A 56,498-nucleotide genomic window follows, 5' to 3' on the forward strand; every position below is an offset into this window, starting at 1 on the left:
CCGCTCAAGTGCGCGGTGGAGCGAGGACGGGAAGGATGTCGGGCAGTACCTCTATCGTGTAGCGGTCGGCGTCGGCGGCGGGGAGTTCGCCGTCGTGCTCGAAGGTCAGGGGCTCGCCGTCGGTGCGTTCGAGGGTGACGCGGCGCCCCCTCGCGTAGACGCATTCGGGGCGCTCCAGATGGCTGCCGTCCGCCGTCAGGCCGGGCAGGGCCGCGGGGTCCAGTTCGCCGCCCACGACGCACACGTCCAGCAGGCCGTCGTCGAGTTCGGAACGCGGCAGCACCTTGAACTGCCCGCCGCGGTAGCGGCCTCCGCCGACGTTGGCCAGTACCGCCGTCCCCTCGTGGACGACGACCCCGTCGACGGTCACCCGGCCCGGGTACGGCCGGAAGGTCCGCAGGGTCTGCGCCACGGCCTGCCGGTAGCGCTCACGGCCGGGCACCTCGGGGAGCCGGCCCGCGGTCACCAGGGCTTCCGCGACGAGACCGGAGCACGCCCCGAGGAGCACCAGGGTGTCCAGTTCGACGATCCTGGCCATGTCGATCCCCCGGATCCGGGGGTGCTCCGTCGCGAGCGCTGCCCGCAGGGCCTGTTGCCAGGGGTGGTCCGACCAGATCTCCCGGTAGAAGGAGTTGCCGGTCCCGGCGGGGAGGTTGAGCATGGCGCCGCTGTTCGTGCCGGGGCCGTGAGGGCTCCGCGACCGGGCGCGGGCGATCCCGGACGCGACGGCGCGCGTGGTGCCGTCGCCGCCCAGGACCACGATCGCGTCGACACCGTTCTCGTAGGCCTTCGCTGCCGCGTCCTCCGTCTCGCCGGGGTCCCGCGCCGTGACCAGACCCAGATCGTCCGTCCAGGAGCGGCAGTGGCGCGTCACCTCGTCGACGAGGGCCGCGTCCACCGCGCCCGCCGCCGGGTTCACGACGACCAGTACCGTCCGGGCCCATCGCGGTGCGGCCATGTCACCACTCGCTTCCCTCGCCGTGGAACCCTCGGGCAAGGAACACTTCCAGCCCGCGCTGGCACGCCGCTGAGACCGTGGTGCCAGCGCCCCGGACAGGCCCCAGCGGGTTCAGCGGCGGGAGGCGCGGAGCAGCAGGGCTTCGCCGAGGCCGGCCTCACCGCGGACACCGGCCGCCCCCAGGCCGCCGCCACGGCGTCGCAGGGAATGCGCCAGGTGCAGCACGACGCGCGCCCCCGACGTGCCGGCCGGGTGCCCGGGAGCGATGGCGCCGCCGTGCGGGTTGATCCGGCTCCTCCGCGTGCACAGCACGCTCATCGCCTGGACCGCCACGGCCGCGAACGACTCGTCGACCTCGATGAGATCGAGGTCGCGCACCTTCAGGCCGAGAGGGGCGAGGGCTTTGCGGATGGCCAGGGAGGACCGCAGGTGCAGGGCGTCCGTCCGGCCCGACACCGCGCCGTGTCCGACGACCTCGGCGAGCCAGTCCAGACCCCGTTCCTCGGCCAGCGAGCGGCGCATCATCACCACGGCGGCCGCCCCGTCGCCGCCGACGGCGTCCCGGGCGCACCGGTCCGGCTTCGGCGGGTGGCTGCGCGGGGGCCGGAAGCGAGGCGTCGTCCGCTCGTCCGGGTCCCGCCGGGGGACGGGCATCGACTCCAGTCCGCCCGCGACGACGATGTCACTGGTGCCCGACCGGATGAGCCGGTCCGCCACGGCGATGGCGTTCAGACCGGACAAGGACAGCTGTCCGGTGCCCAGCAGGGGCACCTTCGGAGGGATGCCCGCGCCCGCCACCGCCGCCCGCGCCGGGCGGTCGTCGCCGGCGTCGGCCGCCGAGTTCCCGAGGAGGACCTGATCGACCTCGTCGCCCCGCACCCGCGCCCGTTCCAGGGCGGTTCGCACGGCCACCGCGCCGAACTGCGCGGCCGACAGCGCCCGCAGACAGCCGAACGGCCGTCCCAGAGGCGTACGGGCGCCCGCCAGGACAACTGATTCGATCACTGGATTCCCTCCTCGGGGTGTGCCGGACGGCCGGGAACGCTTCGCGCGACAGCTCGCGCACCGCCGGGAACGACCTGTTCCGGGAACCCTGGCGCGGTCACCGGGGGTTGCGCCAGCGACTTCCCGTCATCAACTTCCTTCCTGGCGGCGCCCGGTCCGGCGGGGAATGTTGGTGACCGAAATTTGCCAGACAGCACCGTGCGGGCCCGCGAGGATTGCATCGCTTCGACACATTGCGGGAGGACGTGCGCCGACGGCGCGCTCCTCGGCACGACGCCTTGTACGTCGTACGACGTACGACGTACGACGCGAGACAGCCCCGGTGCGGGGCGGACCCGCGTGCCGGACCGGCGGCGTCACGGCGGCGATGGTCGCTTGCTTGCTCGAACTCTTCCTGGAGGACACTGGCGATGCTCGACATGAAGCCCACCTGCGAGACGTGCGGCACGGCACTCGCACCCGGGGACCCGGCGATGATCTGCAGTTACGAGTGCACCTTCTGCGTCTCCTGCGCGGACGGTTCCGGCAGCCGGTGCCCCAACTGCAAGGGCGAGTTGAGCGCTCGCCCCCGGCGGGCCGTGGAGGCGAGCGCGTGAAGGGGTCCGAAGCCCCCGGGCAGGGGCCCGGCTACGCGAGGATCGCCCTGCTCGCCTCCGGCGCCATGTTCCTGGCGATCCTCGACTCCACGATCGCCAACCTGGCGGTCTCCGACATGCACGAGACCTTCCGGGGAGCGTCGATCTCCGACTTCTCCTGGGTCATCACGCTGTACGCCATCTTCTTCGCGGCGCTGCTGGCACCGGCCGGACGTCTCGCGGACGCGGTCGGGCGGAGGGCGCTCTACACCATGGGCGTCGGCGTCTTCACCGTGGCGTCCCTGCTGTGCGCCGTGGCGCCGTACCTGCCCTTCCTCCTGGCGGCACGCGCGATCCAGGGAGCGGGCGCGGCGGCGATGATTCCCGCGTCGCTGGCCGTGATCCTGTTCGACACCCCGCCGGCGCGACGGATGGCGGCCATCGGCCTGTGGAGCGCCGCCGGTTCCGCCGCCGCCGCGATCGGACCCAGCCTGGGCGGCGTGCTCATCGACGCGTCCGGCTGGCGCTCGGTCTTCCTCATCAACGTGCCCTTCGGGATCGCGCTGATGGTCGGGGTCCGTGCCGTGCGGCGGTCCGAGCGGGTCCCCGGGCGCTTCCCCGACGCGGTGGGGTCCCTCGCGCTGGCGCTCGGCATGGGCGGCCTCGTCCTCGGTGTGACGCAGGGCTCGGACTGGGGATGGGGCACCTCCCGGACCCTCGGATGCCTGGCGGCCGGTGCCGTGGTGCTCGCCTACGGTGTGCTGCGGGCCCGTACGCAGCCCGTTCCGGCGATCGACACCACGTTGTGGCGGAGCAGGACCTTCTCCCTGGCGAACGTCGTGTCGTTCTTCTACGGGGCGGCGCTCTACGCCTGGCTGCTGTGCGGGGTGCTGTACCTCGTGAACGTCTGGCACTACTCGGAGCTGAAGGCCGGCTTCGTGCTGAGCCCCGGCGCCGTCTTCTCGGCGATCGCGGCCGTCGGCATCGGGCGGGTGCTGGGCAGGCGCGCCGGTCCGCGGCTGATGGTGATCGGCGGCTCGCTGCTCATCGTGGGGGTCGGAGTCTGGCTGGTCGCCGTACTGCCCGTCGAGCCGCACCTGGTGGACCTCTGGATCCCGACGGCCGCCATCTCGGGCTTCGGCATGGGTGCGGTCAGCACGGGTGTCTCGACGGCGGCGGCCCTGTCGGTGCCCCCCGCGCAGTTCGCCGGTGCGACGGGGCTCAACATGGCGGCACGGCAGATGGGCGGCGCCCTCGGCATCGCGGTGCTGGCCTCGGTCCTCGCCGGCGCGAACATCTCGGGCACCACCGCGTACGCCCACGTCCTGCTGTTCTGCACCGTGATGGCGGCGGTCTCCGGCCTCGCCGGTCTCGGTCTGGTACTGAAGCCCGCACCCCAGCCGTCCGCCCCCGCCACCACCGCCGCCACCACCGGGACCGCCGCCGCGACGGGAGGTGAGGCCTGACCGCCGACCTGGCGGGCGCCGGCCCCGGCCGGCGCCCCGACCCGAACCGGCAAGGAACGGTGCGCCGAAGAACGTCCCTTCAACAGAGCCCCACTTCGGAGGAGCTGGAAGCATGACGACGGCACCGAAACTCGCACTGGAGGTCTTCAACCCGGAACATCGGGTGAATCCGTACCCGCTCTACGCGACCCTGCGGGAGGCCGACCGGATCCATTCCCTGGCACCCCGGATATACCTGGCGTCACATCACGCGGACTGCAACAAGGTTCTCCTGGACCCCCTCTGGGGCCACGGATACAACGACAGGATCAGCCCCTTCAGGCCGGGGGTGGGACGGGACGACGTACCCGGGTCGATGCTCGGGATGGACCCGCCCGACCACACCCGGCTCCACCGGCTGGTCAGCAAGGCCTTCAAACCGCAGAAGATCCAAGAGATGTACGCGCTGACGGAACGGATCGTGGACGAACTGCTCGACGCCGCCCTGGAAGCAGGCGAGGTCGATCTGGTCACCGCGCTCAACAGCCCGCTGCCGATGCGGCTGGTGTGCGGGATGATCGGTGTGCCCATGGCCGACGTGCCCGTCTTCCAGAAGTGGTCGACCGCGATCGTGCGCGGAGTCGATCCGGACTTCCTGCTCAGTCCGGAGGAGATCACGGCACGCTACGAAGCCGAGGAGGCGTTCGAGCAGTACTTCAAGGGTCTGGCGGAGGAGAGGCGGGAGCACCACCGGGGTGACCTGCTCAGCGACCTGGTCGCCGCCCGGGAGAACAGCGACCTGCTCTCCGAGCACGAACTGCACGAGATCGGCGCGATGCTCATGGTCGCCGGCCACGAGACGACGATGAACGGTCTCGGCATGATGATGACGGCCCTCCACCGCAACCCCGGCCAGCTCGAACTCCTCAAGGCCGACCCGGACCTCGTACCGGCCGCGGTCGAGGAAGCGCTGCGCTACGACCCCCCGATCCAGTTCACCTCGCGGGTGGCGCTGCAGGACCGGGAGCTCGCCGGCCACACCTTCGAGCGGGGCGACGGCATCGTCCTGGTGATCGCCGCGGCGAACCGTGACCCGGCCGCCTTCCCGGACCCCGAGACCTTCGACATGGCCCGCTACAAGGACCGCGCGCGGAACGCGCCGCGCCACCTCACCTTCAGCAACGGCCCGCACCACTGCCTGGGCGCACAACTGGCCCGGATGGAGATGAACATCGCCCTGCGCGCGCTGCTCACCCGGGCCCCGGACCTGAAGCTGCTCACCGACGAGCCGCCCTACCGGGACCTGTACCTGTTCCGCGGACCCCTGAGTCTGCCCGCCCGGATGCGTCCCTGACCGACCGATGCGGATGCGTTCCTGACCGACCGATGTTGATGTCGGATTCTCGCTGGCATCGCCCCCGTGCCGGAGCCCATGGTGGATACATGATGGACGAGGAGCACTACTACCGGGCCGCTCTGAGCAACGACAGCCGGTTCGACGGCCGGTTGTACATCGGAGTGGCCAGTACGGGCATCTACTGCCGCCCGACGTGCCCGGCCATGACTCCCAAACGTGTCAACATGCGGTTCTACCGGACCGCGGCCGCCGCACAGGCGGCCGGGTTCCGGGCCTGCAAGCGGTGCCGGCCCGACTCGGTCCCGGGGTCGCCGGAATGGAACAGCCGCGCCGACCTGGTCGGACGCGCCATGCGGCTGATCGCCGACGGCCTGGTGGACCGGGAGGGCGTCAGCGGCCTCGCCGCCCGGCTGAACTACAGCGAGCGCCAGCTCCAGCGGCAGCTCGTGGCCGAGGTCGGGGCGGGGCCGCTCGCGCTCGCCCGTGCCCAGCGGGCACGAACGGCACAGCTCCTCCTGGAGACCACCGACCTGCACGTCAGCGAGGTGGCCTTCGCCTCGGGGTATTCCAGCATCCGGCAGTTCAACGACAACATGCGGGCGGTGTTCTCGATGCCCCCCACGGAGCTGAGGGCCCGCGCGGTCCAGCGCCGGCCGCGTACGGCCCCGCCGACGCAGCCGTGGGGCAACGGGATCCGGATCCAGTTGCCGTTCCGCACCCCGCTGGACGTCACCGGGCTGCTGGAACAGCTCGGTGAGCAGGCCGTGCCGGGCATCGAGGAGTACGCCGACGGCGTCTACCACCGGGCGCTGTCGCTCCCGCACGGCAGCGCCGTCGTGTCCCTCTCCCGCACTGCCGGCAAGCCCGCGGGCAAGACCGTCCAGCCGCCCGGCCGCGGTTTCGTGGAATGCGAGCTGCACCTCCAGGACCTGCGCGACATGACGGCGGCCGTCCAGCGGTGTCGCGACCTGCTCGATCTGGACGCGGACCCGGGGGCCGTCGACGAGGTGCTCGCGCGGGACGCGCTGCTCGCCCCGCTCGTCGCACGCGTGCCCGGCCGCAGGGTGCCGGGCTCCGTGGACCCGGCCGAGTGCGCCGTCCGGGCGGTTCTCGCCCAGGACGCCGGCCCCGGGGAGGCGAGGAGCGACGCGGCGCTGCTCGTCGCCCGCTACGGCAAGCCGCTGACCAGAGAGGTCGGGCAGGTCACGCACACGTTCCCGGCTGTCGAGACGCTCGCGCGGCTCGCGCCGCACGAGCTGGCGGGCACTCCCGAGCGGGGGAGCCGGGTGAAGGCGATGGCCACCGCCCTGGCCTGCGAGGACCTGGTCCTGGGAGTCGGCGTGGACCGTGAGGAGGCCGGCCGGAAGCTGCTCAAGGTCGAGGGCGTCACACCACGGACGGCCGCCCTCGTCCGCATGCGGGCGCTGGGGGACCCGGACGTCCTCGTCCCCGAGGAACTGGAGCCCCACGACGCGGCCCGCCAGTCCTTCGGCGGCCCGGGACCCGCCACCGACGACGAGCGCTCCGAGGCCTGGCGGCCCTGGCGCTCCTACGCCGTACAGCACCTCTGGGCCGCCGCGGGGACGGTACGTTGACCCACCGGGACGACGACGCGCTGTTCGGGCGCCCGCCCCTGGTCCCGCGCTCCGGAGCGGTGCTCCTCCCGCGCTGGCTCGGCATCGAACAGCAGAGGCGGCTGCTGCACGCCTGCCGGGAGTGGGCGCGCGGGGCGGCGGGACTGCACCGGCCGAGCATGCCCGACGGGACCCCGATGCGGGTGCAGTCGGTGTGCCTCGGGTGGCACTACTCGCTGCGCCACGGATACACCCGTACCACCGTCGGCGCGGACGGCACACCGGTCAAACCGCTGCCCGGCTGGCTCGCGGACCTGGCGCGGAGAGCGGTCGTCGAGGCGGCGGAACTCGACGACGAGGTGTGCGGACGGCCCCGGGACCACAAGGCCGACGCCGCGATCGTCAACTTCTACGACGACGAGGCCCGGTTGGGCATGCACCAGGACCGTGCCGAGGAGAGCGGCGCGCCCGTGGTCTCGCTCAGCCTCGGCGACAGCTGCGTCTTCCGCTTCGGGAACAACGAGACGCGCACCCGCCCCTGGCAGGACCTGGTCCTGCACAGCGGTGACCTGTTCGTCTTCGGCGGACCGGGACGGATGGCCTACCACTCCGTGGTACGCACCCTGCCCGGTACCGCACCGGCCGAACTGGGCATCCGCGGCGGCCGGGTGAGCGTCACCGTGCGCGAGACGGGCCTGACCGTGAACCTTCCGGCGCAGCGGTCACGATGACGGTCGCACGCGCCAGAGGTGTGTCAGCGCCATCTCAGAGTCGGCTGACACGGTAGGGGTGACGAGAGCCGCCGTGGTGCGCCGGAGCGTCATGACGGCGTACCGGGCATCGCCCGGCGGCATCCGCCGACCCCATGGCAAGCGTCCCTCCTCGGTACCGGCGAAAGGACTGCCGCACGTGTCCGCTCAGCCACCGCACCTGACGTATCCGGTCCAGCGAACGACGGTCACCGATCCGCCCGAGGAGTACACGCGCCTCCAGAAGGAGGCCCCGGTGTGCCCCATCACGCTGGCCACCGGATTCCCGGCGCTGTTCGTCACCGCGTACGACGACGTCAAGACCGTGCTCTCCGACCCGCGGTTCAGCCGCGACGCCCTGTTCGAGCCCGGCGCCCCGCGCGCGCAGCTGGCCGAGCCCGACCAGGACAGCATCATCAGCATCGATCCGCCGCGCCACTCCCGGCTGCGCGGGCTCATCAACCGGGAGTTCGGCCGGCGCCGGGTCGAGGGCATGCGGCCCGAGATCGAGCGGCACGTGTCCGAGCTCCTGGACGAGATGGAGACCAAGGGACCGCCCGGTGACCTGAACGACATGCTGGGGCGGCCGCTGGCCCTGCGCGTCATCTGCAACCTGCTGGGCGTGCCCTACTCCGACCACATGAGGTTCGGCCGCTGGTGCGACCACTTCATGTCGTACGCGAAGTATCCGCTGGCGGAGGTCGGCCGGGCCAACAGCGAGATGCGGGCGTACCTGGCCGGTCTGATCGAGACCAAACGGCGAACCCCCGGCGAGGACCTGCTGAGCGCCCTCGTGCAGGCGCGCGACAGCGAGGGGGCGCTCACCGAGAACGAGCTCGTGAGCCTCGGCGTGATCCTGCTCCTCGCGGGCCACGACACCACGGTGACCGCGCTGGGCGGCGGCGTGATCACGCTGCTGCGCAACCCGGAGGCGCTCGCGGAGCTGCGCTCCGATCCCGCGCTGATCCCCCGGGCGATCGACGAGATCCTGCGGCTGAACGAGCCCGGAGACGGCTCCTTCCTGCGCATCGCGACCGAGGACGTCGAACTGCGGGGCGGACGGGTGGCGGCCGGCAGCGCGGTCGTCGCCTCCATCAGCACGGCCGACCGGGACCCCTCGGTGTTCCCCGATCCGGAGCGGTTCGACATCCACCGCGAGAGCAACCCGCACATCGCGTTCGGCTTCGGCACGCACTTCTGCGTCGGGTCCTCGCTGGCCCGCGTCGAGCTGGAGTCCGCGCTGGGCGCCCTCCTCCCGCGTTTCCCGGACCTCGGGCTCGCGGTGCCCTTCGAGGACCTGCGCTGGCGCTCGTACGCCCATCTCGGCGGAATCGAGGAACTGCCGGTCCGTTGGTAGCGCCGATAGCCCCCGCCCAGGCAGTCCCCGATCTACAGCGAGGTCAGATGTTTCTGGATTGGCAGCCCCATCAGTCCAAGGAGTACGACGACATGCTCTCGGCGGTCCGGGAGCGCTTCGACCGTCCGCGGCCCCCCGAGGGCGGACTGCGGGAACTCTGGCGGCACTGCGGTGAGCTGGGGCTCCTGGGGCTCTGCGTCCCGGCCGAGGACGGCGGGGGCGGGAGGTCCGCGCTGGACACCGCGCATCTGATCGAGGCCTTCGGCCGGGGCTGTGCCGACACCGGGCTGGTCTTCGCCACGAGCGCTCACCAGTTCGCCTGCGCCGTCCCGATCTCGGCCTACGCCGGGGACGAGGTCCGGCGGCGCCTGTTGCCGGCCCTGTGCGACGGCTCGTTCATCGCCGCCAACGCCATGACGGAATCGGAGGCGGGCTCGGACATCTCGGCGATGTCGGCCCGGGCGGTGCGGGACGGCGACGGATACGTCCTCACCGGGACGAAGTCCTGGGCCAGCAACGCCCCGGAGGCCGACGTCTTCGTCACCTACGCGGTGACCGACCCGACAGCGGGATTCCTCGGCGTCTCCGCCTTCGTCGTCGAACGCGGCACGGCCGGCCTGTCCGTCGACGGGCCGTTCGAGAAGATGGGCCTCGGCACCTGCGGAGCCGGATCGGTCCGGTTCGAGGAGTGCCGGGTGCCGGCCCGCAACCTCCTCGGTGAGGAGGGGGAGGGCAGCGCGATCTTCCAGCACTCGATGGCGTGGGAACGCGCCTGCCTCTTCGCCGGGTACGTCGGCCTCATGGACCGGCTGCTCGAACGGTGCGTGGCCCATGCCCGGGAACGCCGCCAGTTCGGCCGCCGCATCGCCGACTTCCAGGCGGTCTCCCACCGGATCGCCGACATGAAGCTCCGGCTCGAAGCCGCCCGGATGCTGCTCTACCGGGCCTGCTTCCGGCTGGACCGGGACGAGGCGCTGCCCATGGACAGCGCGCTGTCGAAGCTCGCGGTGTCGGAGGCCGCCGTCCGGGCGGCCGTCGACGCGCTGCAGATCTTCGGATCGCGGGGCTACCTGGTGAGCGAGGGGCTCGAGGTCGTCCTCCGGGACGCGATACCCGCGAAGCTCTTCTCCGGGACCTCTGAGATCCAGCACGAACTCATCGCGAAGGGGCTCGGGTTGTGAACCTGGCGTCACTGGTCCGGGACAGCGCGCGCCGCGCGGGCGGGAACCTGGCCGTCGCGGGGCCCGACCGCTCGGTCACCTACGACGAGCTCGACCGCGCGGCGGACACGCTGGCCCATCTGCTCCGGGACAAGGGGGTGCGCGGGACGGAACGGGTGGTGATCTGGCTGGACAAGTCCGTCGTCGCGGTCGCCGCCATGCAGGGGGCGCTGCGGCTGTCCGCCGTCTACGTACCGGTGGACGGCTCGGGGCCCTCGCGCCGGACCGCGCGGATAGCACGGGGATGCTCCGCGAAGGTGATCGTCACCGATTCCCGGCGCGCGGCCGAGCTGCGGGAGTCGGGCGAGGAACTGCCCGGACTCCTCGTGCTCGACGGCCTGCCCGAGACGGACGGACGGCCTCCGCTGCCCGTCGAACAGACCGGTCCCGACGACCTCGCCTACATCCTGTACACGTCCGGCTCGACGGGCGAGCCCAAGGGCGTGTGCATCAGCCAGCGCAACGCCCTGGCGTTCATCGAGTGGGCGGCCGCCGAGATCGGGGCGACGAGCCGGGACCGCTTCGCCAACCACGCCCCGTTCGGCTTCGACCTGTCCGTACTGGACCTCTACGTGGCCTTCCGGGCCGGTGCGTCCGTGCACCTCGTCCCGTCGGAGATGGCGTACGCCCCGCAGCAGCTCTGCGCGTTCCTGCGGACGGAGCGGATCACCGTCTGGTACTCCGTGCCCTCGGTCCTCATCCTGATGATCCGGGACGGAGACCTGTGCGAGGGCGTGCGGCCCCCGTGGCTGCGCGTCCTGCTCTTCGCCGGTGAACCCTTCGCGGTGGACTACCTCGCCCTCCTGCACCGGTACCTCGAAGGCGTCCGGCTCCTGAACCTGTACGGCCCGACCGAGACGAACGTCTGCACCTTCCACGAGGTGACCGCGCAGGACGTCGCCGACGGCGAGCCCGTGCCGATCGGCCGGGCCTGCTCCGGCGACGTGGTGTGGGCGGTCACCCCCGACGGGCGGCGGGCGGCCGTCGGCGAGGAGGGCGAACTCGTCGTGGACGGACCCACCGTCATGGCCGGCTACTGGGGGCGGGGCGCGCAGGAGGGCCCCTACCGGACCGGTGACGTCGTCCGGGTGCGGGCGGACGGCGTCTTCGAGTACCGCGGGCGGCTCGACCACATGGTCAAGGTGCGGGGACACCGGGTGGAACTCGGCGAGATCGAGGCGTGCCTGTCCCGGCACCCGGCCGTGGGCGAGGTGGCCGTCCTCGTGGACGGAAACGGCATGGCGGCGCGGATCGTCGCCGTCGTCGTCCCGGTGGGCCCGCCCCCGGGGCTGCTGGCACTGAAGCGGCACTGCGCCGAGCGGCTGCCCAGGTACATGATTCCCGACTCGGTCCTGACGGTGGCCGAACTGCCGCGCACCCGCAACGGGAAGACCGACCGCCAGACATTGCGCGACACCCTGCTCCAGCCGTCGGGCAGCCGGACCTGATCTTTTGAACCCAACGAAAGGAAGAGCCGCTCGTATGGAACTCGCCGCGGTGATCGAAGAGATCGACGGGTACATCCGGAAGGAATTCCTCGAGGGGGACGCCTCGGTCGAACTGACCCCCTCCTCCCCGCTCCTCGAATGGGGAATCCTGAATTCGATGAACACGACACGCCTCGCCGCCTTCGTGAGCGAACGGTACGACGTGACCGTGTCGCCGAAAGCCATGCGCACGGACAACTTCCGCACCATCGAGAACGTGGCGCACATGGTGCTCGAACTGCGTGCCCGGCCGGAAGCCTGACCGGACGGTTCGGGACCCATTCGACTGAGGGAGTTGACACCAGTGCGCTGGAACGACGTGTACATCGCCGGCCTGGGAACCCGGCTGCCTTCGCCGGAGCCCGCGGAGACGGCCGTCTCCGAAGGCCGGTACTCCGCACAGGAGTTCAAGGACAACGAACTGCTGTCGGTCCTGGTGAGCGAGGAGGAACCGGCCGTCGACATGGCGGCGGCCGCCGGAAGACAGGCGATGGCGCGCAGCGGACGTTCCGCCGAGGACGTCCGGCTGTTGCTGCACGCCCACACCTACCACCAGGGCGAGGACCTGTGGACGCCCGCGACCTACGTCCAGCAGCGGACCGTCGGCGGCGGCGCGCCGTCGGTCCAGCTGAACCACGCCTGCGACGGCGGGATGGTGTCACTGCACCTGGCGATCCCCTATCTGCTGGCGGGGCCGGCGGGAGGGGCGGCACTGCTGACCACGGGCGACCGTTTCGCTCCCCCCGGATTCGACCGCTGGAGCAGTGACATCGGCCTGGCCTTCGGAGACGGCGGTACGGCCGTGGTGGCGGCCCGCGGCGGAGGCATCGCGCGGATCCTCGCCACCCATTCGTCGTCGGACCCGTACTTCGAAGGGCTCTACCGGGACACCGAGCGTGGTTTCACGGACGCCCCGCACCTCGAGGGAACCCCGCTGGACCTGCGCGGACGCAAGATCCGCTTCGCGCAGCGCGAAGGCGTGGACGCCGTGATCGACCGGCTCTCGGCGGCCCTCGTGGAGAACGTGGAGCAGGTGCTGGGCGACGCCGGCGTCGGGATGGACCAGATGGCCAAGCTGGTCCTCCCGAACCTCGGAAAACCTTTGCTGAGCTGGCAGTTGCTCGCCCCCCTGAAGATCGATCTGGACCGCAGCCCCTGGGAGTGGGGACGGCGGACCGGCCACCTCGGGGCGGGCGACCAGTTCGCGGGGCTGACGTACCTCTTCGAATCGGGCCAGTTGCGGCGCGGAGACCTCGTCCTGCTGGTCGGTGTCGGCATCGGCTACTGCTGGACGACCGCGGTGCTCGAGGTGCAGAGCGTTCCCGACTGGTCGGGGGCGGACGCCGAGACCCTGCGCGTACTGGGGTGAGGGGACGGATGAGGGGGAGCGGACCCACCGCGGTCATGGGGGAAGAGGACGATCCGAGCTGCTTGACCGAGGCCGAGGCGAGGGAGCTGGTGGCGGGCTCTCCCTGGCGGCGCCTCGTGGTGATCGGGGACGGCGCGGCCAACGGAGTGGGGGAGCACGTCGAGGGGTTCGGCCGCAAGCCCTGGGCGGACCGCGTCGCGGCCGTCCTGCGCACCGTCTGCCCGGGACTGGCCTACATCAACCTGGGCCGGCGCAATGTGCTGGCCGCGGATGTGCGCGCCCGCCAGCTCGCCAAGGCGCTGGCCCTCAGGCCGACCCTCGCCGTGATCGCCTGCGGGGGCACCGACGTGCTGGGCGAGCCCTTCGACGCGTACGCCGTGGAGATCGAGCTGAGCCGGATGATCGGGCCGCTGCGCGACACCGGCTGCACGGTGCTGACCATGGGCGTGCCGGACATCTCCTGCTCGGAGCTCGCGGTGTCACAGCGCAAGGCCGAAGTGCGGTACCGGGTGCGGTTGCTGGCCGAGCGCACCGAGGCGATCTCGTTGCGGCACGGCGCGCTCTACGTGGACCTCGCCCGTCGCCCGGTGAGTCCCGGGCCGAGCCCGTGGAGCTCGAACGCGCCGTATCTGAACGGCCGTGGCCACGCCATCGCGGCCGCGGCGGTCATCCGGGGTCTCGGCCTCCTGGAGAAGTGCTCCTGACCCGCGGCCCGGACGCCGTGCACCGGACCCGGTCCGGTGCACGGCGTCGTTCGTTCAGGCCGGGGAGCCGGCGGTCTGCGGTGTGGCGGGCCGGTGCCGCGCCATCGCCAGGGCGGACGCGGCACGCAGCAGCCGGCTCAGCTCGTCCGCGTCGTCCACGCTCAGCGCCCCGTAGGCGGGCGCGGCCATCCGGTCGGTCAGTTCCTCCGCCGCGGCGCGACGGGAGCGCATCTCGCCGTCGATCAGGGGGTAGGGGCGCCGCCAGCCCAGGAACTCGGCCCGCTTGACCCCGTTGTCCCTGGTCAGGGTTGCCTCGAGCGGAGTCATCCCGGTGGCCAGCACCGCCGAGAGATGCAGACCGCCACGGTGTTCCCGCAGGACGTGGGCCAGTTGAGCCACCCGGGCGGGAGCGTCCGCGGGCCGGCCGACGTCCCGCCAGCCGGCGAACAGGGGGAGGCCCGGGACGTCCACCCGGTCGGCGACGGCCTCCAGGAGGTCGGCGAGCCGGGCGGCCGACGAGAAGCCCGCCAGGCACCGCCGCCCCCAGGCGCGGCACGATTCCGCGTAGCGGTCCGTGACCTCCGGAGAGTGGGCGGCCGCCAGGCAGTGCCGACGGACGAACTCCGCCGGGAAGAAGCCGAAGACCGCGGCCGTGACCTCCGGGCCGACCGGGCCCAGGACACCGCCCCGCCCCCGGAAGTAGTAGCCGAAGCGGGTCATGCCGATGTCCGCGGCGGCCTGCCGGGCCTCGGGACTCTTCATGAAGGACCCGCCCAGGCGGCGCACGTCGTCCTTCGTCGTCGCCACGTACATGCGCGAACCGGGCATACCGGGTCCTCTCGTGGACGGTCGTGGTCGGTGAGGCGGAAGGAGGCAGGCCCGTTCAGCGGGCCTGCAGGTGTCCCGCGAGGCTCCGCACGATCTCGGTGCACAGGATGGCCTGGCCCCGCGCGTTCAGGTGCAGGCCGTCGGTGCTGTAGATCTCCTCGGTGCCCGCGGGATGACGGGGGAGGTCCACGTGGACGGCTCCCAGCCGTGCCGCCACCTGCTTGGTCCGCTCCGACCAGGCGGCGATGCGCTCGCTCATCGGCTTGCGGTAGCGCTCGTCGACGTAGGGGGAGACCGTGATGTCGAACAGGCCCGAGGTCAGGACCGTGCAGCCGGTTTCGCGCAGCGGCGCGACGACGCGCTCCAGTTCGGACTCGACCGCGTCGATGTCGAAGTGCCGCTGCAGCATGTCGTTGCCCCCGCTGAACACGACGGCCAGATCCGGCCGGAACTCCAGCGCGGGCGCCAGCTGGGTCTCCCGCACCTGGGCGGCGAACAGGTTCCGCAGGCCCAGGTTGACGAACGCGAGGTCCGGCTGGACGGTCCGCAGCTCCTCCACGAAGCGCTCGCTCCACGGGAGGCAGCGGTATCCCTCGAACGCCTCGGTGACTCCCTCGGCGCCGCTGTCGCCCACCACGGCGAGGCGCTTCCACGGAGCGTCCGCCAGCACCCTGGCGGTCTCGCCCGGGGACAGCAGGTAGGGGTCGTCGGCTTCGGTCGGGCGGTTCGCCGTGTCGGTCATGTCGGAACTCCTCCGTGGATTTCTCGAGAGAGATCAGAGATCAACGATGCCAGCCCGCCCGTGGACGGGCTGGCGAGATTCCGGCGCCATCCTCCGCCGTCGTCGCGGCGGCCGGAGACCCCTCCCGCCCCGGCAGGCGCCGCCATCCGCGGGCCGCGGCGTGCCCCACCAGCTCGGGGTCCTCGCCCACCACGACGGGGTGTCCGACGGCCAGCAGCATGGGGAGGTCCGACGCGTGGTCGCCGTAGGCGCTGCAGTCGGCGGGGGCGATGGCGTGCTCCCGCAGGAAGGCCCGGGTCGCGTCCGCCTTGTCCCGGCCCAGCATGAGCGTGGTCAGTTCCCCGGTGTGGACGCCGTCGACCGTTTCGAGCCGGGTGGCCAGCACCGCCGTGGCGCCCAGCCAGTCGGCGAGCGGATCGAGGCAGGGTGCGAACGAGCCGGACACCAGCACGGTGAGGTCGCCGCGACGGTCGTGTTCACGGAACGCCCGCAGGCCGGCGGGCAGGAACAGGTCTCCCCCGCCCAGCTCGTGCCGGAACCATTCACGGCCCGTGGCGGACAGGTCCGCGGCGCGCTGCCCCGCGTAGACGCGGTAGTGGGCGCGCATGACCTCCTCCCGCGAGGCCCCGGCGGCGACGAGAGCGCGCAGCTCGTCGATCACCTCGGAGTAGGCGGCGGGCGGGCTCCCGGTGGCGGCGAGGTGGTACCGGAGGAACCGGAACATGCTCTTCACGGCGATCAGGGTCTCGTCGACGTCGAAGAAGGCCGCTCCCGCGCGCGTGCGCCCCGTCATGGGCTCAGCACCGCCCTCACCACCGCGTCGAGTTCGGCGGCGTCCAGCGACGCGGTGTGCCGCAGGGACTCCACGGCGTCCGCGGGCGCCCCGGTGGCCGCGAGCTTGTCCAGGGCGATCCTCCGGTGGTTCCGCCTGGTCTCGGCCCCGGCGGAACCGAAGGCGTGCGCGCGCCGCGCACGCAGGGTGCGGCCGGTGCCCAGGGTGACGTCGATCCGGGAGCCGATCGCCTTCGTGGCGTGCTCGAAGGTGGGACTCGGCGCGCCCTTCGGGAAGACGCCGGGCGCGGTCCGCCCGCCGGAGAAGTCCCTGAACCATTCCTCCGCGCGTTCCTCGGCCTGCCGCAGTGCCTCGCCCAGCGGCGCGGTGGCACTCAGCAGGCCCCGGCTCAGCTCGGGGTCGTACTCCAGCCGGACCTTCGCCGCCAGCGCCCAGCGCACCGGATCGGCGGTGGCCGGCTCGGCGAGGTCGGCGGTGGTCACCCCTCCGGTGAGCAGCGCGGTGGCCACGTTGTAGGCGACGGACAGATTGAGGGCCAGGATCGCGGAGCGCTCGCGGTCGAGATAGGGACGCGCCTCCCGGTCCATCACCATGGTCAGCCGCGCGGCGCGCACCACGACCTCGTCGATGTCGTCGATCTCCGCGGGCGTGAGCAGGCCGTGCAGTTCGCAGGCGCAGTCGATGGCGGCGTCGACGTACGCGCCCGCCGGGTGGACCTTGAACGACAGCGTCTCGGTGTGCCAGCGGGTGCCGAGTCCCGCCGTGACCACCTCGGGCGTGGGCACCTCGGACACCTTGGCCAGCAGGCCGCCGGGGTGTTCCAGGATGTCCTCGGCCCCCGTCAGACCGGCGGCGGCGGCCCGGCAGGCGTCCAGGCCCACGCGTACGGGCACGGACGCGGAGAGCACCTTGGCGTCACTGCCCAGGAAGGCCCGTCGCAGGGACCACGGGGGAGCGGCCAGGGCCAGCCCCCAGGCGTCGGTCCACTCACCGGCCGGCGCGCCCGCTCCGTGCAGTTTCGCGGCCACGGCGCCCACCAGCTGGGCGTGCGCCGCGGTCTGCCCCCGGAACGGCCCCAGGGTGCTCGCGGCGGTCACCCTGGCGGCGCACTCGTTGGCGGCGACCATCGCGGTCAGCAGCCGTTCGCCGGTCAGCCGCTGTTCGCCGCGGAAGGCCAGGGGCACACCGACGGTCGAATGCGACACGTGCCCCACGTACATGCTGTCTTCGAGGTAGAGGCAGGAGGAGAGCGCCGCCATGACGTAGGCGGCCTGCTCGGGGCGGTCCCCGGTCGGCGGCCCGAACGCCTCGACCAGCTTGTGCCCCAGCGGGTGCGTCATGCCGGCCCGGACGACGGCGAGGTGCGAGATCAGCTGGCTGGTCGCGTAGGCGCTGATCCGGTCGGGCAGGTCGTCGTGGCGCAGACCGGAGGCCCAGTGGGCGAGGGTCGTGGTCAGCGAGCCGTGGGGTGGTACGTCGTCGGCGCCCGGACCGCGGGCGGTGCCGCCCGGGTCCGGTTCCGTGTGCTGAGTACGCGGTTCTGCTGCGGCGTCGGCCCTTGGCATGCGTGGCAACCTCACACGTGTGTCGGGGCGGGTGTCACTGCCCGCCCGGTGCGTCCTCACGCCCGGGTGAGGACGAGTACGGCGTTCTGCCCGCCGAATCCGAAGGAATTGCTGATCGCGACCTCGGGGCGGGTGTCCCGGCCGACCTTGGAGACGACGTCGATCTCGATCCGCGCGTCCTGGCTGTCGAGATTGGCGGTGGGCGGGACGAACCCGTGCTCCAGGGTCATCGAGGTGACCGCCGCCTCGATCGCGCCGGCCGCGCCCAGCGCGTGCCCGAGGACCCCCTTGACCGAGGTGACGGCCGGCCGCTCGCCGAGCGCGCGCCTGATCAGCCTCGCCTCGGCGATGTCGTTCAACGGGGTGGAGGTTCCGTGCGCGTTGACGTGGTCGACGTCGCCCGGACCGATCCCGGCGTCGGCCAGGGCGGCCCGCAGCGCCAGTTCCGCGCCGGCGCCCTCCGGGTCGGGGGCGGTGGCGTTGTGCGCGTCGGCCGAGGCGCCGTACCCGCTGACCAGGGCGTGGATACGGGCGCCACGCGCCCGCGCGTCCGCGTCCCGCTCCAGGACCAGGACGGCGGCGCCCTCCGCGGGCACGAATCCGTCGCGGTCCCTGTCGAACGGCCGGGAGGCGGCGTGCGGTTCACCGCGGCGCGTGGACAGCGCCCCCATCTGGCTGAAGCCGGAGATGATGGAGGGCACGAGGCAGGCCTCCGTGCCCCCGGTGATCACCACGTCACAGGCGCCCGAACGCAGCAGGTCGCGTGCGACTCCCACCGCGGTCGCGCCCGAGGCGCACGCCGTCGCCGTGACGAGGTTCGGGCCCCGGGCGCCGCACTCCATGGCCACGTAGCCGGCCGCCATGTTGACGGCCAGCATCGGGATGAGCAGCGACGAGACCTTCCCGGCTCCTTCGTCGAGGAGGACCCGGTGCTGCTTCTCCCAGGTGGCCGCGCCCCCTATGCCGCTGCCGAGGACCACTCCGACCCGGGCGCCGTCCCAGGTGGCGGGGTCCAGGCCCGAGTCGTCCAGCGCCTCCTTGGCGGCGGCGAGGGCGAACTGGCTGCTGCGGTCGAGCCGCCATGCCTTGCGCCGCTCGACGAGGCCAGCCCGGGCGAAGTCGTCGACCGCGCAGCCGAAGTCGGCGGGTGTCCCCGCCAGCGCCGGGACGGGCCCGGCGGCTGTCGCCCCGCCCGTGCGGATGGTCCGCCACGCGGCCTCGGCGCCGATCCCGGCCGCGGTCACCATGCCGATGCCGGTCACCGCCGCGTGCGACGGCCCGCGGTCCGACGTCATCCGAGGCCCGCCATCTTGGCCTCGATGGTCTTGGCGGCCTGGCCGATGGTGTCGCCCGACTGGATGTCCTCGTCCGCGAGGGCGACGCCGAACTCCTGCTGGGCGGTCAGACCCAGTTCGACGAGGGCCAGCGAGTCCATCTCCAGCTCGCTGAAGGTCAGTTCGGGTTCGATCTCGCCGGCCTCCAGGCCGAAGCCCTCGGCCAGCAGTATCACGAGACGCTCGTAGACGTCGTTCACGGGGTATCTCCTCAGGTTCGTCGTGACGGTCGATGACAGCGGTGCGATGGGTCGGGCCGGTCCGTACGGACCGTGCCGGTTGCCGCTCCCGGAACGAGGCGGCCGTCGTTCACCTCAGCCGGCCACCAGATCGGGCCAGCGCAGGGCGCAGGAGCCCCAGGTGAGCCCGCCGCCGAAGGCGGTCAGCACCACCCGGTGGCCGGGGCGGAGCGTGCCGTCGTCCATCGCGTCGACGAGCGCGAGCGGGATGGAGGCCGCCGCGGTGTTGCCGACGCGGTCCACGTTCACCGCGCAGCGCTCCCGCGGCAGCCGCATCCGGTCCGCGACCGCGTTCATGATGCGCAGGTTCGCCTGATGAGCCACCAGCAGATCGACGGCTCCCACGTCCCAGCCCCTGGCCCCGGCGACCCGGAGGGCGGAGGCGGCCATCCGCTCGACCGCGTTGCGGAAGACGGCCCTGCCCTCCATCCGGAAGTACGGGTCGGCGGTGCCGGCGACGCCGCTCGAGCCGGTGCGCACCGGGTCACGGGAGCCGCCCGAGGGAACGGTGATCAGGTCGCTGCCCTCGCCGTCGCTCGCCAGGTCGAAGCGGCCCAGGGCGCCGGGCTCGTCGGGGGTGCCCGCGGCCAGGACGACGCCGCCCGCCCCGTCCCCGAACACGGCCCGGGTCGAGCGGTCCGCGGGGTCCAGGATGGTGGAGAAGGTGTCGGCTCCCAGCACGAGGACGCTCTCGGCGGTCCCCGCGGCGATGAGGCCCGCCCCGACGGCGAGCGAGTAGAGGAACCCCGTGCACACGGCGCCCACGTCGAACGCGGCCGCCGTGCCCAGGCCGAGCCGGGAGGCCACCGAGGGCGCGGTGGCCGGGCACGGCCGGTCCGGTGTGGAGGTGGCCACGACGACGAAGTCGACCGAGGCCGCCGAAGCGGACTTCAGCGCCCTGCCGCCGGCTTCCACCGCGAGATCCGACGTGGCCATGCCCGGGTCGGCGATGTGCCGCCGGGAGATCCCGGTCCGGCTGCGGATCCACTCGTCGGAGGTGTCCAGTTCCTGGGCGAGCTCGTCGTTGGTGACGATCCGGGGCGGCACCCAGGCGCCGATGCCCCGGATCACCGCGGTCCGGTTCACCGGTGCGCCCGTGCGAGGACGGAGTCCCGCTCGTCGAGGTCCCGTACCTCCTGGCTGACGTCGTCCAGGTAGTCGGCGACGTCGAGGTAGGACCTCACCAGCCGCACCTCCACGTAGGGAAGGCCGTGGCTCAGGCAGTACTCCTTGATCAGGGGCTGGGCCCGGTGCAGGTTCCGCCGCGGCATCGACGGGAACAGGTGGTGCTCGATCTGGTAGTTGAGCCCCCCGTAGAAGAAGTGCGTGATCCGGCTGGGGAGCAGGTTGCGGGAGGTGACCACCTGGCGGGTGATCCAGTCCAGCTCCTCCTTCGCCCCGTCCCGCACGGGCAGGCCCTTGTGGTTCGGCGCGAACAGCAGACCCATGTAGAAGCCGAACAGGGCCTGGTGGACCACGACGAACGCGAGGGCCTTGCCCGGCGGCAGCACCCAGAACACGGCGGTGAAGTAGCACACCAGATGGAGGCTGAGCAGACCCAGGTCGGCCGCCTTGTAGCGCTTGAGCGCGCCCTTGCGGGCCGCGACGTATCCCGACAGGTGCAGCCGCAGCCCCTCCATCATGATCAGCACGTAGAACATCCACGCCTGGTGGCGCACGATGAACCGGCCCGCGGCACTGGTCCGTTTGCCGCGGTGCGTACTCGAGAAGATGACCTGGCGGCGCGTGATGTCCGGGTCGAGCGAGAGGTGGTTGGGGTAGTTGTGGTGCCGTGTGTGATGGCCCACCCACCAGCCGAAGCTGACGCCGGTCAGCAGGTTCCCGTGGAGATAGCCGACGACGTCGCTCGCCTTGCGGGTCCGGAAGATCTGCCGGTGGCCCGCGTCGTGCCCCAGCAGGTCGGTCTGGGCGAAGCAGAACGCGAGGAGCACCGCGGTCGCCAGCTGCCACCAGCTGTCGCCGATCCACGCGAACAGGGCCCAGGCCGCGGTCAGCAGCAGCAGGTTGAAGGCGATCTTGTAGACGTAGTAGACGGGCTGCTGGTCCATCAGGCCGGCGGCCCGCACCAGCCGGGTGACCTCTTCGTAGTCGGCCGCCCCGCCCCCCGCGGGGGCCTGAGCGCCGGCCCCGCGGGGATCGGCGCCGCTGTTCAGACGCGTCATACCGCCTCCTCCAGCCCCATGTAGGCGAGCCGGGAACGCTGCATGCGCTGCGCCCACTCCTGGCCGGTCGCCATCCGCTCCTCGATCGTGGTGTCGGCGAGCCTGCGGCCGGGCCACACCTCGTAGTCGCCCAGCAGCTCGCCGTGCTGCTCGATGCCCTGCTGGAAGAGCTTCTCCCGGTTGAGCACCATGTCCTCGACCGGCAGCCGGTCCCACAACCGGTATCCCTCCCGCAGCAGTTCGAGGACCCGCGGCCTGTCCTCGGGGTTCCTGAGCAGGTGGTCGCGGACGATGGCGCTGCCCACCGTCAGATGCCTGATCTCGTCGATGCCCGCGCCGCGCTCGATGTCCGCCGCGGCCGGGTCGAAGACGCGCCACTTGCGCTCGCTCAGCTCCGCCGCCGGTGCCAGTACGCCCTCGACCAGCACGGTCAGGACCAGTACGCCGCCGATGAAGTCCCCGCGCTCACGCAGCGAACGGAGTCCGAACTCCTCCAGCGGGACCAGGACCGCGTCCCGGTGGGCCGCCGCGAGACGCTCGATGGTCCCCCACAACTCGTCCTTCCCGACCCCCAGTTGCAGCAGATGGCTGCGGAACACCATGGCGTGCCGCGCCTCGTCGAGGAGCTGGGTGGAGTAGAACTCGAGGGTCTCGTTGTCCGGGGCGAGCGCCACCATGTAGGCGATGGCCCGGGTCGCCTTCTCCTCCGCGATGGAACGGAAGGCCAACTCCTGGGTGAGCGCGCTGTTCAGCGGACCGGGCTCGCTCATCACGGGGTGGGGGCGGACGTCGGCGGCGTGACCGAGCACGTTGCCCCGCAGGGTGCCCTGCGGCACCGCGGCCAGCCAGTACCGCAGGTCGCACGACGCCGGGGTCAGGTCGAGTTCGACGGCTCCGTCCACCAGCGACGGAGCGCGATCCCAGTCGGCCTCCGCGGGGAAGCTCTCAGAAGCCATGGTCAGTCCCTTTCTGCAGGCATGAGGGCGGGCAGCTGATGCAACTCGCCGGCGAAGTTGAGCAGGGGAGCTCCACTGCCCGGTACCGCCCGGTCGACCCTGGCCAGCAGCAGGTCGTGATCGCCCACCGGAACGGTGCGCTGCACACTGCACACCAGCCAGCCGAACGCGCCGCGCAGCACGGGAACGCCGTCCTCCGTGCGGCCGGCCCAGGCGCCGGGGTCCAGCTGGTCGACGCCCGCGGCACGTCGTCTGCGGGCGAAGTGCCGGGCCAGCTGCTCCTGGCGGGAGCCCAGCACATTGGCGACGAAGGCCGAGGTGCCGAGGAGCGACCGCAGGGCACGGCTGGTGCGCCGCAGCGCGACCGAGACCATGGGCGGTTCGACGGACGCGAGGGCCAGCGTGCTGACCGTGACGCCCTGTACGTCCGCCTCGCCGCCACAGGTCAGCACCACGACCCCCGTGGCCAGCCGGCCCGCCGTACCGCCGGACGGCTCGGCCGCCGGGCCGGGCTGCCAGACCCTGAGCGTCCGGTCGGCGGCCGTGCTGGTCACAGAGAACCCGTCCGCAGGGACCGCGCGGACCGCGCCGGCCGCAGGTCGTCGGCGGAGGCCTCGAACTCGCTCCGGAAGCGCCGGTACGCCGGATGCGCCTCCGGTTCGAAACTCAGGGCGAAGGGTTTGAGGAAGTTCCCGAACAGCGCGCGGTCGCCGAACAGATGGATGGGCAGGGCCAGCAGGGCCCACTCGAATCCCCACACCGAGATCCACACCAGGGCGACCAGCCCCTGCGTCACCAGGCTGTGCATCACGTTGTACAGGACGAAGTAGACCTTCGGGATCTCGGTGGCGCCGGCCTTGCCCGCGGCCCTGTCCCTGCCGTGGGCGCGGTGGTACCGGTAGGCACCGGGGAGATAGCCGATCAGGTCGATGTAGACGAAGAGCGCGACGGCGGGTATCCAGCGCACGTCGCCGAGGTGCGCGAAGAACAGCACCACCGACACCAGCAGCCCCAGCCCGTACTCCGCGCGGACCAGCCACGCGGTGGTGCCGGTCATGAACAGGTTCTTGGTGTCCATCAGAGCGACCCCGCCAGCGCCTCTGCGACCGCCTCGTCGCCGATCACGGAGGCGCCGGTGAACAGCCCGCTGACGATGCGGGCGATGGTCTCCTTGAAGACCTTGACCGCGACCGGGTCCAGGATCCCGGCCAGGCTCGGGATGCCGAAGTCGAATTCGGCGTCGAAGTCCACCCGGCAGCCCGCGCCCTCGCGGGAGACGCGCCAGGATCCGGTGAACGACTCGAAGTCGCCGTCCAGTTGGGAGAAGAGGATGGTCAGGGCGGCCCGGTCGAAGCGGTCCTCCTCGGTCCAGCTCAGGATTCCGTTGCGGAAGTACACCTCCCAGTCGCTCGTCTCCTCCTCGGCGCTGACCTCGTGCACGGTCACCGACCGGACCACCGGGACGAGTTCGGGATAGCCGGCGAAGTGACGCACCCGGTCGAAGACCGCGCCCGGATCGTGTTCCCGCACGGCAAGAGCCACATGAACGCTACGCATGAACCGGTCCACCTTCGGAAGTCGGAACGTACCGGGCGGCCTGCGCCCGGCAGGCCCTGTCGAATGCCTCGCACAGGAAGGACACCTCCGCCGCGTCGAGGACGGCGGGCGGGGTCAGACGCAGCACCAGGTGCGAGTTGAGCGAGTGATTGGCGATGACGCCCTGCGAGACCAGCTCGATCAGCAGGTCGCCGGGGATCCCCGGATCGCGGAACTCGAAGCCCAGCAGCAGCCCGCGCCCGCGCACCTCGCGGACCGCGTCGCCGAAGTGCTCCCGGACCGTGTCGCCCAGGGTCCGCAGCAGTTGGGCACCGAGCTCGCGGGAACGTTCGACCAGGCCTTCCTCCTTGATGGCCGTGATCGCGCCGCGCGCGGCGGCCATGGCGATGGGGACCCCGGAGAACGTGGACGTGTGCAGATAGGGGTCACGGTCGAAGACGGAGAAGGCGCGCGGCGTGGCCACCACCGCCGACACCGGGATCACACCCCCGCTGAGCCCTTTGCCCACGAGCAGCGCGTCGGGCGTGACGCCCTCCCGGTCCGCCCCGAACCAGGTGCCCAGCCGGCCGAGGCCGGTCTGCACCTCGTCCAGGACGAAGAACGCGCCGTGGCGGGTGCAGGCCCTCTGCACCGCGCGCAGATAGCCGTCGGGCGGCAGGACGACACCCGCCTCCCCCTGGACGGGTTCGACGACGACGCAGCCCCGGCCCGGAATGGTGGCGAGCAGCGCGTCCAGCGCCTCCGCGTCACCGAAGGGAACATGGTGCACGTCGGGCAGCAGGGGCCGGAACGGGGCCTGGAACACGTCCTTCCCGGTGAGGCTGAGCGCCCCCATGGTCTTGCCGTGATAGCCGTCGTACGTGGCCACCAGATGGTCCCTGCCGTGCGTCCGGGCCATCTTGATCGCGGTCTCCACGGCTTCCGCGCCGGAACCGGCGAAGTGGACCCGCTCCAGACCGGCCGGGACCACCTCGACCAGGGCGTCCGCCGCCAGGGCCGCCTGCGGTTCGAGGAGGACCCGCGTGGCCACGGGATTGCGGTGCAGCTGCTCCTCGACCAGCCGTACGACGGTCGGGTGCCGTGAGCCGAGCAGCAGTACCCCGTAGCCACCGCAGTTGAGGATGCGCTTGCCCTCGGCGGTGATCACCCAGGCGCCCCGCGACTCTAGTTCGACGTGTCCGCCGAACATCTCGCCCAGGACCGCCCGGCCCTTGTTGAGCCGGGTCCGGTACAGGGCCCCGAGAGCACCCCGGTCGTACGCCTGTCCGTCGTCCCCCGCGGGCGGCGCGGCGGGTGCCGATGCCGTGTTCATGGTCCTCCTCAGGACAGCCGCAGCGGTCGGCCCTCGACGTGTTCGAGGAAGGGGCCGACGAAACTGGAGCGGGACGGGGGATGGAAGGAGAGACCGTGCGACGAGGCGGCCAGGTAGGCGACGTCCGAGGACTCGATGAACGCCATGCCCCCCAGCGCCTCGACGGCCTGGCGCACCGTTTCGCCGAGCGCGTCCTGGCAGCCGAAGCGCGCCAGCAGGGCCTTGCCGAGGGCGACGTTGCCCGTCTCGCCGTCCATGATCATGCGAGCCGTGCCCTCCAGCAGGAGCATGGCCGACTCCAGGCGCGCGACCAGCCGGGCGCGGTCGGAGTCGCTGCCGCGCCCACGGGCCACCACCCGCTCCACGAGCGCGCTGGCGATCCCCACGTACGAGGCGGAGATGAGCAGCGCGAACCAGATGAAGCCGACCGTCTGCAGTTCGTCGAGCTCGCCGGCATCGCCCAACTCGGTGCGCATGAGCTGTTGTTCGTCGACGAACACGTCGGTGAGCCGGACCTCGTCGCTCTCCGCGCCGGCCAGCGCCCAACTCGACCAGAACGGCCGCACGGTGATGCCCTCGGCCGCCCGGGGCACGAGCAGCACTGCCATGTCGCTGCCGCCGTCCTCGCGGGGGAGGGCCACGCTCGCGGTGAGCAGGTCCATCGACCGTGACAGGCTGCACGGCTTCTTCGCGCCGTTGATCGTGTAGCCGCCGTCGGCGGCGCGGGCGGTCATCGTGGGAGAGAGGATCCCGCTGCCCGGGCGTCCCTCCGCGAAGCCGGAGGCCACCAGGAGGTTCTGCGAGCTGATGCCTTCCAGGAGCGCCCACTCCACGCCGCTGCTCTGCAGGCTGTCGGCGAGGGTGAAGAGCGTCGCCACGGAGAAGTGGTGCATGGTGGTCGCGACGGCCAGGGACGGGGCCGACGCCGCGAGGGCACGTGTCGCCTCGAGGGCCTGGAGCGGGCTGGCGCCCGCGCCGGCGTAGGTCTTGGGGATCACCAGGCCGGGACCGGAGTGGGAACGGAAGAGATCGATCGCCGGGCTGCCCGGCTGTTCCAGTTCGGTCAGCGGAATGTCGTCGAGTCTGCCCAGGAGCCCGGGCAGGAAGGCCTCACAGGTCGAACGTGCCGCGTCGAGTGAATGCACGAGGGCTCGCGCCTCCTCACGGTTGGTGATCGTTGGGGTGGACCGGCGCGGGGGCGCTGCGCGGACCGTTCCTCTGGAGGGCCTTCCACCGCCCGAAGACCGCGTCCCGGGGCCTGGACCCGGAGCTGATGCTGACGCCCTGGAGATGACTCGTGCGCAGGATCGGGTAGTTGGCCTCGCCGAAGACACCGCCGGTCAGACCGGTTCCGCCGTGGGTGGGCAGATACGGGAGAAAGCCGATGTGCGAGTCGTTGATCTTCAGCAGCCCGCCGGTGCGGATCCGGGCGAGGAAGGTGTCGACCACCGTCGGAGACGTCGCCCACAGCGAATTGCGCAGGCCGTACTCGTTGCTGTTCATGTACTCGACGAAGCGCTCCAGGAGGACGTCGTCCGGGGCGGGTTCCGCCACGACCAGGGGCAGCAGGGGAAAGAACGTCTCGTGCCGTACGGCGTCGACCTCGCGCGCGCCCTCGAGGCCGCGCACCACCACGACGGTCGGTTCGAGGAAGATGCCGGCGGCGTCGCGGGTCTCGTCGACCTGCATGGCGTGGCCGCCGCAGGCGAGTTCGGCGCCCTTGTCCAGGGCGTCGCGCAGGCAGCTGAAGAACTTCTCGTTGCGCAGCACGGGGGTGAGCAGCACATCCTCCTCGCCCGGATGGCCGGGGCGGATGTGGCCGATCTGGCGGATCAGCCGTGCGACGAGACCGTCGGCGACCTCGGGATGCACGACCACCTGGTTGGGGATCATGCAGAGCTGGCCCGAGCCGTAGAAGCTCTCCGTCAACGCCTCGGCCGCCAGGTCGAGGTCGGCGTCCTTCCAGACCACGACCACGTCGTTGCCCGCGAGTTCGAGGATCGGCTTCTTTCCCGCGGCGATGCAGCGTTCCTGGAACCGGACGCCGTTCTCGCTGCTGCCGAAGTACATGATGTCGTCGACATGGGGGCTGTCCACCCACGCGGACAGCATCGGCGCGGGGTCGCCGCACACGACGTTGAGCGTGCCGGGCGGGGCCCCGACTTCTTCCAGCACGGGCCTCACCACCTCGTGCAGGACGTACATCACGCCGAGGGGAGCGCTTCGCGGGGCGCGTACGACCAGGGAGTTGCCGGCCATGACGGAGGTGACGCCCAGCAAGGCACTGGAAAGGGGCGCGTTGTGCGGGGGGTTCAGGCACACCACGCCGTCAGGGAGGCGGCGGATCTGGATGCGCCGTTCGCCCTGACGGAATTCCTGGTGCATCTGCGCGTGGTAGAAGCTCACCGACTCCGGACCGAAGCATTCCAGCATTCCCGAGACCTGCCAGCGGGCCAGGGCGAGCGGGTGCCCCTCGGACACCAGGATCCGGGTGATCTCCTCGGCGCGCTCGGACAGCCTCCGCCGCAGCAGCTCGCCGACCTTGTCCAGCCGCGTCTCCAGGGGGAGGGCCGCCCAGGCCGGCGCCGCCGCCGAGGCGGCTTCCGACGCCGCCTCGACCGTCTGCCGGTCGGCCTTCGCCACACGGCCGACGATGCTCGGTGGCAGGGAGTCCGGTGTGACGCGCCCCTGCTCCAGTTTCCGCTTGAGCGACAGGCTCGCGAACGCGTCGTCCAGTAATGCCGCGGAATCCACGACATAGACCCAGGAGTCGCTTTCACGGTCCTGCCCGCCCACATAGGAGGAATAGGACCTGAAGGGTGTCCGGCTTTCTCGTGGCGGACTGGGCGGCGTCGGATCCGGGAGGGACAACTGCGTGATCCCCACTCTCACTCCCTGCTGTCGCTGTTCTCTTTCCCGACGGATGCTCCGAAGTTCTCCAGACCCTGGCAGCGGCCACTGAAAAAGCGCTGACAGCCCGCTGAAACGGCCCTGTCAGAAGCGTTGTCGAGGAAATCACTACGCTGCCCACCCAGTTGACGCGGCGAGGTGAAGTGAAGGGACGGTTCCTCCATGAAGCGGTCAAAGACACAGGCCGACGCGGATCCGGATTCCCTGCTCGACCCCGGGAGGTCGCGGATCAGGTCCGCCATCGAGAAGTACGCGGAAAACCCGAGCGCCTTCCTGGCCCTGAACACCGGAAACGAGGTCTTCCTCGTGCCCGGGGAGGACGGGGTCATCGTCTACCGCAGAGCCGGGCGGTACTTCATCCAATTCGGGGGAGTGTTCGCCCCGAAGGAACAGCAGGCGGCGCTGCTGGGGGAGTTCAAAAGGTTCGCGAAGAAGGAGAAGCGTCTCATCGCCGCGATACAGCTCCAGGCGGCGGACACCGGACTGTACGACTCCGAAGGATTCGTGGTCAATCAGGTCGGGGCGTCGTACTCCGTCAATCTGTCGGAGTTCTCGCTTCGCGGTTCGAAGTTCGTCAAGCTGCGCAACAAGATAGCGCGGGCCAAACGGAGCGGACTGGAGGTACGCGAGGCGGAGTTCAGCCGGTACGCCGAGGACATCGACCGCATCGACAAGACCTGGCTGAACTCGAAGGGCCGGCACGTCAAGGAGATCACGTTCCTGGTGGGGCAGCTCGGGGGGCCCGCGCAGGAACACCGCAGACTCTTCGTCGGCCTCCTGGACGGCGCGCCCGTCGCCTACATCTCCTACTCGCCCTCCTACGGCTCCAGCCCGGGATGGCTCCATGATCTGAGCCGGCGGGGTTCGGACACCCCGCCCGGCGTGATGGAGGCCTTGAACTCGACCGCCATGGACGTCTTCCGGGCGGAGGGCGCGGAGTGGCTGCACTTCGGCTTCACTCCGTTCACGGGTCTGCTCCCCGAGCACGAGCTCCCCGGTCACAGTCCGCTCACCGCGAAGTTCATGAGACTGCTCGCCGAGCGCGGCGAGTCCGTCTACCCTTCCCGCAGCCAGCTCGCCTACAAGGAGAAGTGGGCACCTGACCTGGTGCTTCCGGAGTACCTCGCCTTCGAAGGGAGGGTGCGCCCCGGAGCCGTCTGGCAGATCCTCAGGGTGACGAACTCCATCTGACGGCGAGGCCGGTCCGGCTCACCGGCCCGCCCGCGAATGGTTCAGGATCCGCTGGAACCTCGTCCGCAGCCGTTCGCTCGGTTCGAGGCCCAGGTCGTGTGCCAGGCGATGGCGTGTGCGCTGATAGGCGTCGAGCGCCTCCGCCTGCCGGCCCGAATGGTACAGCGCGGTCATGAACTGCTCGCAGAATCGTTCCCGCAGGGGGTACTGCATGTAAAGCTGTTCGATCTCCGGGACCGTACCCTGGTATTCCCCCAGTGCGAGCCGCGCGTCGATGAGCCTTTCGTGGGCGATCAGACGGGTCTCTTCGAGTCCCGCGTAGGCCGTTCGGCAGATCATCCCGGCCCCCGCGTCCAGGAGCGCGGGGCCTCGCCACAGCGCGAGCGCTTCGTCGAGCCGGTCGGCCACCTGCTGGGGCACATGACTGATCCGTTCCGTCGAGGCCACGGACTGCTCGAACCGGAGCGCGTCGACGTCGCAGGCGCCGATGCGCAGGATGTATCCGGAAGAGCTGGTCTCGATGATCTCCCGCACCTGCGGCTTTCCGGATCCTTCCGCGAGGATCCGGCGCAGTCGGGCGATGTGGCTCTGCAGAGAATTGGCGGCGTTCTTCGGCGGACGCTCTCCCCATAATTCGTCTATGAGGTCGTTCGAGGAGACCGAAACCCCGGGTGAGAGTGCGAGCGTCGCGATGATGGCGCGAAGTTTCTCCCCGGCCAGTGCGACCGAAACGCCATCCTCTACGATTTCCATCGCACCCAAGATATTCACCTGCATTTACATTACCTCGATGTCCGATTTGGGGTACGCCTGTTCGAGACGCTCGAGGTGCGCGGAATGATCTTATGGGCCGTACCGGATCGCCGTCCTCCGTTATGGAGGGGTGACGGCATGTCGATGCCTTTTCGTACCGGTCGCCAGCGCTTTTGAGTCTTCATTCTCTTCCCCCGTTTCGCATAGCTGCCGTCGAGCTTAGGGGCGGTGCAACGGGACGGTCAATAATTCTTTCGACGTCGCGGGATCGACGTCGCAATAGATTGCACCGGAGGTCTGGAAATGGCCAACCGCAACACCGGATGGACCGGGTGCTCCACCCGGTTCCCGGACGGGTCGGACGACGGGGCGGTGATGCCCGCGATCGCCCGCCGCCTGCGTCATATCAGGCGGAATCACCCGGAAGGTCCGTTTACTTTGTCGGAGCTGGCCGAGCGCACGGGTGTCTCGAAACGCACCCTGGTGACGGCGGAGTCGGCGGAGGGCGGGAATCTGACCGTCGAGACGCTGGTGAGGGTCACGCGCGGCCTGGGGATCACGCGGTGGGCCTACCTCCTCGATGAGCAGGTGTTTCAGCAGGTGAATGCCGAACTGCGAACGTGGGGGGACGTGGTGAGGCAGGAGCGCGACGCGGAATCCCTCGGGAGCCTGGCCGTCCTCCTGAGCGGAATCCTCACCTCGACCGCGACCGCCCGACCTGGTTTGCGCCGCGCGTAGATGTAACCCGCGCGCCCCTGTTCCGGTGCGGCCGGCCGCATGGGCGTAATGCCTGGGTTGCGTCGGCAGGTTGGCCGAATTGTGCCGCGGCCGTCCCTCGTGCAAGACGGTATCCGGCCGATTGTCCGAGTGGCCGAGTGTGCGGTGCCGCGCCCCGCCGCCGGCCCCGGCCGGTCCGGGTCGGTCCCGGCCGGTCCCGTTCCGGCGTGCGACGGCCTCGCGCGCCGAGGGCAAGGGCGTTGCCGCGGTGAGCCGTGCCGGACGCCTCAGTCCCGCTCCGGTGCTCCGAGGACCGTACACACGGTCCGCGCTATGTGGGACGGGGTCGTTCCCGGATCGTGGGCGGGCAGCAGCATGTGGCTGAGGGTGAGGCGTACGGCCAGATCGGCCGCCTCGGCGCGGCGGTCCTCGGCGGTCCGCGGGACCGTTTCGCCGAACCACGCGCGGAGCAGCCGCCGGGTGCTGGAGAAGACCGGTTCGGGTCTGCTGGTCAGGAAGGGCAACAGGGCGTCCGTGCCCCCGCGCGTGGCGGCCAGTACGGCGCCGACGAACGGGTTGACGGCCGCCTGCTCCAAGGCGTGGGCCACGGCCGCCTCCAGCGCCGGGACGAGACGGCCGCGGTGGGCGTCGAGTACCGCGGCGAGGCCGATGAGGAACTCGTCCGTCTCGCGCTCCACCAGGGCGCGGCCGATGCCCGCCCGGTCGCCGAATTCCTTGTAGATCGAGGGGCGTGACACGTCGGCGCGCAGGGCGAGGTCGGCCACCCGGACGCGGTCCCAGCCGTCTTCGGCGGCCAGTGACCTGGCCTCGGCGATGACCCGCTCGCGCATCTGCTTGCGCCAGGCCACGCGGGGAGGATCCGGCCGGGTGCGCAGCGCCGCGGAGGTGTGGCCGTCAGTCATGGCCGCAGTGTGCCATGACGGGCACGCGGTTCACACCGCGTCATGACGGCGGTCCGTCCGGGATCGCGGCGGCGATCGCACCGGTGGCCGCTCCGGCCCCGCTCCCGCGCATGGGCGGCGTCGACCGCCTGCCTCCGCGCGCTTCCGCCGGTCCCGCCCGGGAGCCGGCGGAAGCGCGCTCGGTGACGAGAGTGCCACCGTCCGCTCGCTTCGACAAAGGGGGCCCGGTGTAAACGTTCTGATTGCACGTCAGGTGAGGAGTCGTCAGTTCGGTGCGCCCCGTGCGGTCGATGCGCTCCTTCGGTGTGCACGCGGTCGGCGCCCGGCCGAGACCTTTGTCCTCTCGGTGGAAAAAGACTGCGGAATCCGCGCACGGCTTCTTCCCAGGTTCGGCCACCGCTGGTACGTTCCCTGCCGAAAGCCCGACACTGGTGGCCGAAAACTGGCAGGAGGGGCACGTGAGACGTATGACCGCTCGTCCGGCGAACGCTCATCAGGCCCGTCTGCTGAAGCTGCTGCGTGACGGCGGCCCCAGCTCCCGTGCCCAACTGGGCGACCAGGTCGAACTCTCCCGGTCGAAGCTGGCCGTGGAGGTGGACCGGCTGCTGGAGACGAGGCTCGTGGCGGCCGACGGACTCGCCGTCTCGCGCGGTGGCCGCCGCTCCCACAACGTCCGCCTCAACCCCGAACTGAGATTCCTGGGTGTCGACATCGGCGCGACCTCGGTCGACGTCGCCGTCACCACCCCCGAACTGGAGATCCTCGGCCACCTCAACCAGCCGATGGACGTCCGCGAGGGACCGGTCGCCATCTTCGAGCAAGTCCTGGAGATGGCAGGCAAGTTGAAGGCCTCGGGACTCGCTGGGGGCTTCGACGGCGCGGGCATCGGCGTCCCCGGGCCGGTCCGCTTCCCCGAGGGCGTACCGGTGGCCCCGCCGATCATGCCCGGCTGGGACGGCTTCCCCGTCCGGGAGGCGCTCAGCCAGGAACTCGGCTGCCCGGTCATGGTGGACAACGACGTGAACCTCATGGCCATGGGGGAGCGGCACGCCGGGGTCGCCCGCACCACGGACGACTTCCTCTGCGTCAAGATCGGCACCGGCATCGGCTGCGGCATCGTGGCCGGAGGCCGGGTCCACCGGGGCACCACCGGCAGCGCCGGCGACATCGGCCACATCCAGGCCGTGGCCGACGGCCGCCCCTGCGCCTGCGGCAACCGGGGCTGCCTGGAAGCCCACTTCAGCGGCGCGGCACTGGCCCGTGACGCGACGCAGGCGGCCCGGCAAGGCCTGTCCGCCGAACTCGCGGCCCGGCTCGAGGCGAGCGGCACCCTCACCGCCGTCGACGTCGCCGCCGCGGCCGCGGCGGGGGACGCCACCGCGCTCGAGCTGATCCGCGAGGGCGGCACCCACGTCGGGCAGATCATCGCCGGCCTCGTGTCCTTCTTCAATCCCGGCCTGGTGGTGATCGGCGGCGGTGTGACCGGCATCGGCCACACTCTGCTCGCCGCCATCCGCACCCAGGTCTACCGCCAGTCGCTCCCGCTCGCGACCGGCAACCTGCCCATCGTCCTGGGAGAGCTGGGGCCGACCGCCGGTGTCATCGGCGCGGCCCGGCTGATCAGCGACCACCTCTTCTCACCCGTCTAGGCCCACGACAGCTCCACACCGCGCCGGTCCTCCGCCGGCGCGAGCGACCCTCGCCGGCACCCACTGACTCGTGTGACGACGCCTTCCGTCCGCACGCACCCGGTCCTGCCCTCCGAGCCGCGGCACGCCCGCCCCGCCACGGGCGCGGCATGCCCGGCACCGGCCCGCACGTCCGCCGATGGGAACCCATATGGCACAGGAACCACCGCTGCTCAGCATGTCCGGGATCGTCAAGTCGTTCCCCGGTGTCCGCGCCCTGGACGGCGTCGACCTCGACGTCCAGGCGGGGGAGGTGCACTGTCTGCTCGGCCAGAACGGCGCCGGCAAGTCCACCCTCATCAAGGTCCTGGCCGGTGCTCACCAGCCGGACGGCGGCACCATCCGCTGGCGCGGGGAGCCGGTCGCACTGCGCTCGCCCATCGCCGCCATGCGCCTCGGCATCGCCACCATCTACCAGGAACTCGACCTCGTGGAGCACCTGTCGGTGGCGGAGAACATCCACCTCGGGCACGAGCCGACCACCGCCGGTTTCGTCGTCCGCCGGAAGACGGAGCGAACGGCGGCCGCCCTGCTGCTCGACCGGCTGGGTCACCCCGAGATCCGACCCGCCAGACCGGTGAGGGAGTTGTCGGCGGCCCAGCGGCAGATCGTCTCCATGGCCTGCGCCCTCTCCCACGACGTACGGCTCATCGTCATGGACGAGCCCACCGCCGCCCTCGACCCCGACGAGGTGGACAACCTCTTCCGGATCGTCGCCGGCCTCACCGCCGCCGGCGTCGCCGTCGTCCACATCTCGCACCGGCTGGAGGAGATCCGGCGCATCGGCGACCGGGTGACCGTGCTCAAGGACGGGCGGGCGGTCGCGGGAGGACTGCCCGCCAAGACCACCCCGACCCGGGACGTCGTCGCCCTGATGACCGGCCGCGACGTCGAGTACGCCTTCCCCGGGCGGCCGGAGCGGGAACCCGACGCCGAACCCGTCCTGCGGGTACGGGGCCTGGCCCGCGACGGCGAGTTCGCCCCGGTCGACCTCGACCTGCGTCCCGGCGAGATCGTCGGACTCGCCGGACTGGTCGGCTCGGGCCGCTCGGAGATCCTGGAGACGATCTACGGCGCACGCAGGCCCACGGCAGGCAGCGTGTCCGTCGACGGGCGGACCCTGCGCCCCGGGAGCGTCCGTTCGGCCGTACGCGCCGGACTCGGACTGGCGCCCGAGGAGCGCAAGGCACAGGCCCTGCTGATGCCGGAGTCCGTCACCCGCAACGTCTCGGTGTCCTCCCTGTCCCGCTTCTCCCGGGCCGGCTGGGTCGACCGGCGCGCCGAACGAGCCGCCGCACGGGCCGCCGTGCGCGAACTGTCCCTGCGGCCCGACGACCCGGACGTGCCCGTACGCACCCTGTCCGGCGGCAACCAGCAGAAGACCGTGCTCGCCCGCTGGCTGCTGCGCGGCTGCCGGGTGCTGCTGCTGGACGAGCCCACCCGCGGTGTCGACGTCGGCGCGCGCGCCGAACTGTACGCGGTGGTACGCCGCCTGGCCGACGAAGGGCTCGCCGTCCTGCTGGTCTCCAGCGAGGTGCCCGAGGTACTGGGTCTCGCCGACCGCGTACTGGTGCTCCGCGAGGGCCGGGTCGTCCACACGGCGCCCGCCCGCGAACTGGACGAACACCGTGTCCTCGACCTCGTCATGGAAGGAACCCCGGCGACATGACGCAGCCCCTCTCCCCGCCCCGGGACACCGCAGGCAGGACACCGCCGGCCGGCCGGCCCGCCCCCTGGCGCTCCCTGCCGGCCCGCGCCGACGTCCGCACCCTCTCCCTGCTCGGGGTGCTCGCCGCGCTGGTCGTCATCGGCGGCGTCACCAGACCCGACGAATTCCTCGACACCCGCAACCTGCAACTCGTCCTCACCCAGGCCTCCGTGATCGGCGTGGTCACGGTCGGCATGACCTTCGTCATCACCTCCGGCGGCATCGACCTCTCCGTCGGAGCCGTCGTCGCCCTCGCCTCCGTCTGGGCGACCACCGTCGCCACCCAGGAGTACGGCTTCGCCGGCGTCCTCCTCACCGCGATGCTCGTCGGCCTCGGCTGCGGACTGGTCAACGGCCTGCTCATCGCCTACGGCGGGATGGTCCCCTTCATCGCCACCCTCGCCATGCTGGCCTCGGCGCGCGGGCTCGCCCTCCAGATCACGGACGGCCGCACGCAGATCGTCACCATCGACGGCGTCCTCAAGCTCGGCGAGCGCGACTCCTACCTGTTGGGTATCCCGCCCCTGGTCCTGGTCTTCGCGCTGGTGACCATCGCCGGCTGGCTCGCGCTCAACCGCACCACCTTCGGCCGCCGCACCGTCGCCGTCGGCGGCAACGCGGAGGCCGCCCGGCTCGCCGGCATCGACGTCCGCCGCCAGCGGCTCCTCCTCTACCTGCTCTCGGGTCTGTGCTGCGGTATCGCGGCCTTCCTGCTGATCGTGCTCTCCGGCTCCGGCCAGAACACCAACGGCAACCTCTACGAACTCGACGCCATCGCGGCCGCGATCATCGGCGGCACCCTGCTCAGCGGGGGCCGCGGCACCATCACCGGCTCCGTGCTCGGCGTCCTGATCTTCACCACGATCACCGACATCTTCGCCCTGAACAACCTCCAGAGCGACGTCCAGCAGATCGCCAAGGGCGCCATCATCGTCGCCGCCGTCCTGGTCCAGCGCCGCACCGCGAGCACGACCTGAGGAAAGGGTTCACCGCCATGTCACACACCACCAGTCGCAGAGGACTGCTCTTCGGAACCGCCGCGGTCTCCGCCGGAGCCCTCCTCACGGCGTGCACCAGCAACGACACCGAGGACGACAGGACCGCGACGGACAACCGGCCGGCCGCCGACGACAAGCCGGGCAAGCACGTCACCATCGGTTTCGCCGGACCCCAGGCCGACCACGGCTGGCTGAACGCCATCAACGACAACGCCGAGGGCCGGGCCAAGAAGTACGCGGACGTCTCCCTGGAGATCACCGAGGGCTCCAACGACACCGCCCAGCAGATCGGCCAGATCGAGACCCTCATCAACAAGAAGGTCGACGTCCTGGTCGTCCTGCCCGCCGACGGCAAGGCGCTCACCCAGGTCGGTCTCAAGGCGATGCGCGCCGGCATCCCGGTCGTCAACCTCGACCGCATCTTCGACTCCGCGCAGGCCTACCGCTGCTGGATCGGCGGCGACAACTACGGGATGGGCCTGAACGCCGGGCGCTACATCGGCGAGAAGCTCAAGGACAAGCCGAACGCCCGGGTCGTCGAACTCGCCGGACTGGACAACCTGGAGCTGACCAAACAGCGCACCCAGGGCTTCGACGACGCCCTGAAGAACTACCCCAACATCAAGAAGGTGGCCCGCCAGGCCGCCGAGTTCACCGTCGAGTCCGGCCAGGCCAAGATGGCGCAACTGCTCCAGGCGCAATCGAAGTTCGACGCCCTGTGGAACCACGACGACGACCAGGGCGTGGGCGCGCTGCGGGCCGTCCAGCAGGCCGGACGCGACGACTTCCTGATGGTCGGCGGGGCCGGCGCGCTGTCCGCCTTCCAGGCGATCAAGCAGGACGACGGCGTGCTGAAGGCGACCGTCCTCTACCCGCCCACGATGGCCGCCTCCGCCATCGACCTCGCCCGCGCCATAGGCCAGGGCAAGGGCGTCGGCGGCCTCGCCGAGTTCGAGATCCCCGCCTCGGTCACGCTCTACTCGGCCGTCGTCGACAAGTCGAACGTCGACCAGTACCTGTCCACCGGCTTCCGGTGACCGGTCCCGCCCGCACCCCCCACCGCGCCACGACCGACAGGAGGACGAGCGTATGGAACAGCCGCAGCCGTCAGGGGAACCGCAGACGCGACCGAACCACGCGAAGCCCCCGCTGCGCGTCGGCATGGTCGGCTACGCCTTCATGGGCGCCGCCCACTCCCAGGGGTGGCGCACCGCGGGCCGCGTCTTCGGACTGCCCCGGCAGCCGGTCCTGGCCGCGCTGTGCGGACGGGACGGCGCGGCGGCGCGGGCGGCGGCCGACCGGCACGGCTGGGCGGCCGTGGAGACCGACTGGCGGGCGCTGATCGCCCGCGACGACGTCGACCTCGTGGACATCTGCACCCCCGGCGACAGCCATGCCGAGATCGCCCTCGCCGCGCTGGCCGCCGGGAAGCACGTCCTGTGCGAGAAGCCCCTCGCGAACACCGTCGCCGAGGCCGCGGCCATGACACGGGCCGCGGAGGAGGCGTACGGGCGGGGACGACTGGCGATGGTCGGCTTCAACTACCGCCGCGTGCCCGCCACCGCGCTGGCCCGCCGGATGGTCGCCGCCGGCCGGCTCGGCACCCTGCGGCACGTCCGGGTGGCCTACCTCCAGGACTGGCTGACCGACCCGGACTTCCCGCTGACCTGGCGGCTGCGCAAGGAACTCGCGGGCTCCGGCGCGCTCGGCGACCTCGGCGCCCACATCGTCGACCTCGCCCAGCACCTGGCGGGGGAGCGGCTGGCCGGAGTGTCGGCGCTGACGGAGACCTTCGTACGGGAGCGGCCCCTGCCCGCTGGCGCGGGCAGCGGCCTGACGGCGACGCCGGCGGCCGGCACCGGCACGGTCACGGTGGACGACGCCGCCCTGTTCACCGGCCGGTTCACCTCCGGCGCCCTCGCCTCCTTCGAGGCCACCCGGTACGCCACCGGCCGCAAGAACGCCCTGCGCATCGAGCTGAACGGCGAACGCGGTTCCCTCTCCTTCGACCTGGAGCGGCTCAACGAGCTGTGGTTCCACGACGCCACCGATCCCGGCGCCGAGGCGGGCTTCCGCCGCATCCTCGTCACCGAACCCGACCACCCCTACATCGACGCCTGGTGGCCGCCGGGCCACGGCCTGGGCTACGAGCACACCTTCGTCCACCAGGTGCGCGACCTCGTCCACGCCATCGACGACGGCCGCCGACCCGACCCCTCCTTCGCCGACGGGCTGCAGGTCCAGCGCGTCCTGGCGGCGGTGGAGGAGAGCGCCGGGAAGAACTCCGCCTACACGCCCGTCCCGGACTGAGAGGCCGTCACATGCCGCGCCCGTTCACCCTGTTCACCGGCCAGTGGGCCGACCTGCCCCTGGAGGAGGTGTGCCGCCTCGCCCGCGACTTCGGCTACGACGGCCTCGAACTCGCCTGCTGGGGAGACCACTTCGAGGTCGACAAGGCACTCGCCGACCCCGGCTACATCGCCTCGCGTCACCAACTCCTCGACAAGTACGGCCTGAAGTGCTGGGCGATCTCCAACCACCTCACCGGCCAGGCCGTCTGCGACGCCATCATCGACGAACGCCACCGGGCCATCCTCCCGGCCGCCGTCTGGGCCGACGGCGCCCCCGAAGGCGTACGGCGGCGCGCCGCGGAGCGGATCAAGGACACCGCCCGCGCGGCCGCCGCCCTCGGCGTCGACACCGTCATCGGCTTCACCGGCTCCGCGATCTGGCACCTGGTCGCCATGTTCCCGCCGGTCCCCGAGTCGATGATCGAGCGAGGCTACGAGGACTTCGCCGAGCGCTGGAACCCGGTCCTCGACGTCTTCGATGCCGAGGGCGTGCGCTTCGCGCACGAGGTCCACCCCGGCGAGATCGCCTACGACTACTGGACGACCCACCGCGCCCTCGAAGCGGTCGGCCACCGCCCGGCGTTCGGCCTGAACTTCGACCCCTCCCACTTCGTGTGGCAGGACCTCGACCCGGTCGGCTTCCTGTGGGACTTCCGCGACCGCGTCTACCACGTCGACTGCAAGGAGGCCCGCAAGCGCCTCGACGGCCGCAACGGCCGCCTCGGCTCCCACCTGCCCTGGGGAGACCCGCGCCGCGGCTGGGACTTCGTCTCCGCCGGACACGGCGACGTCCCCTGGGAGGACGTCTTCCGCATGCTGCGCTCGATCGACTACCGCGGACCCGTCTCCGTGGAGTGGGAGGACGCCGGCATGGACCGGCTCCAGGGTGCCCCCGAGGCCCTCGCCCACCTGCGGACCTACGACTTCGATCCGCCGTCGGCCCCGTTCGACGCGGCGTTCTCCCAGGAGGACACCCCCGCCAGGGGCGAGGCGAGTGAACACGGATCATGACCGAACGCCACAACGACGACCGGCACGTCTCCTCCTGCCGGCGGGGCGGCGCCGCCGGAGCGACAGCTCCGCGCCGCCGCCCGCTCCGGGCAGCCGAGAGCGCGGGTGAGCCCTGACCGATGCGGACCACGGACCGGTGGCGTGGCGGCGAAGTCCGCCTGACATCCTGGCCGCATGGACACCGGTGCCGTGACTCCCGTCCACCTCGACAAGGTGATGGACGGGTTGGCGATGAATTCCGCCCTGCCGGCTCCCCTGGTCCGGCGGCTGTTCGGATGGCGGCGGGGCATGGGGAAGGTGGCGGGGCGTCAGGACCTCACCGAGGACATGATCGCCGAGATCATCGCGATCGACGACCACTGGCTCCTGCACGGCCTGGCCCTCAACGACCGGCTGCCGGACCGGTTCCGTGTCCGTCTGGCCGCCCACCGGGACAAGGCGGTGCGGTCCGCGCTCGTCACGCGCGCGGAGACCGCGCCGAGGGAGATGCTGGAGCGGCTCGTCGACGATCCTGATCCACGGGTTCGCGAGCACCTGGCCCAGGGCCGTCACACGCCGCCCGACCTCCGGGCCCGCCTCGCGGCCGACCCCGACCCGGCGATCCGTGCCGCGCTGGCCAGGTATTGGACACAAGCGCCGGAGGCGGTCCGTCGGGCCCTGCTGACCGATCCCGAGGCCGAGGTCCGGGCCGCGGCCTGTTCGACCTACTTCGCGCACGGGCCGCATCCGAAACCGCCCCCGGACCTGCTGCCGGCGCTGCTGGCGGACCCCGTGACCCGGGCGGGCGCGGTGATCCACGCCGTTCTCGACGCGGACACCCTCCAGCGGCTCGCCGGTGACCCGGACGGCGAGGTGCGCGCCGAGCTCGCCCGGCATCCCGGCCTGCCGCCGTCGGCCCGTGACGTCCTCGCCGTCGACCCGGCCCTGAACGTCCGGGTGAAGGTCTTCGCCCGGCCCGACACACCGGAGCACGTACGGGCGGAGATCCACGCCTCGGTCCACGAGCTCTCGCGCTCGACGGCAGACCCGGGCCCCGACGCCGACGACGAAGCGGTCCTGCAGTGGTATCGAAACGCCTTCGCACGCACGGAGTTGCGGATCATGCGCCTGCCATGGGTCACGGCCGATCCGCTGCCCCACGTCGACTCGCCCTACGTCGGCTTCCGGGCCTCGGCGGCCGCCGCCGAGACCCTTCCCGCCGACGCCGTGGCCCGCCTGCTCGACGACGAGGAGGAGATCGTCCGCCTCACCATGGCGCACACCGCCCCGCACCTGGTCGATCCCGTGACCGCCGAGAGCATCGAACGCCGCTACCGCCGACGGGACAAGTTCACCTTCTGGTGGGACGAGAAGGAGGTCCTGGCCTTCTCCCCGGAAGCCCTGCACCGCTTCGCCACGGATCCCGAGCCCCGGCTCCGCTCCTTCGCGCCCCGCGATCCGGATCTGCCGCCGGAACTCGCCGAGAAGCTGGCCGCCGACCCCGAGGCCCGCGTCCGCCGCGCGGTCGCGCCCCACCGCAACCTCCCGCTCCCGTCCCTGCTCCGCCTTCTCGCCGACTCCTCGGAACACGTCGCGGAAGCCGCCGGTGCCTCGCCGTTCCTTCCCGTCGAGCACATGGAGCGGCTGCTGACCTGGGCGGGCCTGTAGCCGTCGTGCCGCCGGCCGGTGCCGGAGCGTCGTCAGGCCGGCCGGCTCGCCGCGTCGCGGGCGGGGCCGTCGTCCTGACGTGAGGAGTGCCCGGGCGCGGCGACGGAGAAGTCGACCTTGAGTGCGTAGCGGTGCGCGACGTAGGAGCTGACCGTGTACTCGAGGGGATTGCCGTGCTGGTCGGCGATGGAGCGCGTCTCGACGAGCATCGGTGTGGTGGGGTCGACGTCGAGTTCGGGTGCGTCGCCGTCGGCCGTGCGCGCGGTCAGGACGGAGGAGCCCAGCGTCGGGTGAAGCCCCATGCGGCGCAGGGTCTGGTGCAGGGACCCGGTCTCCAGGTCGGCGGTGAGCAGCGTCCGGAGGGAGGCGGGGAAGACGGCGTGCTCGATGGCCACGGGAAGGTCGTCGAAGAGCCGGACGCGGCTGATGGCGATCACGGAGGCGGGCTGTGCGGCGGCCGGGTACAGGGCGGCCGCCTCCGGGGGCGTGGCCGGGCGGACAGCGGCTTCCAGGACCCGGGAGCGTGGTGTCCTGCCGGCGGCGAGGGCCTGGTCGTGGAAGCTCAGCAGGGTGCCGACGGGGCGGGCGGCGGAGGCCTGGCGCACGAAGCTGCCCCGGCCCGGCACCCGTTCCAGCAGGCCGTCGCGCTCCAGCCGGACCAGGGCGGCGCGCGCCGTCATCCGGGAGACGCCGAACTCCTGCGCCAGCCGTGACTCGGAGGGGAACGGGTCGCCGTCGGCGGCGGCTTCCAGGCGGCGGCGCAGCTCCTTCTCGATGCGCTCGTACAGCGGTTGCGACGCGGCCATGGCGGGTGCGTTCCCTCTCGGTCGGACGGACGGGCTCCCAGTGTGACGCCGGTCGACACCGTCCTCCACATCTGTATAGGCTGTATATACAGCTCATGGAAGGAGAGCGCCATGTCCGTGGCCTCGATGGACGTCCCGCGCTGGGACGGCCCCCTGCCCTCGTGCGACGAGGTGGCGAAGATGATCGACCACTCGCTGCTGCGGCCCGAACTGACCGCCGCCGAGGTCGAGGACGGCCTGGCGACCGCGCTGGAGTACCGCACCGCGTCGGTGTGCGTCCGGCCCCCCGACGTCCCGCGGGCGGCCGCCGTGCTGAGCGGCAGCCGGGTCGCCGTCGGTACGGTCGTCGGCTTCCCCCACGGCAGCGGCACCACGGCGGCGAAGGTCTTCGAGACCGCCGAGCTGATCTCCTCCGGGGCGGAGGAGATCGACATGGTGATCAACATCGGCCGTCTGCGCGACGGCGACGTCGCATCGGTCCAGGCCGAGATCGCCGCCGTCGTCCGGGCCGCCGAAGGCCGTCCCGTCAAGGTGATCTTCGAGAACTCCTACCTGACCGACCAGGACAAGACCGCCGGGTACAAGGCCGCCGAGGCCGCGGGCGCGGCGTTCGTCAAGACCAGCACCGGGTTCGCCCCCGGCGGGGCGACGGCCGCCGACATCGCCCTGATGCGGCGCACCGTGTCCCCCCGCGTGCAGGTCAAGGCCGCCGGAGGTGTCCGTACCCTGGACGCGCTGCTGGAACTCCACCGCCTGGGCGCCACCCGCTTCGGAGCCACGGCCACGGCGGCGATCCTCGACGACCTCGAAGGCCGCCGCGGCGGCGATCCGCCCGCCGGGAGCGCCACCGACGATCCGTCGACCGGCTACTGAGCCACGGCACCGGCGCCTGGTGCCCGGGGGCCGGACCGCCGGGTCCTCGTTCCACGCGGGCCGTCACGCCGACGGGAACCACCGGCCGTCGTCACCGTCCAGCAGCCGGCGCAGCTTCAGTGAGACGCAGGGGTCGGGCAGGACGAATCCGCCCGGCGCCCGCGAGGAGTACGACAGCTTCCGCAGCGCGGTCGGCGGGAACGGCCAGCGCGTCTCGACGGACCAGTGCGCACCGCTCAGGTCGGCGCCGGCGAGGTCGGCATCCCGCAGATCGGCGCCCGAGAGGTCGGCGCCCCTCAGCCGGGCCGTGCGGAGTGAGGCGCCGTACAGGACCGCACCGCGCAGGTCGGCGCCGGAGAGATCGGCGTCGGACAGCACCGCGGACAGGAGGTTGGCGCCCGTCAGGTGCGCGCCCGCCAGCTTCGCCTCGGTGAGGTGGGTCGTGTAGGGCTGGGCGTCCGACAGGTCCGCGCCGGTCAGGTCCGCCGAACCGAGGTAGGTGCCCGCGAGGTCCGCGCCGACCAGGTGCGCCTCGCGCAGATCGGCGAACGGCATCAGGGCGAAGGAGAGTTGAGTGCCCGTCAGCCGGGCTCCGGCCAGCCTTCCCCGGATGAGGATGGCGCTGTCGAGATTCAGACCGGAGAGGTCCGTGTGAGCCAGCAGGCCCGCCGGGAGGTGGACCAGTTCCTCGACGAGGCGGCGCAGTTCCTTGACGGCGGGCGTGCGGGGGTCCCGGCACGGCTCCGGGTGGCCACGCTGCCAGTCGGCCAGTTCGCGGACGCGGTCGAGGCCGGACATGGACACCGGCATGACCCGGGTCCGGGCCGCCGCGCCGTCCTGCGCGGGGGACGGCGCCATGACGTCCAGGAGGACGGTCGGGTCGTACGAGGAAGGGGCACCCGGCGCGCCGCCGGTGGTACCGCCGCTCTCCCCGGTCCCGGGTGCGACGGACCCGGGACCGGGCGGGCCGTACGTCCCGCTCCAGGCGTCCATCGCGGCCCCGACCATGGCATGCGCCGTTCCGGCGTCGGCGGGCCGGTCCGCCCGGTCCGGGGCGAGGAGCGCGAGGACCAGTCCGTCGACCTCGGCGGGCAGGGGCTCGCGCGAGTGGAGGGAGGGCGGGGGCGGCAGCTTCCTCTGGAAGAGGCCACCGCACTCGGGGCGGGCTCCGGTCAGCAGTTCGTACAACACGCAGCCCAGGGCGTACAGATCGGCCCTGCCGTCGACCGTCCCGGGCGTGCCGAGCTGTTCGGGTGCCATGTAGGCGGGCGTTCCGACCGCCTGCCCCGCGAGGGTGAGCGGGCCGGCCGGGTCCGGCTCCCGGACGAACCGGGCGATGCCGAAGTCCAGGAGCTTGACGGTCCCCGTGGGGGTGACCATCACGTTGCCGGGCTTGATGTCACGGTGCAGCAGTCCGGCCGCGTGCGTGACCTCCAGGGCCCGGCAGATCTGTCCGGCCCAGTCCAGGATCAGGGGCACCGACGCGTCGGCGGCGGCCCGGTCCAGGGTGTGTCCGGCGACCAGTTCCATGACCACGAACACCGTGCCGTCCGCGTCCTGCCCGTAGTCGAGCACGGCGACCACGCGCGGGTCCCATATCCGTCCGAGCGCCCTCGCCTCCGAGGCGAGCCGGTCCTGCGCGGCCGGCACGCCGTATTCGGGCGGCAGCACCTTCAGCGCCACCGTCCGGCCGATCCGTTCGTCCTCCGCGCGCCAGACGACCCCCATGCCGCCGCGCCCCAGTTCGTCCTTGAGCCGGTATCGCCCGGCGAGCAGCGCCTGTGTCATGGCTCCCCCCTCGAAACAAAAAGCGTCACATCGACGAGAATTATCGTCGATGTGACGCTATCGCGGTCGTGATCGCCTGTACAGCCCGTTCGGCGGCGGGTGACGATCAGCGCGTCACCTCGTCGGCCAAGAGGTCCATCAGGAGGCCGTCGTGCCAACTGCCGTCCGGGCCGCGCTCGTAGCGCCGCATGATGCCGACCGGGCGGAAGCCGGCCTTGGTGTAGCAGCGGATCGCCGCGGCGTTGTCGGCCGCCGGATCGATGACCAGGCGGTGATGGCCGTGGGCGTCGACGAGGTGGCGGGCCAGTGTCCGTACGGCGTCGGTGCCCAGGCCCCTGCCGTGCACCGCGGGATCGAGGAAGAGGTCGATGCCGGCGTGCCGGTAGTCCGGCTCCTCCTCGGCGTACCACTGGATCATGCCGATGATCCGCCGGTCGTGCTCCACGGTCAGGCACCGGGTCCCCTCGTCCCGCAGGTCGGCCTCGACGTCCGCCTCGAGATCGTCCCCGCCGCGCCATCGCGCGCGTACTTCCGGTGTGGCCCGGATGGCGGCCAGGGCGGGGACGTCGCCTCGGACGGTGGGCCGGAGGGTGACGGAGTCGCCATGCAGCACGGTCATGGTCCACGACTCTAGGGGTCGTCGCGCTCCGGCACGGCCGCGTCCGCTGCGACCTTCTCCCGCAGTCGCCAGGACGGCCCGGTGGCGCGTCGGTCTGCCGGTGCGCGGGCCGGGTCGGTGCCGAGGCGGAGTCCGCTGTCAGGGGAAGTCCGGGCAATCCTCGGCGAAGCCCTGCGAGACGGGCCGCCATACGCCCTGGTCCTGACGCACGCTCAGGCGGTCCGCTTCCTCCGCGGTCTCGATCAGCTGTGAGGTGCTCAGGGGGACGGCCGCCGTGAGGACCCGCCCGAGGTGGTGGCAGTGCAGTACCGGACGGAGTTCCTCCGAGTGCGGCTCATCGGCGACCGCGAAGAGATCGGGCAGGGTCCAGCCCAGCGGACCGGCCACGGCGCGTAGCTGCTGGCACCGGTGCGGACTCGGCTCCCAGCGCCACACCATCCCGTACAACGTGCTGAGGGACAGTCCCATGAACGGCAGTTCGCGGATGCCGAAGCCGCGATTGCGGATCAATCCGCCGAGTACGGCGGCGAACCTGGTCTCGGCGGGACGGGGGTACGGCCAGGCCGGCCGCACGAAGGGCTCTGGGGCGGCGACGCGGGGCAGCGAGCGGACAAAAGCCTCCAGCACGGCGAGCTGCGAGTGGCCGCAGTGACTGACGCGGTACGCGAACTGCCTCAAGACCCTGGCGTCGCGCTCCGGGGGAAGGAGTTCCACCGGCACCGGGTGGCCCGCGACGGCGAGAAGGTCGGCGGCCGGTATGCCGAGCTCGTCGGCGAGTTCGACGACTCGCCGCGGGGCGGTGCCGGTTTCGTTCCCGGTTCCGTTCCCGGCGAGGCTGCTCAGGATGATGGCCCGTTCCATGAGGGGAAGGTAGCGGGCGGGCTGTCATCATGCTCCGATGGCCCACGACATAGTGTTCTTCCTCGCCCCCGACGACAAAACCGCCGCCGCGACGCGCCTGCGGGGACCTGGTGCGGCCTTTGAATCCGTGACCTGCCGTTTCGTCGAGCCGGACAGTGCCATCGCCGAGTGGGACATGTACTTCGAGGAACCTTCGGCCCAAGTCCCGCCGGTCGAGCGGCTCCTCGGGTGGACGTGGCCGGAGTGGGTCACCGCCCCCTTGAACGACGGCGTCGAGGTGTTCGCCCTGCCGGAGCGGCTGACCCGGGCGCTGGCCGGCGCGAGCCCCGCCGAACTCGAGGAGCTCGCGGGGCGCTGGACCGCGCGGCTCCGGTCCGAGGACGGGGACGACATGACCGACGACGATCTGCTGGAGGTCCTGCGGGGAGTCGCCCGGCTCGCGGAGTCCGCGGTGGACACCGGTGGCGGCCTCTACAGCTGGAGCTTCTGACCGCCCCCTCCGCGGAGGCGGCTCGCGCTTGACGCCGCCGCACGCCGAGAGTTCGGTTCCGGTGGCGGCGGCCGGCTCGTGGCGGCATCCGTTCCGTCCGCTCAAATGCCTGGGCGGGTACCACGGATGCCGCGGTCACGATCACCGCGCGGCGGGATCGCCGTGGTCGTCGAGCAGGGGGCTGTGGCGTTCGGTGAGCGGGCCGACGCCGAGGTCTTCGCGCATGAGCTTGCGCATCCTGGCGGCGGCCCTGCCGCGTTCCTCCCAGCGGGCGCGATCCTCCGGACCGCTGACGGCGGCGCCGTCGGCATAGCCGTCGCAGATGCGCCGCAGGCAGTGGAACACGCTGTCGGAGGCCTTGACGACGGGTTGCGGCGCGATGAGCCACATCCGTTCCGACGCGATGGACACGCCCGAGTCCCGGAAGGCCGCGCGCAGCGCGAGCGCGCGCTCGTCGTCGGACGGGTGCTCTCGCTCGGCCAGGGCCCGCAGGGTCTCACCGAGGGCCTTCACGGTGGTGGTGTACTGGGTATAGATGTCGAGCCGCAGCCGAACGGCTTCTTTGACGTCCTCGCGCTTCCACCGATTGCGGTCGACGACGAGGGTGGAGCCGATGCCGATCGCGGCCCCGGCGAGGGTGGAGAGCAGTGGCAACCAGTCCATGCGGGCCAGCTTGGGCCATCCCATGACGGTGGCACCAGACGGGCTCCGGGAACGGACCTGCGCCGCCGACGCCGTCGCGACGGGTGTCCCGTTCTCGGACTTGGGTCGGTCCGGGCGTTGGGGTTACTTGGCCATCCAGCGTGCGAAGTAGCGGTACTCGGCCGTCAGTCCGACGGTCCTGGGGCCGACGGAGACGGCCTGGTTCGTGGTCAGGCCCTTGCTGCCGGACCTGAAGTACCAGAGGTTGCCCTCGTCCCTGTTCTCCTGGGCCGTACCGGTGGCGAGTTCGCTTCGTCCGTCACCGTTCATGTCGATCAGGCGGACCCGCCAGCCGAACGTGTCGTGCGACTCGTTGACGCCCGGCACGCTGGGCGTGTTCTGGTGCCAGGACACGGCGCCGGTCGCGGTCAGGCCCCTGGAAGAGCCGCGCAGCACGGTCACCGCGCCGGTCGTGCTGACCCCAAAGATGCTCTCGTGCATCACTCCGATCGCGACGCCGGCGTAGCCGTCGCCGTCTACGTCTGTCCTTTCGTCCCGCATCGGCCCAGGGACATCTGTCGTTCAGATCGAGGTCGCGTCCCAGGGGCCACCGGCGAAGGTGAACGGTTGTACGGCGGGACGGCGCCGACGGGGCAAGGGGCATGCCGCTGTCAGGTGTTGGCGGGATCTCGATCGCGCTGTCCGGATATCGATGATCGCTTCGGTAAACCCGTTGTGGATCTAGATCGCTGTATCGAGGTAACTCGACCGGAACAACAGGCAAGTCGGGCACATCGGCCGTTACGGTTCCCGTGGATCTGGACGGATTCTCCGCGTTTCACCCACCTGTTTCCCCCTCAGTGGTCGGCGTTCGTGCGCCGATCGACGCCGTCGCGAAGGAGACCTCGCTCGATGACCGTTGAGACCGGCCCGGAAGCGGAGCTGGAGCCGCGTCGGCAGTCCAGTCTGGGCACTGCGGCCGCCCGCAACCTCACCCACACGACCAAGTCCGCCCCGCAGATGCAGGAGATCACCTCGCGGTGGTTGCTGCGGATGCTCCCCTGGGTGGAGACCAAGGGCGGCACTTACCGGGTGAACCGCCGGCTGAGCTACAACGTCGGCGACGGACACATCGAGTTCCTCCAGGACGGCGCCGGCGTCCGTGTGATCCCCCGTCAACTCGGTGAACTGGCCCTGTTGCGCGGCTTCGAGGACGTCGAGGTGCTGACGGCGATCGCCGACCGGTGCGTCCAGCGCGACTTCCGGGCGGGCGAGGTACTGGTCCGTGGCGGCACCCCGGCCGAGCAGGTCCACCTGATCGCCCACGGCCGGATCGGCCGGACGTCCGCCGGCAAGTACGGGGACGAGATGGCGGACGGCGTGCTCGCCGGCGGCGGTCACTTCGGGGAGAGCGCCCTCGTGGACACCGACGCGAGATGGGACTGCACCGCCACCGCTCGGACGGCGGGCACCCTGCTGACCCTGTCCCGCTCCGACTTCGCCGCCGTCCTGTCCTCGGCTCCCGCTCTGCGGGCCCACGTGCGGCGTTTCGGCGAGCTCGCCCTCCGGCGGCAGAACCACCACGGCGAGGCCGAGATCGCCGTGTCGGCCGGTCACACCGGTGAGGCCGAGCTGCCGAGCACCTTCGTCGACTACGAACTCCACCCGCGGGAGTACGAACTCTCCGTCGCTCAGACGGTCCTGCGCGTCCACTCGAGGGTCGCCGATCTCTACAACGGCCCGATGAACCAGACGGAGGAACAACTCAGGCTCACCGTGGAAGCGTTGCGGGAACGCCAGGAGTACGAACTCATCAACAACCGCGAGTTCGGCCTGCTCCACAACGCCGCCTTCAAGCAGCGGATCCAGAGCCACTCCGGCCCGCCCACACCGGACGACCTCGACAATCTGCTCTGCCGGCGCCGCAGCACCAAGTTCTTCCTCGCCCACCCCAGGACGATCGCGGCGATCGGCCGCGAGTTCAGCGCCTGCGGGCTCTACCCCGAGACCGTCGACCTCGACGGCCGGCAGGTCCTGGGCTGGCGCGGGGTCCCGATCCTGCCCTGCGACAAGATCCCCATCAGCAAGGAGAGCACCAGCTCGATCCTCGCCCTGCGGACCGGGGAGGACAACCAGGGCGTCATCGGCCTGCGCCAGACCGGCCTGGTGGAGGAGTACGAGCCGGGACTGTCGGTGCGCTTCATGGGCATCGACGAGCAGGCGATCCTCTCGTACCTGGTCACCACGTACTACTCCGCGGCCGTCCTCCTGCCCGACGCACTGGGCGTGCTGGAAGACGTGCAGATCGCCCGTAGCCGCGGTTAGAGGGCTCGCGTCCCACCGCTTCGGCCCCCGTCCCGGCGAGGCCTTCGCCCATTTCACCAAGGAGCCAAGGATGCCCGAGCCCGGGCCTTCCCCTTCGCAGTCGCGCCTGGCTGACGCCATGGCCCTCGTCGGGGCCCGCACCCGCCTCACCCACTCCGAACCCCACAGCGACACCATCGGCGACCTCACCCCGCGGCACGGAGAGGAGAGCCGTGCCGCGGCGGGACCGGACGCCTCCGCCCTGGAACGGATCCTGCGGGGGCCCAGCGGAGTGGGCACGACCGGCCTGTATCTCACGCGGCGGGAGGAACCACCGGCACCCCGGGAGCCCGGGACACCGACGGAGGGCGTGCCGGTCCCCGGCCTGTACCACCACCCGGTGCCGGAGCCGGACCCGGTACGGGTGGAGGAGATCAGCCACAGGATCAAGAGGTGGGCGGTCGACGAGGTCCAGGCCTGCCCCCCGGAGTGGGAGGACCAGTTCGACGGCTTCTCCGTCGGACGCTACATGGTGGCCTGCCATCCCGACTCTCCCACGGTCGACCGCCTGATGATCGCCACACGGCTGATGGTCGCGGAGAACGCGCTCGACGACTGCTACTGCGAGGACCACGGCGGCTCACCCGTCGGGCTCGGCAGCCGCCTTCTGCTGGCGCACACCGCTCTCGACCCCCTGTTCACGACGCGAGAGTACGAGCGGCCGTGGGCGGAGTCGCTGCGGTCGGACGCGCCCCGGCGCGCCTACCGCTCCGCCATGGAGTACTTCGTCCAGCAGGCCACCCCCTCACAGGCCGACCGGTACCGGCACGACATGGCACGTCTGCACCTGGGCTACCTCGCGGAGGCCGCGTGGGCCGAGGCGGACCATGTGCCCGAGGTCTGGGAGTACCTGGCGATGCGCCAGTTCAACAACTTCCGCCCCTGCCCGACGATCACCGACACCGTCGGGGGATACGAACTGCCCGCGGACCTGCACGCCCAGCCGGAGATGCAGCGGGTCATCGCGCTCGCCTCGAACGCCACCACCATCGTGAACGACCTCTACTCGTACACCAAGGAGCTCGACAGCCCCGGCAGACATCTGAACCTGCCCGTGGTGATCGCCGAACGGGAGGGCGTCCCTGACCGGGACGGCTATCTGAAGGCGGTCGAGATCCACAACGACCTCATGCACGCGTTCGAATCCGAAGCCGCCGCCCTGGCGGCCGCCTGCCCCGTCCCGAGCGTGCTGCGCTTCCTGCGGGGCGTGGCCGCCTGGGTCGACGGCAACCACTACTGGCACCAGACCAACACCTATCGATACAGCCTGCCCGATTTTTGGTAAGGAACGGATCCCACCATGACCAGCACCGAACTCACCGCCGGCGTCACCGCGTTCATCCCCGGCCCCGCCTCGCCCTACCAGGGGGACATCGCACGCTACTGGGACGGTGAGGCCAGGCCCGTCAACCTGCGTCTCGGCGACGTGGACGGGCTCTACCACCACCACTACGGCATCGGCGACATCGACCACACCGCCCTCGGGGACACCGGGGACAGCGGATACGAGAACAGGCTGATCTCCGAACTCCACCGCCTGGAGTCGGCGCAGGCCGAAGTCCTCCTGGACCACCTCGGCCCCATCGGGCGCGACGACACCCTCCTGGACGCCGGCTGCGGCCGCGGCGGGTCGATGGTCATGGCCCACCAGCGGTTCGGGTGCGACGTCGAGGGCGTCACCCTGTCGGCCAAGCAGGCGGAGTTCGCCAACCGCCGGGCCCTGGAACTCGGCATCGACGACCACGTCCGCGCTCGCGTGTGCAACATGCTCGACACCCCCCTCGAAAGGGGACAGGTCGCCGCCTCGTGGAACAACGAGTCGAGCATGTACGTCGACCTGGAAGACCTCTTCGCCGAGCACTCCCGCGTCCTGTCGGTCGGCGGCCGCTACGTGACCATCACCGGCTGCTGGAACCCGCGGTACGGCCAGCCGTCGAAGTGGGTCTCCCAGATCAACGCGCACTTCGAGTGCAACATCCACTCACGCCGGGAGTACCTCCGGGCCATGGCCAACAACCGGCTCGTACCGCAGGCCGTCATCGACCTGACGCCCGAGACCCTGCCCTACTGGGAGCTGCGTGCCACGTCCTCGCTGGTCACCGGCATCGAGACGGCGTTCATCAACTCCTACAAGGACGGGTCCTTCCAGTACCTCCTGATCGCGGCCGACCGCGTCTGACCGACCGCACGACAGGTCCGGGCCCGTCACACGACGGGCCCGGATCCGTCATGGGCCCGTGGAGCCGGCGGAACCGTGGATCAGCCGCGCGGCAGGACCAGCGACTGCACGTCCGGCAGGCCCCGCCAGTCGTTCGACGCGACCGTGGCATGAGCCTTGGCCAGCAGCGCGACCCGCGCCGACGCGTCGGACGACGACGGGCTGACGTCGTCGAGAGCCGGTGACACGTTCTGCGAGTCCGTCATGAACAGCAGATAGTGGTTGGTGTCGTACCAGCTCGTGTCGATGCCGTTGCCGACGTATGCGGCCGCGTCACCGTCGAAGGCCACGAACCAGGGCCGCAGCGTCGTGTCGGAGTAGCGGGTGCGCGGGTCGCCCGACGCGGCGTTGTGCACCGAGGGGAAGACGTTCGCCTGCGCGGTGGTGCCCGCGGTGTGCAGGTTGCGCAGGTACGTCGCGTACTCCTTGTCCGTCCACAGGGTGTCGGTCGGGTTGTTCTCCTCGACCGTGCCGGGGATGATCTCCAGCAGCACCCTGCCCGCCAACTGCGCCCGGCTCGGCCAGTTGCCGGCCTTCGCCGCGTCGTCCAGAGTGGCGTACTGGCCACCGCCGGGCTTGTTCAGCAGGTCGTTCGGCTTGTAGACCAGACCGCCCAGGTGCGCGCTGATGGACTGGTCCAGCTTGGCCGGGCTCATCCCGAGGTTGGCCTGGAAGCCGGCCTTCATCTCCAGCTTGATGATCAGCGGTCCGTGGCCGGGGTGCGCGCCGAGCCACACCCGGACGTCGTCCAGGCAGCTCTCCAGGTTCTTGTTGGTGCCGCCGGTGTACAGGTCGGCGGCCGTGGAGGCGTTGACGCAGTTGTTGCCGTTGCTGGTCAGACTGCTGTGGCTGACTTTCCACTCCTGGGTGAAGAAGTCGTCCCAGACGTCCAGTTCGATCATCGAGGTGCCGGTGTCGAGGCCCTGCGCGAGATAGGTGAACGCGCCGGGGTCGTAGGTGTTGTGGATTCCGGACGTGGTGGTGCCGGACAGTTGCAGCGAGTTCGTGTCGGCGGCGGCGGCGGTGGTGCCTCCGGCTCCGGCGGCGCCGAACGCCAGGAACAGACTCAGTGTGCCGACCAGCGTGGTACGCAGTGCCGCGAGCGGGCGGAAGGGAAATCTACGGCGGTTCATCGAACCGGTCACGGTGCCTCCATCGTGGGGGTGACTCTCCGTCCGGACGGTGACGGCTGTGCATGAAGCGACGGAGACATGACACGTAACGCGATCGAGAATCCTGCTGTCAGCTACGATTCCGGCCGATCTTCTCCCGGCTTCCCTCCCATGCCGGTTGACGCCCCGGACGGTGCCACGACCGAGTGGTGCGCAGGGAAGTACCGCAGGTCACAAGTCTGGTGACAGGGCGTCAGTACACGGTCGGCAAGGGCTGCGGCGACATCGGCCACAACTTCCTTGCCGACCGGAACGGCCTTGTGCACGAAGGGTGTTGCTCCGGAATCGGCCAGCTCTCGTCACTGCTGCGGAGGCTGGGGCAGGCGCCGTCCGTCGGCGTCGATCCGCCCGGCGCGGATCGCCTCCTCCCGCGCCGCGGCGTTGCGGGCGGCCCAGTACCGCGACCGGACCTCGGCCATCGGCTCGCGCAGCGCCCGCAGCATCAGGCAGGTCGCCAGTGCCAGGACGCCGGTCGGGATCGCGATGCCGCCCGCTATCTGCCACGACAGCCGGGGGTCGGTCACCGAGCCGCCGACGACGACGCAGAACCCCAGCAGGATCCAGCCCAGCCGGTACCCGGAGTCCACTCCCTCAGCATCGCCGGCGAGGGTCAGCCGGCCCGCGTTCAGCATCCCGTAGCCCAGCAGGCAGAGCAGACCGGCCGGGATCAGCACCAGGAGCATCAGCACCGGCATCGGGATCGGCGGGTCGTCGTGGTTGGTGGCCCAGGCCAGCGACTCGACCACCACCCCGGCGGCGAACACCTCCGAGCCCAGCACGCTCAGCACGCCGCCGAGGACCTTCAGCCGCTTGCGCAGCACCGGGTCGGCGAGGGATCCCATGTCGTCGCCCTGGATCCGCCACGCGGCCAGGGCGCGCGCGACACCCGTCACGATCGGGATCACGCCCGACACCACACCGATCACCAACAGCAGTGCGGCGAGCGGATAGTTGTGGTCGTAGAGCATGGAGATGCCGACGAACAGGGCGAAGGTGCCGAACGTCAGCATCGCCCGGTACGGGAACATGTGTGTGGACCTCCGTGGATACCGTGGGAAGGCTCCGCACCCTACCGGCCGACGCCGCAGGGGTTGTTACGCTTCGGACCGGGGGCTGTACGGGGCCGACGGCTCCGTCCCGCATCCGGTGACGGCCAAGGCCGAGCGGACCCCGAACCCGGCCGCGTCTCAGGCGCGACCCGCCCGGATGCCGTCCGGCCGGCCCGGATACCGGACATCACGACCTCCCTGCCCGTCCGACCGATGCCCGCACCGGGATGTCCCGACTCGCCGCCCGCGCCCGGCCCTTCACTCGCGCACCCCCGCCGGCTCCACCGCCCCCCGGCGCAGGGCGAGGCCGGCCGGGACGATCGCCGAGATCACGGCGAGCACGGCACACGCGCCCGTGGCCGCCGCGAGCGTCGCCCACGGGATCTCCGGAGACGTCCGTACCGAGAGCAGGCCCAGCGCGCCCCACATGCCCACCAGCTCGAGCCCGGCGACGAGCGTCCCCAGCAGTCCGCCGACCACGACCACCATCAGCGCCTCGGCACCCACCAGCCGCAGCACCTGCCATCGGGTGGCGCCGGCCAGCCTGAGCACGGCCAGCTCCCGGACCCGGTCGGAGGTCGCCATGACCATCGTGTTGGCCAGTGAGATGCCGGTGTAGAGGAGGGCGATCCCGAGGACCAGGAAGAAGCCCGCCCGGGTCGTCCGGTCGGTCTCGGGGTACGCCTCCCGCACCCAGGCGTCCCTGGTGAGGACCTCCCCGCCCGACGCCCGGACCGCCTGACGCAGACCGGCGGCCACGGCGGCGGGGTCGGCACCGTCGTCGAGGCGTACGTCGACCCGGTCGACGGGCGCCCCGGGGGCGTTGCCCGGGGTGACGTAGACGCCGTTGTCACCGGTGCCGATGGTCATGACCGCGGCGATCCTCAGGGATCTCCTCGTACCGTCGCCGAGCCACACGTCAACCCGCTCGCCCACGGTGTGCTTCTCCCACTCCTCGTTGACGATGATCGAGTCGTCGTCCAGGTCGTTCACCCTCCCCGCGGCGAGCGGGAGCCGGGCCGTCGCCGCGAGCGGTTCCGGCTCGACGGCCCTGGCGTCGGACCTGATGAGCGCCACGCCGTCCTCCAGGACGTACACGGCGCTCGACGAGCTCGCCGAGACCTCGGTACCGGACACGGCCCGAAGCCGCCGCAGCGTCGCCCCGTCGAAGCCGGCGTCGCCCGCCGCGGTGACCACGAAGTCGGCGGTCGTCCGCTCGCGCACCTCGGTGGCCCTCGCCTCGCCGAGGACGGCCCCGGCGCCGAGCAGCGAGCCCGCCAGGGCGACCGTGACCAGCACGGGCGCCGCGACGGCGGCGGTACGGCGTACTCCGGTGGCGGCGTTCTCCCGCACCAGCATCCCGCCGGCGCCGGGCAGTCGGGCCGGCAGCCAGGCGACCAGCCGGGCCAGCGGCCGCACCAGCACCGGCGCGAGCAGCGCGACCGCGCTGATCAGCAGCATCGGCCGGCTCACATAGGTCTTGCGCTGCAACAGGCCGCCCGGGTCCGTCACCAGGTCCAGGACCGGCATCACCACGGCGGCGAGCAGCAAGGCCGCGCCGAACAGCCGACGGCCCCGTGTCATCGGCCGGGTGTCGACGGACGCCTCGCGCAACGCCTCGACGGGACCGGTGCGCCCTGCCCGCCAGGACGCGGCCAGCACCCCGCACAGGGCCACGGACAGGCCCGTCCAGAACGCCACGTGGTAGGGCCAGACGTGGTCGCCGACGGTGAACCAGCGGGGCGCGAGACCCTCGTCGACCGCCCACCCGGCGAGCCTCGGAGCCCCGTGGGAACCGAGCGCGCAACCGGCGGCCGAGGCGAGCACGCCGACCACGAGCGCCTCGGAGACGACCATGCGGCGGATCTGCCCCGGGGTCGCCCCGACGGTGCGCAGCAGCCCGAACTCGCGGCGCCGCTGAGCCACCGAGAACGCGGAGGTCGAGGCCACCACGAACACCGACACGAACCCGGTGACACCGCCGGCCGTGCCGAACATGGCGTTCATCGCGGTGAGGGCCTCCCCGTCCCGGTCCGGATCGGCGTCGGCGTACCGGCGCGCGTCCCCGGTGAGGACCTGGACGCCCCGGCTGCCGCGCACCGCCTCGCGCACGGTCGCGGCGTCGGCGTCGACCACGAGCTGGAGGCTGCGCGGCGACAGTTCGGCGGCGCGGGCGTCGGTGTAGAACACGGCGTTCTCGAAGCCGAGTCCGGCCACGGTGCCGACGACGCGCACCGTGCCGCCGCCGGTCCGCACCCGGGTGCCCGCACGGGCCCAGTCACCGCTGACGACGACCTCGTCCGCGGCCTCGGGCGCGCGCCCCGTGCCGAGTTCGTACGGCGCGAAGGCCGCCGTGGACCAGGGGTGGCCCACCAGATCGGCGGGCCCGCCCTCGGCCCGTACGGCGAAC

Annotated in this window: 53 protein-coding genes (1 of these 53 cut by a window edge); 25 read left to right on the forward strand and 28 right to left on the reverse strand. The window is 71.5% G+C overall.

Annotated features, from left to right (window positions below; translation table 11 throughout):
• Positions 1 to 4: 4 nt before the first annotated feature.
• Together ACICHK_RS38340 and ACICHK_RS38345 are read right to left on the reverse strand one after the other, a co-directional pair.
• Positions 5 to 958: a diacylglycerol/lipid kinase family protein gene (locus tag ACICHK_RS38340; RefSeq protein WP_406840578.1), complete on the reverse strand. Its 954-nt coding sequence runs from the start codon at positions 956 to 958 to the stop codon at positions 5 to 7.
• A gap of 111 nt (positions 959 to 1,069) precedes the next feature.
• Positions 1,070 to 1,963 carry a hypothetical protein gene (locus ACICHK_RS38345; RefSeq protein WP_406840579.1) on the reverse strand — a complete coding sequence of 298 codons (894 nt, stop codon included), beginning with the start codon at positions 1,961 to 1,963 and terminating at the stop codon, positions 1,070 to 1,072.
• Positions 1,964 to 2,373: 410 nt separating this feature from the next.
• Here ACICHK_RS38345 and ACICHK_RS38350 point away from each other — a divergent pair, with 410 nt between their 5' ends.
• From ACICHK_RS38350 to ACICHK_RS38400, 11 genes are all read left to right on the forward strand, one after another.
• Positions 2,374 to 2,559 (forward strand): DUF1272 domain-containing protein, encoded by a 186-nt coding sequence (locus ACICHK_RS38350; RefSeq protein WP_103551679.1) that lies wholly within the window; start codon positions 2,374 to 2,376, stop codon positions 2,557 to 2,559.
• Complete coding sequence (locus tag ACICHK_RS38355) at positions 2,556 to 4,004, forward strand: DHA2 family efflux MFS transporter permease subunit (RefSeq protein WP_406840580.1); 1,449 nt, start codon at positions 2,556 to 2,558, stop codon at positions 4,002 to 4,004. Before ACICHK_RS38350 ends, ACICHK_RS38355 begins: the two co-directional genes overlap by 4 nt.
• A 112-nt stretch (positions 4,005 to 4,116) precedes the next feature.
• Positions 4,117 to 5,337, forward strand: a complete 1,221-nt coding sequence (locus tag ACICHK_RS38360) for a cytochrome P450 (protein WP_406840581.1) — start codon at positions 4,117 to 4,119, stop codon at positions 5,335 to 5,337.
• A gap of 89 nt (positions 5,338 to 5,426) precedes the next feature.
• Positions 5,427 to 6,935 carry a DNA-3-methyladenine glycosylase 2 family protein gene (locus ACICHK_RS38365; RefSeq protein ID WP_406840582.1) on the forward strand — a complete coding sequence of 503 codons (1,509 nt, stop codon included), beginning with the start codon at positions 5,427 to 5,429 and terminating at the stop codon, positions 6,933 to 6,935.
• A complete protein-coding gene (locus ACICHK_RS38370; RefSeq protein WP_225860512.1) occupies positions 6,932 to 7,645 on the forward strand; it encodes an alpha-ketoglutarate-dependent dioxygenase AlkB in 714 nt (237 codons plus the stop codon). Before ACICHK_RS38365 ends, ACICHK_RS38370 begins: the two co-directional genes overlap by 4 nt.
• A 178-nt stretch (positions 7,646 to 7,823) precedes the next feature.
• Positions 7,824 to 9,020 carry a cytochrome P450 gene (locus ACICHK_RS38375; RefSeq protein ID WP_192582389.1) on the forward strand — a complete coding sequence of 399 codons (1,197 nt, stop codon included), beginning with the start codon at positions 7,824 to 7,826 and terminating at the stop codon, positions 9,018 to 9,020.
• 47 nt (positions 9,021 to 9,067) lie between these two features.
• Positions 9,068 to 10,201, forward strand: coding sequence for an acyl-CoA dehydrogenase family protein (locus ACICHK_RS38380; RefSeq protein ID WP_406840583.1), 1,134 nt, complete (start codon positions 9,068 to 9,070; stop codon positions 10,199 to 10,201).
• On the forward strand, positions 10,198 to 11,688 hold the full coding sequence (locus ACICHK_RS38385; protein ID WP_406840584.1) for an amino acid adenylation domain-containing protein: 1,491 nt from the start codon (positions 10,198 to 10,200) through the stop codon (positions 11,686 to 11,688). The genes ACICHK_RS38380 and ACICHK_RS38385 overlap by 4 nt, the downstream gene beginning before the upstream one ends.
• Before the next feature lie 34 nt (positions 11,689 to 11,722).
• Entirely contained in the window at positions 11,723 to 11,989 is a 267-nt protein-coding gene (locus ACICHK_RS38390) for a phosphopantetheine-binding protein (protein ID WP_406840585.1), read from the forward strand.
• 42 nt (positions 11,990 to 12,031) lie between these two features.
• Positions 12,032 to 13,096, forward strand: a complete 1,065-nt coding sequence (locus ACICHK_RS38395) for a ketoacyl-ACP synthase III family protein (RefSeq protein ID WP_406840586.1) — start codon at positions 12,032 to 12,034, stop codon at positions 13,094 to 13,096.
• Between the two features lie 62 nt (positions 13,097 to 13,158).
• Positions 13,159 to 13,800 (forward strand): SGNH/GDSL hydrolase family protein, encoded by a 642-nt coding sequence (locus ACICHK_RS38400; RefSeq protein WP_192582388.1) that lies wholly within the window; start codon positions 13,159 to 13,161, stop codon positions 13,798 to 13,800.
• A 54-nt stretch (positions 13,801 to 13,854) separates the two neighbouring features.
• Here ACICHK_RS38400 and ACICHK_RS38405 read toward each other — a convergent pair whose 3' ends face one another.
• From ACICHK_RS38405 to ACICHK_RS38475, 15 genes are all read right to left on the reverse strand, one after another.
• The gene (locus ACICHK_RS38405) at positions 13,855 to 14,628 is read right to left on the reverse strand and encodes an SCO6745 family protein (RefSeq protein WP_406840587.1); all 774 of its coding nucleotides are present in this window, start codon (positions 14,626 to 14,628) and stop codon (positions 13,855 to 13,857) included.
• Positions 14,629 to 14,683: 55 nt separating this feature from the next.
• A complete protein-coding gene (locus tag ACICHK_RS38410) occupies positions 14,684 to 15,370 on the reverse strand; it encodes an SGNH/GDSL hydrolase family protein (protein WP_406840588.1) in 687 nt (228 codons plus the stop codon).
• Between the two features lie 40 nt (positions 15,371 to 15,410).
• Positions 15,411 to 16,163 (reverse strand): HAD family hydrolase, encoded by a 753-nt coding sequence (locus ACICHK_RS38415; protein WP_406840589.1) that lies wholly within the window; start codon positions 16,161 to 16,163, stop codon positions 15,411 to 15,413.
• Positions 16,160 to 17,728 (reverse strand): MmgE/PrpD family protein, encoded by a 1,569-nt coding sequence (locus ACICHK_RS38420; RefSeq protein ID WP_406840590.1) that lies wholly within the window; start codon positions 17,726 to 17,728, stop codon positions 16,160 to 16,162. The genes ACICHK_RS38415 and ACICHK_RS38420 overlap by 4 nt, the downstream gene beginning before the upstream one ends.
• 56 nt (positions 17,729 to 17,784) lie before the next feature.
• A complete protein-coding gene (locus ACICHK_RS38425) occupies positions 17,785 to 19,023 on the reverse strand; it encodes a beta-ketoacyl synthase (protein ID WP_192582385.1) in 1,239 nt (412 codons plus the stop codon).
• Positions 19,020 to 19,262: an acyl carrier protein gene (locus ACICHK_RS38430; RefSeq protein ID WP_151469509.1), complete on the reverse strand. Its 243-nt coding sequence runs from the start codon at positions 19,260 to 19,262 to the stop codon at positions 19,020 to 19,022. Before ACICHK_RS38430 ends, ACICHK_RS38425 begins: the two co-directional genes overlap by 4 nt.
• A 114-nt stretch (positions 19,263 to 19,376) precedes the next feature.
• Entirely contained in the window at positions 19,377 to 20,387 is a 1,011-nt protein-coding gene (locus ACICHK_RS38435; protein ID WP_406840591.1) for a beta-ketoacyl-ACP synthase III, read from the reverse strand.
• Complete coding sequence (locus ACICHK_RS38440) at positions 20,384 to 21,484, reverse strand: fatty acid desaturase family protein (protein ID WP_406840592.1); 1,101 nt, start codon at positions 21,482 to 21,484, stop codon at positions 20,384 to 20,386. The genes ACICHK_RS38435 and ACICHK_RS38440 overlap by 4 nt, the downstream gene beginning before the upstream one ends.
• Positions 21,481 to 22,440, reverse strand: coding sequence for a VlmB-like protein (locus ACICHK_RS38445; protein ID WP_406840593.1), 960 nt, complete (start codon positions 22,438 to 22,440; stop codon positions 21,481 to 21,483). The genes ACICHK_RS38440 and ACICHK_RS38445 overlap by 4 nt, the downstream gene beginning before the upstream one ends.
• A gap of 2 nt (positions 22,441 to 22,442) precedes the next feature.
• On the reverse strand, positions 22,443 to 22,994 hold the full coding sequence (locus ACICHK_RS38450) for a flavin reductase family protein (RefSeq protein WP_151469505.1): 552 nt from the start codon (positions 22,992 to 22,994) through the stop codon (positions 22,443 to 22,445).
• On the reverse strand, positions 22,991 to 23,518 hold the full coding sequence (locus ACICHK_RS38455; protein ID WP_406840594.1) for a hypothetical protein: 528 nt from the start codon (positions 23,516 to 23,518) through the stop codon (positions 22,991 to 22,993). Before ACICHK_RS38455 ends, ACICHK_RS38450 begins: the two co-directional genes overlap by 4 nt.
• Positions 23,518 to 23,997, reverse strand: coding sequence for a type II toxin-antitoxin system RatA family toxin (locus tag ACICHK_RS38460; RefSeq protein ID WP_406840595.1), 480 nt, complete (start codon positions 23,995 to 23,997; stop codon positions 23,518 to 23,520). Before ACICHK_RS38460 ends, ACICHK_RS38455 begins: the two co-directional genes overlap by 1 nt.
• Positions 23,990 to 25,309 (reverse strand): aspartate aminotransferase family protein, encoded by a 1,320-nt coding sequence (locus tag ACICHK_RS38465; RefSeq protein ID WP_406840596.1) that lies wholly within the window; start codon positions 25,307 to 25,309, stop codon positions 23,990 to 23,992. Before ACICHK_RS38465 ends, ACICHK_RS38460 begins: the two co-directional genes overlap by 8 nt.
• Before the next feature lie 8 nt (positions 25,310 to 25,317).
• Positions 25,318 to 26,454, reverse strand: coding sequence for an acyl-CoA dehydrogenase family protein (locus ACICHK_RS38470; protein ID WP_406840597.1), 1,137 nt, complete (start codon positions 26,452 to 26,454; stop codon positions 25,318 to 25,320).
• Positions 26,455 to 26,470: 16 nt separating this feature from the next.
• Positions 26,471 to 28,105 carry an aldehyde dehydrogenase family protein gene (locus ACICHK_RS38475; protein ID WP_406840598.1) on the reverse strand — a complete coding sequence of 545 codons (1,635 nt, stop codon included), beginning with the start codon at positions 28,103 to 28,105 and terminating at the stop codon, positions 26,471 to 26,473.
• A 276-nt stretch (positions 28,106 to 28,381) separates the two neighbouring features.
• Between ACICHK_RS38475 and ACICHK_RS38480 the strand changes: the two genes are divergently transcribed.
• On the forward strand, positions 28,382 to 29,410 hold the full coding sequence (locus tag ACICHK_RS38480) for a bifunctional lysylphosphatidylglycerol flippase/synthetase MprF (RefSeq protein WP_406840599.1): 1,029 nt from the start codon (positions 28,382 to 28,384) through the stop codon (positions 29,408 to 29,410).
• An 18-nt stretch (positions 29,411 to 29,428) separates the two neighbouring features.
• On the opposite strand, the gene ACICHK_RS38485 is transcribed toward ACICHK_RS38480, so the two are convergent.
• Positions 29,429 to 30,187, reverse strand: a complete 759-nt coding sequence (locus ACICHK_RS38485) for a BTAD domain-containing putative transcriptional regulator (protein ID WP_406840600.1) — start codon at positions 30,185 to 30,187, stop codon at positions 29,429 to 29,431.
• A gap of 279 nt (positions 30,188 to 30,466) precedes the next feature.
• On the opposite strand from ACICHK_RS38485, the gene ACICHK_RS38490 reads away from it, so the two are divergent.
• On the forward strand, positions 30,467 to 30,901 hold the full coding sequence (locus ACICHK_RS38490) for a helix-turn-helix domain-containing protein (protein WP_406840601.1): 435 nt from the start codon (positions 30,467 to 30,469) through the stop codon (positions 30,899 to 30,901).
• 266 nt (positions 30,902 to 31,167) lie between these two features.
• Here the strand turns inward: ACICHK_RS38490 and ACICHK_RS38495 are convergent, their stop codons facing one another.
• Complete coding sequence (locus ACICHK_RS38495) at positions 31,168 to 31,803, reverse strand: TetR family transcriptional regulator (RefSeq protein WP_406840602.1); 636 nt, start codon at positions 31,801 to 31,803, stop codon at positions 31,168 to 31,170.
• A 467-nt stretch (positions 31,804 to 32,270) separates the two neighbouring features.
• Here ACICHK_RS38495 and ACICHK_RS38500 point away from each other — a divergent pair, with 467 nt between their 5' ends.
• The 7 genes from ACICHK_RS38500 (at position 32,271) to ACICHK_RS38530 (ending at position 41,206) form a co-directional block, all read left to right on the forward strand.
• Complete coding sequence (locus tag ACICHK_RS38500) at positions 32,271 to 33,452, forward strand: ROK family protein (protein WP_406841440.1); 1,182 nt, start codon at positions 32,271 to 32,273, stop codon at positions 33,450 to 33,452.
• 190 nt (positions 33,453 to 33,642) lie between these two features.
• Positions 33,643 to 35,160: a sugar ABC transporter ATP-binding protein gene (locus ACICHK_RS38505; RefSeq protein WP_406840603.1), complete on the forward strand. Its 1,518-nt coding sequence runs from the start codon at positions 33,643 to 33,645 to the stop codon at positions 35,158 to 35,160.
• Complete coding sequence (locus tag ACICHK_RS38510; protein ID WP_406840604.1) at positions 35,157 to 36,176, forward strand: ABC transporter permease; 1,020 nt, start codon at positions 35,157 to 35,159, stop codon at positions 36,174 to 36,176. The genes ACICHK_RS38505 and ACICHK_RS38510 overlap by 4 nt, the downstream gene beginning before the upstream one ends.
• Positions 36,177 to 36,193: 17 nt before the next feature.
• A complete protein-coding gene (locus ACICHK_RS38515; protein ID WP_406840605.1) occupies positions 36,194 to 37,234 on the forward strand; it encodes a substrate-binding domain-containing protein in 1,041 nt (346 codons plus the stop codon).
• A gap of 52 nt (positions 37,235 to 37,286) precedes the next feature.
• A complete protein-coding gene (locus ACICHK_RS38520; protein ID WP_406840606.1) occupies positions 37,287 to 38,507 on the forward strand; it encodes a Gfo/Idh/MocA family protein in 1,221 nt (406 codons plus the stop codon).
• A gap of 11 nt (positions 38,508 to 38,518) precedes the next feature.
• Positions 38,519 to 39,559 (forward strand): sugar phosphate isomerase/epimerase family protein, encoded by a 1,041-nt coding sequence (locus ACICHK_RS38525; RefSeq protein ID WP_406840607.1) that lies wholly within the window; start codon positions 38,519 to 38,521, stop codon positions 39,557 to 39,559.
• Between the two features lie 174 nt (positions 39,560 to 39,733).
• Positions 39,734 to 41,206, forward strand: a complete 1,473-nt coding sequence (locus ACICHK_RS38530; RefSeq protein WP_406840608.1) for a HEAT repeat domain-containing protein — start codon at positions 39,734 to 39,736, stop codon at positions 41,204 to 41,206.
• Positions 41,207 to 41,238: 32 nt separating this feature from the next.
• Here the strand turns inward: ACICHK_RS38530 and ACICHK_RS38535 are convergent, their stop codons facing one another.
• Positions 41,239 to 42,012 (reverse strand): GntR family transcriptional regulator, encoded by a 774-nt coding sequence (locus ACICHK_RS38535; RefSeq protein WP_406840609.1) that lies wholly within the window; start codon positions 42,010 to 42,012, stop codon positions 41,239 to 41,241.
• A 111-nt stretch (positions 42,013 to 42,123) separates the two neighbouring features.
• On the opposite strand from ACICHK_RS38535, the gene deoC reads away from it, so the two are divergent.
• A complete protein-coding gene (gene deoC / locus ACICHK_RS38540; RefSeq protein WP_406840610.1) occupies positions 42,124 to 42,885 on the forward strand; it encodes a deoxyribose-phosphate aldolase in 762 nt (253 codons plus the stop codon).
• Between the two features lie 63 nt (positions 42,886 to 42,948).
• Here deoC and ACICHK_RS38545 read toward each other — a convergent pair whose 3' ends face one another.
• The 3 genes from ACICHK_RS38545 to ACICHK_RS38555 all read right to left on the reverse strand — a co-directional run bounded on the left by ACICHK_RS38545 (position 42,949) and on the right by ACICHK_RS38555 (position 46,153).
• Positions 42,949 to 44,673, reverse strand: a complete 1,725-nt coding sequence (locus ACICHK_RS38545) for a serine/threonine-protein kinase (RefSeq protein ID WP_406840611.1) — start codon at positions 44,671 to 44,673, stop codon at positions 42,949 to 42,951.
• 106 nt (positions 44,674 to 44,779) lie between these two features.
• Positions 44,780 to 45,292: a GNAT family N-acetyltransferase gene (locus ACICHK_RS38550; protein WP_406840612.1), complete on the reverse strand. Its 513-nt coding sequence runs from the start codon at positions 45,290 to 45,292 to the stop codon at positions 44,780 to 44,782.
• 138 nt (positions 45,293 to 45,430) lie between these two features.
• Entirely contained in the window at positions 45,431 to 46,153 is a 723-nt protein-coding gene (locus ACICHK_RS38555) for a hypothetical protein (RefSeq protein ID WP_406840613.1), read from the reverse strand.
• A gap of 37 nt (positions 46,154 to 46,190) precedes the next feature.
• Here ACICHK_RS38555 and ACICHK_RS38560 point away from each other — a divergent pair, with 37 nt between their 5' ends.
• Entirely contained in the window at positions 46,191 to 46,643 is a 453-nt protein-coding gene (locus tag ACICHK_RS38560) for a hypothetical protein (RefSeq protein WP_406840614.1), read from the forward strand.
• Between the two features lie 141 nt (positions 46,644 to 46,784).
• Here ACICHK_RS38560 and ACICHK_RS38565 read toward each other — a convergent pair whose 3' ends face one another.
• Together ACICHK_RS38565 and ACICHK_RS38570 are read right to left on the reverse strand one after the other, a co-directional pair.
• Complete coding sequence (locus ACICHK_RS38565; protein ID WP_406840615.1) at positions 46,785 to 47,306, reverse strand: hypothetical protein; 522 nt, start codon at positions 47,304 to 47,306, stop codon at positions 46,785 to 46,787.
• A gap of 123 nt (positions 47,307 to 47,429) precedes the next feature.
• A complete protein-coding gene (locus ACICHK_RS38570) occupies positions 47,430 to 47,846 on the reverse strand; it encodes a hypothetical protein (protein ID WP_406840616.1) in 417 nt (138 codons plus the stop codon).
• A 351-nt stretch (positions 47,847 to 48,197) separates the two neighbouring features.
• Between ACICHK_RS38570 and ACICHK_RS38575 the strand changes: the two genes are divergently transcribed.
• The 3 genes from ACICHK_RS38575 (at position 48,198) to ACICHK_RS38585 (ending at position 51,828) form a co-directional block, all read left to right on the forward strand.
• A complete protein-coding gene (locus ACICHK_RS38575) occupies positions 48,198 to 49,610 on the forward strand; it encodes a family 2B encapsulin nanocompartment shell protein (RefSeq protein ID WP_406840617.1) in 1,413 nt (470 codons plus the stop codon).
• Positions 49,611 to 49,680: 70 nt separating this feature from the next.
• Positions 49,681 to 50,934 carry a family 2 encapsulin nanocompartment cargo protein terpene cyclase gene (locus ACICHK_RS38580; RefSeq protein WP_406840618.1) on the forward strand — a complete coding sequence of 418 codons (1,254 nt, stop codon included), beginning with the start codon at positions 49,681 to 49,683 and terminating at the stop codon, positions 50,932 to 50,934.
• A gap of 15 nt (positions 50,935 to 50,949) precedes the next feature.
• Positions 50,950 to 51,828: a geranyl diphosphate 2-C-methyltransferase gene (locus tag ACICHK_RS38585; RefSeq protein ID WP_406840619.1), complete on the forward strand. Its 879-nt coding sequence runs from the start codon at positions 50,950 to 50,952 to the stop codon at positions 51,826 to 51,828.
• An 80-nt stretch (positions 51,829 to 51,908) separates the two neighbouring features.
• Here the strand turns inward: ACICHK_RS38585 and ACICHK_RS38590 are convergent, their stop codons facing one another.
• The 3 genes from ACICHK_RS38590 to ACICHK_RS38600 all read right to left on the reverse strand — a co-directional run.
• The gene (locus ACICHK_RS38590) at positions 51,909 to 53,012 is read right to left on the reverse strand and encodes a phosphatidylinositol-specific phospholipase C domain-containing protein (RefSeq protein WP_406840620.1); all 1,104 of its coding nucleotides are present in this window, start codon (positions 53,010 to 53,012) and stop codon (positions 51,909 to 51,911) included.
• A 326-nt stretch (positions 53,013 to 53,338) separates the two neighbouring features.
• A complete protein-coding gene (locus ACICHK_RS38595) occupies positions 53,339 to 54,067 on the reverse strand; it encodes a hypothetical protein (protein WP_406840621.1) in 729 nt (242 codons plus the stop codon).
• A gap of 279 nt (positions 54,068 to 54,346) precedes the next feature.
• Positions 54,347 to 56,498: the 3' portion of an FtsX-like permease family protein gene (locus ACICHK_RS38600; RefSeq protein WP_406840622.1), read on the reverse strand. The gene runs 305 nt beyond the window's last position; only the last 2,152 of its 2,457 coding nucleotides appear in the window; the start codon falls outside the window, past its right edge; it ends in the stop codon at positions 54,347 to 54,349.

The sequence above is a fragment of the Streptomyces sp. AHU1 genome (assembly GCF_045343905.1).
GTDB classification, from domain to species: domain Bacteria; phylum Actinomycetota; class Actinomycetes; order Streptomycetales; family Streptomycetaceae; genus Streptomyces; species Streptomyces triticiradicis.

Coding starts and splice junctions, on each gene's coding strand:
- ACICHK_RS38340 (WP_406840578.1), bottom strand. CDS start 958: ATGGCCGCACCGCGATGGGCCCGGACGGTACTGGTCGTCGTGAACCCG.
- ACICHK_RS38350 (WP_103551679.1), top strand. CDS start 2,374: ATGCTCGACATGAAGCCCACCTGCGAGACGTGCGGCACGGCACTCGCA.
- ACICHK_RS38360 (WP_406840581.1), top strand. CDS start 4,117: ATGACGACGGCACCGAAACTCGCACTGGAGGTCTTCAACCCGGAACAT.
- ACICHK_RS38365 (WP_406840582.1), top strand. CDS start 5,427: ATGATGGACGAGGAGCACTACTACCGGGCCGCTCTGAGCAACGACAGC.
- ACICHK_RS38380 (WP_406840583.1), top strand. CDS start 9,068: ATGTTTCTGGATTGGCAGCCCCATCAGTCCAAGGAGTACGACGACATG.
- ACICHK_RS38390 (WP_406840585.1), top strand. CDS start 11,723: ATGGAACTCGCCGCGGTGATCGAAGAGATCGACGGGTACATCCGGAAG.
- ACICHK_RS38405 (WP_406840587.1), bottom strand. CDS start 14,628: ATGCCCGGTTCGCGCATGTACGTGGCGACGACGAAGGACGACGTGCGC.
- ACICHK_RS38410 (WP_406840588.1), bottom strand. CDS start 15,370: ATGACCGACACGGCGAACCGCCCGACCGAAGCCGACGACCCCTACCTG.
- ACICHK_RS38415 (WP_406840589.1), bottom strand. CDS start 16,163: ATGACGGGGCGCACGCGCGCGGGAGCGGCCTTCTTCGACGTCGACGAG.
- ACICHK_RS38420 (WP_406840590.1), bottom strand. CDS start 17,728: ATGCCAAGGGCCGACGCCGCAGCAGAACCGCGTACTCAGCACACGGAA.
- ACICHK_RS38425 (WP_192582385.1), bottom strand. CDS start 19,023: ATGACGTCGGACCGCGGGCCGTCGCACGCGGCGGTGACCGGCATCGGC.
- ACICHK_RS38440 (WP_406840592.1), bottom strand. CDS start 21,484: ATGACGCGTCTGAACAGCGGCGCCGATCCCCGCGGGGCCGGCGCTCAG.
- ACICHK_RS38445 (WP_406840593.1), bottom strand. CDS start 22,440: ATGGCTTCTGAGAGCTTCCCCGCGGAGGCCGACTGGGATCGCGCTCCG.
- ACICHK_RS38455 (WP_406840594.1), bottom strand. CDS start 23,518: ATGGACACCAAGAACCTGTTCATGACCGGCACCACCGCGTGGCTGGTC.
- ACICHK_RS38460 (WP_406840595.1), bottom strand. CDS start 23,997: ATGCGTAGCGTTCATGTGGCTCTTGCCGTGCGGGAACACGATCCGGGC.
- ACICHK_RS38465 (WP_406840596.1), bottom strand. CDS start 25,309: ATGAACACGGCATCGGCACCCGCCGCGCCGCCCGCGGGGGACGACGGA.
- ACICHK_RS38480 (WP_406840599.1), top strand. CDS start 28,382: ATGAAGCGGTCAAAGACACAGGCCGACGCGGATCCGGATTCCCTGCTC.
- ACICHK_RS38485 (WP_406840600.1), bottom strand. CDS start 30,187: ATGCAGGTGAATATCTTGGGTGCGATGGAAATCGTAGAGGATGGCGTT.
- ACICHK_RS38490 (WP_406840601.1), top strand. CDS start 30,467: ATGGCCAACCGCAACACCGGATGGACCGGGTGCTCCACCCGGTTCCCG.
- ACICHK_RS38495 (WP_406840602.1), bottom strand. CDS start 31,803: ATGACTGACGGCCACACCTCCGCGGCGCTGCGCACCCGGCCGGATCCT.
- ACICHK_RS38500 (WP_406841440.1), top strand. CDS start 32,271: ATGACCGCTCGTCCGGCGAACGCTCATCAGGCCCGTCTGCTGAAGCTG.
- ACICHK_RS38505 (WP_406840603.1), top strand. CDS start 33,643: ATGGCACAGGAACCACCGCTGCTCAGCATGTCCGGGATCGTCAAGTCG.
- ACICHK_RS38510 (WP_406840604.1), top strand. CDS start 35,157: ATGACGCAGCCCCTCTCCCCGCCCCGGGACACCGCAGGCAGGACACCG.
- ACICHK_RS38515 (WP_406840605.1), top strand. CDS start 36,194: ATGTCACACACCACCAGTCGCAGAGGACTGCTCTTCGGAACCGCCGCG.
- ACICHK_RS38520 (WP_406840606.1), top strand. CDS start 37,287: ATGGAACAGCCGCAGCCGTCAGGGGAACCGCAGACGCGACCGAACCAC.
- ACICHK_RS38525 (WP_406840607.1), top strand. CDS start 38,519: ATGCCGCGCCCGTTCACCCTGTTCACCGGCCAGTGGGCCGACCTGCCC.
- ACICHK_RS38530 (WP_406840608.1), top strand. CDS start 39,734: ATGGACACCGGTGCCGTGACTCCCGTCCACCTCGACAAGGTGATGGAC.
- ACICHK_RS38535 (WP_406840609.1), bottom strand. CDS start 42,012: ATGGCCGCGTCGCAACCGCTGTACGAGCGCATCGAGAAGGAGCTGCGC.
- deoC (WP_406840610.1), top strand. CDS start 42,124: ATGTCCGTGGCCTCGATGGACGTCCCGCGCTGGGACGGCCCCCTGCCC.
- ACICHK_RS38545 (WP_406840611.1), bottom strand. CDS start 44,673: ATGACACAGGCGCTGCTCGCCGGGCGATACCGGCTCAAGGACGAACTG.
- ACICHK_RS38550 (WP_406840612.1), bottom strand. CDS start 45,292: ATGACCGTGCTGCATGGCGACTCCGTCACCCTCCGGCCCACCGTCCGA.
- ACICHK_RS38555 (WP_406840613.1), bottom strand. CDS start 46,153: ATGGAACGGGCCATCATCCTGAGCAGCCTCGCCGGGAACGGAACCGGG.
- ACICHK_RS38560 (WP_406840614.1), top strand. CDS start 46,191: ATGGCCCACGACATAGTGTTCTTCCTCGCCCCCGACGACAAAACCGCC.
- ACICHK_RS38565 (WP_406840615.1), bottom strand. CDS start 47,306: ATGGACTGGTTGCCACTGCTCTCCACCCTCGCCGGGGCCGCGATCGGC.
- ACICHK_RS38570 (WP_406840616.1), bottom strand. CDS start 47,846: ATGCGGGACGAAAGGACAGACGTAGACGGCGACGGCTACGCCGGCGTC.
- ACICHK_RS38575 (WP_406840617.1), top strand. CDS start 48,198: ATGACCGTTGAGACCGGCCCGGAAGCGGAGCTGGAGCCGCGTCGGCAG.
- ACICHK_RS38580 (WP_406840618.1), top strand. CDS start 49,681: ATGCCCGAGCCCGGGCCTTCCCCTTCGCAGTCGCGCCTGGCTGACGCC.
- ACICHK_RS38585 (WP_406840619.1), top strand. CDS start 50,950: ATGACCAGCACCGAACTCACCGCCGGCGTCACCGCGTTCATCCCCGGC.
- ACICHK_RS38595 (WP_406840621.1), bottom strand. CDS start 54,067: ATGTTCCCGTACCGGGCGATGCTGACGTTCGGCACCTTCGCCCTGTTC.